General features: G+C 56.1%; 55 protein-coding genes and 2 pseudogenes (2 of these 57 cut by a window edge). 22 read left to right on the top strand and 35 right to left on the bottom strand.

Annotation, left to right across the window (positions count from 1 at the left end; translation table 11 throughout):
• The 3 genes from IEW65_RS11440 to IEW65_RS11430 all read right to left on the bottom strand — a co-directional run.
• Positions 1-845, bottom strand: the 5' portion of a protein-coding gene (locus tag IEW65_RS11440) for a tripartite tricarboxylate transporter permease (RefSeq protein WP_188639612.1). The gene continues 652 nt to the left of window position 1, outside the view; only the first 845 of its 1497 coding nucleotides appear in the window; its start codon is at positions 843-845; its stop codon lies off the left edge, out of view.
• Positions 846-872: 27 nt separating this feature from the next.
• Positions 873-1373 carry a tripartite tricarboxylate transporter TctB family protein gene (locus IEW65_RS11435; RefSeq protein ID WP_188639611.1) on the bottom strand — a complete coding sequence of 167 codons (501 nt, stop codon included), beginning with the start codon at positions 1371-1373 and terminating at the stop codon, positions 873-875.
• A 76-nt stretch (positions 1374-1449) separates the two neighbouring features.
• Positions 1450-2436, bottom strand: coding sequence for a Bug family tripartite tricarboxylate transporter substrate binding protein (locus tag IEW65_RS11430; protein WP_188639610.1), 987 nt, complete (start codon positions 2434-2436; stop codon positions 1450-1452).
• A 218-nt stretch (positions 2437-2654) separates the two neighbouring features.
• Between IEW65_RS11430 and IEW65_RS11425 the strand changes: the two genes are divergently transcribed.
• Positions 2655-3434 carry an IclR family transcriptional regulator domain-containing protein gene (locus IEW65_RS11425; RefSeq protein ID WP_188639609.1) on the top strand — a complete coding sequence of 260 codons (780 nt, stop codon included), beginning with the start codon at positions 2655-2657 and terminating at the stop codon, positions 3432-3434.
• Here IEW65_RS11425 and aroQ read toward each other — a convergent pair.
• Both aroQ and hglS read right to left on the bottom strand, forming a co-directional pair.
• A complete protein-coding gene (gene aroQ / locus IEW65_RS11420) occupies positions 3427-3864 on the bottom strand; it encodes a type II 3-dehydroquinate dehydratase (RefSeq protein WP_188639608.1) in 438 nt (145 codons plus the stop codon). The two genes, IEW65_RS11425 and aroQ, sit on opposite strands and share 8 nt — an antisense overlap.
• A 53-nt stretch (positions 3865-3917) precedes the next feature.
• Positions 3918-5288: a 2-oxoadipate dioxygenase/decarboxylase HglS gene (gene hglS / locus IEW65_RS11415; protein WP_188639607.1), complete on the bottom strand. Its 1371-nt coding sequence runs from the start codon at positions 5286-5288 to the stop codon at positions 3918-3920.
• A 197-nt stretch (positions 5289-5485) separates the two neighbouring features.
• On the opposite strand from hglS, the gene IEW65_RS11410 reads away from it, so the two are divergent.
• On the top strand, positions 5486-6355 hold the full coding sequence (locus IEW65_RS11410; RefSeq protein ID WP_188639606.1) for a DUF72 domain-containing protein: 870 nt from the start codon (positions 5486-5488) through the stop codon (positions 6353-6355).
• A gap of 154 nt (positions 6356-6509) precedes the next feature.
• Positions 6510-7853, top strand: a complete 1344-nt coding sequence (locus IEW65_RS11405) for a sodium-dependent transporter (protein WP_188639605.1) — start codon at positions 6510-6512, stop codon at positions 7851-7853.
• 110 nt (positions 7854-7963) lie between these two features.
• On the opposite strand, the gene IEW65_RS11400 is transcribed toward IEW65_RS11405, so the two are convergent.
• Positions 7964-8182, bottom strand: a complete 219-nt coding sequence (locus IEW65_RS11400; protein WP_188639604.1) for a PA3496 family putative envelope integrity protein — start codon at positions 8180-8182, stop codon at positions 7964-7966.
• 255 nt (positions 8183-8437) lie between these two features.
• Between IEW65_RS11400 and hexR the strand changes: the two genes are divergently transcribed.
• The 3 genes from hexR to IEW65_RS11385 all read left to right on the top strand — a co-directional run bounded on the left by hexR (position 8438) and on the right by IEW65_RS11385 (position 12795).
• The gene (hexR, locus tag IEW65_RS11395; RefSeq protein WP_188639603.1) at positions 8438-9292 is read left to right on the top strand and encodes a transcriptional regulator HexR; all 855 of its coding nucleotides are present in this window, start codon (positions 8438-8440) and stop codon (positions 9290-9292) included.
• A gap of 91 nt (positions 9293-9383) precedes the next feature.
• Entirely contained in the window at positions 9384-11582 is a 2199-nt protein-coding gene (gene uvrD / locus IEW65_RS11390; RefSeq protein ID WP_188639602.1) for a DNA helicase II, read from the top strand.
• A 124-nt stretch (positions 11583-11706) separates the two neighbouring features.
• The gene (locus IEW65_RS11385; protein WP_188639601.1) at positions 11707-12795 is read left to right on the top strand and encodes a TRAP transporter substrate-binding protein; all 1089 of its coding nucleotides are present in this window, start codon (positions 11707-11709) and stop codon (positions 12793-12795) included.
• 80 nt (positions 12796-12875) lie between these two features.
• Here the strand turns inward: IEW65_RS11385 and IEW65_RS11380 are convergent, their stop codons facing one another.
• Positions 12876-13289, bottom strand: a complete 414-nt coding sequence (locus IEW65_RS11380; RefSeq protein WP_188639600.1) for an acyl-CoA thioesterase — start codon at positions 13287-13289, stop codon at positions 12876-12878.
• Between the two features lie 201 nt (positions 13290-13490).
• On the opposite strand from IEW65_RS11380, the gene IEW65_RS11375 reads away from it, so the two are divergent.
• The 6 genes from IEW65_RS11375 (at position 13491) to cysZ (ending at position 19369) form a co-directional block, all read left to right on the top strand.
• On the top strand, positions 13491-14381 hold the full coding sequence (locus IEW65_RS11375) for a PstS family phosphate ABC transporter substrate-binding protein (RefSeq protein WP_188639909.1): 891 nt from the start codon (positions 13491-13493) through the stop codon (positions 14379-14381).
• A 96-nt stretch (positions 14382-14477) separates the two neighbouring features.
• Positions 14478-15596: an ABC transporter permease subunit gene (locus tag IEW65_RS11370; RefSeq protein ID WP_188639599.1), complete on the top strand. Its 1119-nt coding sequence runs from the start codon at positions 14478-14480 to the stop codon at positions 15594-15596.
• Entirely contained in the window at positions 15596-17008 is a 1413-nt protein-coding gene (gene pstA, locus IEW65_RS11365) for a phosphate ABC transporter permease PstA (protein WP_188639598.1), read from the top strand. The genes IEW65_RS11370 and pstA overlap by 1 nt, the downstream gene beginning before the upstream one ends.
• A complete protein-coding gene (gene pstB, locus IEW65_RS11360; protein WP_188639597.1) occupies positions 17002-17814 on the top strand; it encodes a phosphate ABC transporter ATP-binding protein PstB in 813 nt (270 codons plus the stop codon). Before pstA ends, pstB begins: the two co-directional genes overlap by 7 nt.
• Before the next feature lie 30 nt (positions 17815-17844).
• On the top strand, positions 17845-18570 hold the full coding sequence (gene phoU, locus IEW65_RS11355; RefSeq protein WP_188639596.1) for a phosphate signaling complex protein PhoU: 726 nt from the start codon (positions 17845-17847) through the stop codon (positions 18568-18570).
• 67 nt (positions 18571-18637) lie between these two features.
• A complete protein-coding gene (gene cysZ / locus IEW65_RS11350; RefSeq protein ID WP_188639908.1) occupies positions 18638-19369 on the top strand; it encodes a sulfate transporter CysZ in 732 nt (243 codons plus the stop codon).
• A gap of 64 nt (positions 19370-19433) precedes the next feature.
• Here cysZ and IEW65_RS11345 read toward each other — a convergent pair whose 3' ends face one another.
• The 6 genes from IEW65_RS11345 to IEW65_RS11320 all read right to left on the bottom strand — a co-directional run bounded on the left by IEW65_RS11345 (position 19434) and on the right by IEW65_RS11320 (position 24559).
• The gene (locus IEW65_RS11345) at positions 19434-19754 is read right to left on the bottom strand and encodes a hypothetical protein (RefSeq protein ID WP_188639595.1); all 321 of its coding nucleotides are present in this window, start codon (positions 19752-19754) and stop codon (positions 19434-19436) included.
• Positions 19755-20332: 578 nt separating this feature from the next.
• Positions 20333-20635 (bottom strand): hypothetical protein, encoded by a 303-nt coding sequence (locus IEW65_RS11340; protein ID WP_188639594.1) that lies wholly within the window; start codon positions 20633-20635, stop codon positions 20333-20335.
• A 311-nt stretch (positions 20636-20946) separates the two neighbouring features.
• Complete coding sequence (phoR, locus tag IEW65_RS11335; RefSeq protein ID WP_188639593.1) at positions 20947-22242, bottom strand: phosphate regulon sensor histidine kinase PhoR; 1296 nt, start codon at positions 22240-22242, stop codon at positions 20947-20949.
• Positions 22243-22244: 2 nt separating this feature from the next.
• Positions 22245-22934 carry a phosphate regulon transcriptional regulator PhoB gene (phoB, locus tag IEW65_RS11330; RefSeq protein WP_159343598.1) on the bottom strand — a complete coding sequence of 230 codons (690 nt, stop codon included), beginning with the start codon at positions 22932-22934 and terminating at the stop codon, positions 22245-22247.
• Positions 22935-23045: 111 nt separating this feature from the next.
• Entirely contained in the window at positions 23046-23936 is an 891-nt protein-coding gene (ubiA, locus tag IEW65_RS11325; RefSeq protein ID WP_188639907.1) for a 4-hydroxybenzoate octaprenyltransferase, read from the bottom strand.
• Between the two features lie 38 nt (positions 23937-23974).
• Entirely contained in the window at positions 23975-24559 is a 585-nt protein-coding gene (locus tag IEW65_RS11320) for a chorismate--pyruvate lyase family protein (protein ID WP_229755565.1), read from the bottom strand.
• 75 nt (positions 24560-24634) lie between these two features.
• Here IEW65_RS11320 and IEW65_RS11315 point away from each other — a divergent pair, with 75 nt between their 5' ends.
• From IEW65_RS11315 to IEW65_RS11300, 4 genes are all read left to right on the top strand, one after another.
• The gene (locus IEW65_RS11315; protein ID WP_229755543.1) at positions 24635-25822 is read left to right on the top strand and encodes an NAD(P)/FAD-dependent oxidoreductase; all 1188 of its coding nucleotides are present in this window, start codon (positions 24635-24637) and stop codon (positions 25820-25822) included.
• A gap of 106 nt (positions 25823-25928) precedes the next feature.
• Entirely contained in the window at positions 25929-26201 is a 273-nt protein-coding gene (locus IEW65_RS11310; RefSeq protein WP_018918476.1) for an HU family DNA-binding protein, read from the top strand.
• Positions 26201-26557 (top strand): hypothetical protein, encoded by a 357-nt coding sequence (locus IEW65_RS11305; RefSeq protein WP_188639591.1) that lies wholly within the window; start codon positions 26201-26203, stop codon positions 26555-26557. The genes IEW65_RS11310 and IEW65_RS11305 overlap by 1 nt, the downstream gene beginning before the upstream one ends.
• Positions 26558-26643: 86 nt before the next feature.
• Entirely contained in the window at positions 26644-27582 is a 939-nt protein-coding gene (locus IEW65_RS11300) for a LysR family transcriptional regulator (RefSeq protein ID WP_188639590.1), read from the top strand.
• Here the strand turns inward: IEW65_RS11300 and IEW65_RS11295 are convergent.
• The 5 genes from IEW65_RS11295 to IEW65_RS11275 form a co-directional block, all read right to left on the bottom strand.
• The gene (locus IEW65_RS11295) at positions 27561-29111 is read right to left on the bottom strand and encodes an aldehyde dehydrogenase family protein (RefSeq protein WP_188639589.1); all 1551 of its coding nucleotides are present in this window, start codon (positions 29109-29111) and stop codon (positions 27561-27563) included. The two genes, IEW65_RS11300 and IEW65_RS11295, sit on opposite strands and share 22 nt — an antisense overlap.
• Positions 29108-30013 (bottom strand): NAD(P)-dependent oxidoreductase, encoded by a 906-nt coding sequence (locus tag IEW65_RS11290; RefSeq protein ID WP_188639588.1) that lies wholly within the window; start codon positions 30011-30013, stop codon positions 29108-29110. The genes IEW65_RS11295 and IEW65_RS11290 overlap by 4 nt, the downstream gene beginning before the upstream one ends.
• Positions 30014-30107: 94 nt before the next feature.
• Positions 30108-31265: a M20 aminoacylase family protein gene (locus IEW65_RS11285; protein WP_188639587.1), complete on the bottom strand. Its 1158-nt coding sequence runs from the start codon at positions 31263-31265 to the stop codon at positions 30108-30110.
• A 10-nt stretch (positions 31266-31275) separates the two neighbouring features.
• Positions 31276-31770, bottom strand: a complete 495-nt coding sequence (locus IEW65_RS11280; RefSeq protein ID WP_188639586.1) for a hypothetical protein — start codon at positions 31768-31770, stop codon at positions 31276-31278.
• Positions 31757-32575 carry a DUF3100 domain-containing protein gene (locus IEW65_RS11275; protein ID WP_188639585.1) on the bottom strand — a complete coding sequence of 273 codons (819 nt, stop codon included), beginning with the start codon at positions 32573-32575 and terminating at the stop codon, positions 31757-31759. Before IEW65_RS11275 ends, IEW65_RS11280 begins: the two co-directional genes overlap by 14 nt.
• Positions 32576-32781: 206 nt before the next feature.
• Here IEW65_RS11275 and yccS point away from each other — a divergent pair, with 206 nt between their 5' ends.
• Positions 32782-34989: a YccS family putative transporter gene (gene yccS, locus IEW65_RS11270; protein WP_188639584.1), complete on the top strand. Its 2208-nt coding sequence runs from the start codon at positions 32782-32784 to the stop codon at positions 34987-34989.
• A gap of 50 nt (positions 34990-35039) precedes the next feature.
• On the opposite strand, the gene recG is transcribed toward yccS, so the two are convergent.
• Both recG and IEW65_RS11260 read right to left on the bottom strand, forming a co-directional pair.
• Positions 35040-37118, bottom strand: coding sequence for an ATP-dependent DNA helicase RecG (recG, locus tag IEW65_RS11265; protein ID WP_188639583.1), 2079 nt, complete (start codon positions 37116-37118; stop codon positions 35040-35042).
• Positions 37115-38044: a hydrogen peroxide-inducible genes activator gene (locus IEW65_RS11260; RefSeq protein WP_188639582.1), complete on the bottom strand. Its 930-nt coding sequence runs from the start codon at positions 38042-38044 to the stop codon at positions 37115-37117. The genes recG and IEW65_RS11260 overlap by 4 nt, the downstream gene beginning before the upstream one ends.
• A 149-nt stretch (positions 38045-38193) precedes the next feature.
• Here IEW65_RS11260 and IEW65_RS11255 point away from each other — a divergent pair, with 149 nt between their 5' ends.
• A complete protein-coding gene (locus tag IEW65_RS11255; RefSeq protein ID WP_188639581.1) occupies positions 38194-39075 on the top strand; it encodes an SDR family oxidoreductase in 882 nt (293 codons plus the stop codon).
• Positions 39076-39171: 96 nt separating this feature from the next.
• Here the strand turns inward: IEW65_RS11255 and IEW65_RS11250 are convergent, their stop codons facing one another.
• The 4 genes from IEW65_RS11250 to gmk form a co-directional block, all read right to left on the bottom strand.
• On the bottom strand, positions 39172-39561 hold the full coding sequence (locus IEW65_RS11250; RefSeq protein ID WP_083025411.1) for a RidA family protein: 390 nt from the start codon (positions 39559-39561) through the stop codon (positions 39172-39174).
• Positions 39562-39654: 93 nt separating this feature from the next.
• Positions 39655-41787, bottom strand: coding sequence for a RelA/SpoT family protein (locus IEW65_RS11245; protein WP_188639580.1), 2133 nt, complete (start codon positions 41785-41787; stop codon positions 39655-39657).
• 26 nt (positions 41788-41813) lie between these two features.
• Positions 41814-42074: a DNA-directed RNA polymerase subunit omega gene (rpoZ, locus tag IEW65_RS11240; RefSeq protein ID WP_188639579.1), complete on the bottom strand. Its 261-nt coding sequence runs from the start codon at positions 42072-42074 to the stop codon at positions 41814-41816.
• Positions 42075-42163: 89 nt separating this feature from the next.
• The gene (gmk, locus tag IEW65_RS11235; protein ID WP_188639578.1) at positions 42164-42796 is read right to left on the bottom strand and encodes a guanylate kinase; all 633 of its coding nucleotides are present in this window, start codon (positions 42794-42796) and stop codon (positions 42164-42166) included.
• A gap of 136 nt (positions 42797-42932) precedes the next feature.
• Between gmk and IEW65_RS11230 the strand changes: the two are divergent.
• Positions 42933-43628, top strand: a pseudogene (locus IEW65_RS11230) (extensin-like domain-containing protein).
• A gap of 9 nt (positions 43629-43637) precedes the next feature.
• Here the strand turns inward: IEW65_RS11230 and IEW65_RS11225 are convergent.
• From IEW65_RS11225 to IEW65_RS11210, 4 genes are all read right to left on the bottom strand, one after another.
• On the bottom strand, positions 43638-43901 hold the full coding sequence (locus tag IEW65_RS11225) for a hypothetical protein (protein WP_188639577.1): 264 nt from the start codon (positions 43899-43901) through the stop codon (positions 43638-43640).
• 93 nt (positions 43902-43994) lie between these two features.
• A complete protein-coding gene (locus IEW65_RS11220) occupies positions 43995-45206 on the bottom strand; it encodes an MFS transporter (protein ID WP_188639576.1) in 1212 nt (403 codons plus the stop codon).
• A gap of 142 nt (positions 45207-45348) precedes the next feature.
• Entirely contained in the window at positions 45349-45669 is a 321-nt protein-coding gene (locus IEW65_RS11215) for a helix-turn-helix transcriptional regulator (RefSeq protein WP_188639575.1), read from the bottom strand.
• Complete coding sequence (locus IEW65_RS11210) at positions 45666-47009, bottom strand: type II toxin-antitoxin system HipA family toxin (protein ID WP_188639905.1); 1344 nt, start codon at positions 47007-47009, stop codon at positions 45666-45668. Before IEW65_RS11210 ends, IEW65_RS11215 begins: the two co-directional genes overlap by 4 nt.
• Before the next feature lie 134 nt (positions 47010-47143).
• Between IEW65_RS11210 and IEW65_RS11205 the strand changes: the two genes are divergently transcribed.
• Positions 47144-47770: a DNA-3-methyladenine glycosylase family protein gene (locus IEW65_RS11205; protein WP_188639574.1), complete on the top strand. Its 627-nt coding sequence runs from the start codon at positions 47144-47146 to the stop codon at positions 47768-47770.
• Positions 47771-47777: 7 nt separating this feature from the next.
• On the opposite strand, the gene IEW65_RS11200 is transcribed toward IEW65_RS11205, so the two are convergent.
• The 3 genes from IEW65_RS11200 to IEW65_RS11190 form a co-directional block, all read right to left on the bottom strand.
• Positions 47778-48653, bottom strand: a complete 876-nt coding sequence (locus tag IEW65_RS11200) for a pirin family protein (RefSeq protein WP_188639573.1) — start codon at positions 48651-48653, stop codon at positions 47778-47780.
• A 98-nt stretch (positions 48654-48751) separates the two neighbouring features.
• Positions 48752-49327 carry a histidine phosphatase family protein gene (locus IEW65_RS11195; RefSeq protein ID WP_229755542.1) on the bottom strand — a complete coding sequence of 192 codons (576 nt, stop codon included), beginning with the start codon at positions 49325-49327 and terminating at the stop codon, positions 48752-48754.
• 39 nt (positions 49328-49366) lie between these two features.
• Positions 49367-50407 carry a zinc-dependent alcohol dehydrogenase family protein gene (locus tag IEW65_RS11190; protein WP_188639572.1) on the bottom strand — a complete coding sequence of 347 codons (1041 nt, stop codon included), beginning with the start codon at positions 50405-50407 and terminating at the stop codon, positions 49367-49369.
• 147 nt (positions 50408-50554) lie between these two features.
• On the opposite strand from IEW65_RS11190, the gene IEW65_RS11185 reads away from it, so the two are divergent.
• Positions 50555-51034, top strand: a complete 480-nt coding sequence (locus tag IEW65_RS11185) for an Lrp/AsnC family transcriptional regulator (RefSeq protein ID WP_159343616.1) — start codon at positions 50555-50557, stop codon at positions 51032-51034.
• Between the two features lie 122 nt (positions 51035-51156).
• Positions 51157-51498: pseudogene (locus tag IEW65_RS17175) on the top strand (DUF1016 N-terminal domain-containing protein); the annotation flags it as partial.
• A gap of 79 nt (positions 51499-51577) precedes the next feature.
• Here IEW65_RS17175 and IEW65_RS11175 read toward each other — a convergent pair.
• The 4 genes in view from IEW65_RS11175 to IEW65_RS11160 are tightly spaced (at most 14 nt apart) and all read right to left on the bottom strand, a layout consistent with a single transcriptional unit that may run on beyond the window.
• Complete coding sequence (locus IEW65_RS11175; protein ID WP_188639571.1) at positions 51578-52435, bottom strand: HNH endonuclease family protein; 858 nt, start codon at positions 52433-52435, stop codon at positions 51578-51580.
• Positions 52432-54057 (bottom strand): ATP-binding protein, encoded by a 1626-nt coding sequence (locus tag IEW65_RS11170; RefSeq protein ID WP_188639570.1) that lies wholly within the window; start codon positions 54055-54057, stop codon positions 52432-52434. The genes IEW65_RS11175 and IEW65_RS11170 overlap by 4 nt, the downstream gene beginning before the upstream one ends.
• A 14-nt stretch (positions 54058-54071) precedes the next feature.
• On the bottom strand, positions 54072-56072 hold the full coding sequence (locus IEW65_RS11165; protein ID WP_188639569.1) for a restriction endonuclease subunit S: 2001 nt from the start codon (positions 56070-56072) through the stop codon (positions 54072-54074).
• Positions 56073-56631: the 3' portion of a PDDEXK nuclease domain-containing protein gene (locus IEW65_RS11160; RefSeq protein WP_188639568.1), read on the bottom strand. The gene runs 488 nt beyond the window's last position; 559 of the gene's 1047 nt are visible here — the last part of the coding sequence; the start codon falls outside the window, past its right edge — the gene reads right to left on this strand; it ends in the stop codon at positions 56073-56075. It abuts the gene before it with no gap.

Below are 56631 nucleotides of genomic sequence, written 5' to 3'. Positions count from 1 at the left end.
GAGCGTCGGCGGGCATCGCTGTAAGAAATGAACGCTGCAGCTGTGGCGCCCGTACCTGGAATAGCCCCAATAATCACACCAATCAAACTGCCTCGCACAATGGTCGTCATGCAGCGCTTCAATTCAGAGAAGGCTAAACCCGCACCACTCGCCTTCGCCTTAATATGAGGTAGTGCTTTCTTGCGGTAGAACTCGATAATCTCAGGGATAGCAAACAGGCCGATCAACAGCGGAATAAAAGAAATGCTGTCCATTAAATTGTAATTGCCAAAGGTAAACCGCTGAGAGCCAAAAACCTCATCTAGCCCTACTAAAGAAAGCAGAATACCTAACAGTGCTGCCATCAAGCCCTTAATCATCGAGCCGCTGGCCAAAGAGATAATAATGGTGAGCGAAAAGCAGATGAGCCAGAAGAATTCAGGCGCACCAAAATTTAGGGCGATTTTAGCCAAGTAAGCGGCAAAAAAGATCAGCGCAATATTAGAGATAAAGTCGGCAATTACCGAGGAATAGAGTGCCGTTTTCAGCGCTTTCTTGGCATGCCCCTGTTGCGCCATGGGGTAGCCATCTAGCAAGGTGCATGCGGAGGCGGGTGAGCCCGGTGTTCTTATTAATATGGCCGTAATTGAGCCGCCATACATCCCCCCTTTGTAGATTCCTACTAGCAGCAAAATCGCCGCAACCGGTTGCATAGAAAAGGTAAAAGGCAATGCTAGCGCAACCGCCATCGTCGCCGTCAATCCAGGGATAGACCCCACCACTACACCGATCACCACTCCCAAGGCGATGGCGATAAAGTTATCCAAACTAAAGAATATCGCGATGACTTCCGAAAAATTTTCCATAGATCACCCAAAACAATCAACAGCCAATCAGAAACCGATTGGCGATATTGGAAGCGGTACATTCATCACTTTTACAAAGAGGAATGTCACTGCGATAGGAAACACAAAGGCCAAGCTATAGGCCCACCATGTGCGTACGGGATGTGCCACAAACAGTATTAACGTTGCCAGAATACCGGTGAAAACAGCCCCCATCGCTTCAAACAACGCGACATAGATCAACAGGGCAGCCACCATCAAAATAAAGCGCCGCGTTGACCCTTTCTCAATCTGTCGCTCATCGTCCTCGCCGCTTCTATCTAGCAGGAAGCCTTGTAAAATAAGCAGTATCGAAAACAGCACGATCATCCAGCCAACGATCCCAGGTAGCCAGCGAGGCGACATCATAGGGTTTTGTAAAATTGGCGGTTCATTGATGTAGTTTGGCACTAGATAAAACACCAGAGCCAATGAGAAGCACAGTAGGATGCTTCCTGCTATCACATCACTGACATCTTTTATTCTTCGCTTAACATATGCGCGTGTCATCGCTGCCTTCTCCAGAGAAACAAGAAAGGCGAGAACGCAGGTTCTCGCCCCAGTGCTTAGTGAGAAGCCGCCTAGCTTACTGGCTGATGCCTGCCTGCTGCGCTACGCCGTCCCAACGCTCTACTTCTGCAATGATGAATTGCTTGAATTCTTCACCCGACACTTGCCCCGGCTCTGCACCTAGCTGCTCGGCGAAATCCAGAAACTCTTCACGCTCCATCACCTTAGCTAAAGCTTCTTGCATGACGCTTTGCGCTTCTTCCGAGAAGGAGTTATGCGCAATCAGTCCAAACCAGGCGGTGGTAATAAACTGATCAAGGTTATGTTCACCAATTTCTGCCAGCGTGGGGACATCCGGCAGGTATTCAGAGCGCTCAGCAGAGGTCACTGCCAATGCGCGTAAATCGCCCGAGCGAATATGAGAAAGCACGGTGGGCATGTTCTCGAACGAGACATCCACGTCCCCTCCCAGTAGCGCAGGTAACGCCGCGCCACTCCCTGCGAAAGGCACCGCCGTCATATTGGTATCCGTCAGCGTTTTAAATAGCTCGCCGGACATGTGAATGGAGCTACCCACACCGCTGTGACTAAAGGTCATGTTCTCTTCTTGGGCGGCTTCCACAAACTCAATAACGCTTTCATAGGGGCTGCTTGCGGGCACCACCATGACATTCGGAATATCGATCATGTTTTGCAGAAAGACAAAATCTTCAACGGGGTCATAACTAAGATCAGGATAAATAGCCGCCCCAATGGTGTGGCCTGGTGAAGCCATCAAAATAGTGTGCCCCGCATCGCGCCCGCCTCTGGCAAGACGCCCGGTACCCACCGTGGAGCCTGCACCTGGACGGTTTTCTACGATGACATTCGTATCGAGCTCTTGTTGAAGAAGATCAGCCACACGACGGGAAAGCACATCCGTAGTACCGCCCGGCGCGTAGGGAACCACTAACCGTATGTCATCAGTGGGCCATTCATTGGCGCTGGCAGAAGATACCGTCATACCCAAGATGAGTACGCCACTGCAGGCAGCTAAGCATGTGGTGCTAAGGAACTTGTTCATTTTTATCTTCCTATGCGTTAATTATTGTTCGTATCACGTACATATATTCGCAGTGTATGACTTGAGATTACGTTGTTGTTAAGACTTTAAAAAACACAACTTTAGTAGCATTTCAGCAAATTGTTCTCACAAATGCCTACGAAGAACACAAAGTTCGCATAACGAACTTTTTTGCGTTACCCTTTTTTAACCGCCTTTGCACATAGTGGATATTGGACATGCAAGAAGAAATGCTTAGTACGGAAAGCCGCGACTTTGTCACTGCTTTAGCGAGCGGTTTGGAGGTCATACAAGCATTTGACGCTGAACACCCCCGTATGACATTAAGCGAAGTCGCCACGCGTACTGGAATGAATAGGGCAAAAGCGAGGCGCTTTTTGCTGACGCTGCATGCATTAGGATACGTACGCAAGGAGCAACGCTATTTTGAATTAGCTCCCCGCGTGCTCCAGCTAGGTTATGCTTTTTTGTCTGCCAATAATTATCAAGGCGTTATTCAGCAATACTTAGAAGAAATAACCGCTGAGACAGGAGAGTCGTCTTCTCTGGGCGTGTTAGATGGTAACGATGTGATCTATGTCGCGCGCTCGGCAGCCAAACATCGCTTAATGGCGATAACGCTATCGGTAGGCACACGACTCCCCGCCGCATATACCTCCATGGGACGCATACTGCTGGCTCAGCTCAGTGATGAAGAGCTGGATCACTTTTTAACGACAATCTCTCTAGAGCCCTTCACCGATAAAACCGTGACTGACGTTAAAGAGTTACGCCGCCGTATCGTTAAGGCACGTCAGCAAGGATATGCAATTTCCGATCAGGAGCTGGATTCAGGGTTACGCTCGATCGCTGTACCGGTGTACGACGCTAAGCAGCACTTAATGGGTGCTATCAACATTAGCACCAACGCGGCTCGGGTCGACCTAGACACGTTGGTGAATGTTTATCTACCGGCTATACAGAGCAAGGTTGCTCACATCCGTGCGACTATTAACTAGCCATCACCGCCTCTAGCGCCGCTTTATATCCCTGCACGCCTAGGCCAGCAATCACGCCATCGGCCCGTAGCGAGACATAGGAGTGGTGGCGAAATGCCTCGCGCTTATGCACGTTAGAGAGATGGACTTCGATGACCTTTCCATCAAAGGCGTTCAACGCATCGAGGATCGCCACCGAGGTATGGGTGTAGGCCGCCGGGTTGATAATGATGGCCTGCGTGCCATCCACCCTCGCTGCGTGGATGGCGTCGATGAGTGCGCCTTCATGATTACTTTGCAGGCAGGTGATCTCCCAGCCTGCCATTACCGCTTTTTCACGCAGCAGGTTGTTCACATCGTCCAGCGTGTCATAGCCATAAATTTCTGGCTGTCGCGTGCCTAATAAATTGAGATTAGGCCCATGTAACACCAATACTTTGCCCTGCTGCATAACGCTCTCCCGCAGTAATGTGGTTAACCATGTCTTGTGTTAGTCAGCACGTTCTAACACCTTCCCCCAAGTACGGCCAGCGCCTTATCCAGTGACGCCTGCTGGCGCTGTGCATATAGCGCAATCTCATCAATCACGGCGGCCCCCAGGTCACGCTCGAACTGGGCTTGGTTAGCCTGGCTTGCGTATTCGTCGCGCTGCTCGCCGCCCAGGTTCGATTGGAAGATACCCGCCGCGCTTACCGGCAGAAAGTCCTCATAAATCATGGGCTGGCAGGACAGCGCGCCCTGCTCGATGAGCGCTTCAAGGGTATCCGCGTTGATCTGCGCGGGAAGCGATGCGTTGGTATCCGGCACCGCTTGGTAGTGGAAAAATGCCAGCCCTTCACGACGCAGCGTGGCGTGGTCGTCTGGGAATGCCTGGAACACCTCGGCCAGCTGCGCTTGATGAGCGCTGTTATCTTTGGCGGGGGGCAGTTGCTGCGACTGGGCTAACAGCTGATCGTATAGCGCACGCCCTTTCTGGGTGAGAGCAACGCCGCGCTGCTCGATTTCACCGAAGCGGGCGGTGTGATGCCCCGCCACGCTGTCGGCAAAGGTAATGGTCTCTTCCAGCGCTTTGAAGCTGGTTTGGCGCAGTAGAATCGGGCAGCGGCGACGGGGCGGACCTTCAATCACCGCCTTGGGGTCGATGCCAACACTCGGCATCCGCTGCTGCACCGCATCGATGTCCAAGGTGCGCGGCGTAAGATGGTTGATATGCGGGCCACGAAAGCTCACCACGTCGGCAATGAGCCGATGCTCCTGGTGTAAGCGGTCATAGGTGGCGCGGTCCACGGTGGCATCGTGGTGCCAGCGGAACGTATTGAGCGCGGCCTGCACAAACGCTTCGGCGTCGTCAGCGTTCAAGCCACCTTGCTTCTCACAGCGGGCAATCAGCGCCTGAGCCTCGGGCGTCACGATCTCACGGCGGGAGAGAATTTCCCGCGCCTGTTCACGCAGCTGTGTGTTCTCAATGAGCTCAAGGCGCAGCAGCGAGGTAAAGACGCGGAAGGGGTTACGTTTTAAAGCGTCATCATCCACCGGGCGAAACGCCGTGGAGTGCACCGGCACACCGGCGGCAGCCAGGTCGTAGTAACCCACGGGGTGCATCCCCATCACCGCAAACATACGCCGCAGCAGTGACAGTTCTTCAGGTAAACCAACGCGGATCGCTCCATGGCGCTCAACGCTTAAGCGCGCCAGTTCGTCTGACGCTTCGAGCGTATGAGCTAAGTCGGCATCCTCTGCCAGCACATCATGATTCACGCTCTCTACCAGCGAGAGCAGCGTGCCATATTGCGGTACTTCCTGTTGATACATCGCCGACATCGCTTTGGAAAACTGATCGCGAATATCGTCGGCGCTTACATAAGCAGCATCCATGGGGCGTTCCTGTCGGTAAGCTTATTAATGTTATGACCATCACCATAGTAGCGCTGTGGTAGCGGGAAAAATTTCATAAATTTGGCCGTTATCTTCATTAACACGCCTTGAGCCCCCGCCACAGCCCATGGTGTTACGGTTACACTAAGCCTTTTCTGTTTCGACAATTCTACGTTTCGACAAAGGCCACCGCTTAGATGACTGCTTCACGCTCGCCGCTACCGCTCTATCTTGGCTTGCCTATGTGGGCCAACCAGGATTGGCAGGGCAGCCTCTACCCGCGCCAAGCCAAAACCGACCTGCTCAGCGATTACGCCGCAGTGTTTTCCAGCGTTGAGGGCAATACGACGTTTTACAGCGGTGCGCCTAAGCCCGATACCATCGCTGCCTGGGCACGCCAGGCACCTGCCCATTTTCGCTTTTGTTTTAAACTGCCCAGCCGCGTTACCCACGAGCAGCGCCTAAGCCAGCTTGAAGATGCCTGGGCATTTTTAAGTGCCTTGGCACCGCTTCATGACCGGCTTGGCCCGACCATGGTGCAACTACCGCGTGATTTTGGCCCTGCAGAGCTGCCTAAGCTGGAAGCTCTGCTCGCCCAATGGCCAACGCACCTGCCCTGCGCGGTGGAGGTGCGCCACCCTGTTTTTTTCCACAAGGGCGAGGGAGAGAAAGCCCTTAACCGATTGTTGATAACTTATGGGGCCAACCGCGTCATGCTCGATGTGCGGCCGGTGTTCTCAGCCCCTGCCAACGGCCACGCAGGCTTGGCTCACGCCCAGCAAGAAAAACCGAAACTCCCGTTACACGTGCTTTCCACAGCAGAGCAGCCGATTATTCGCTTCATTGGGCATATTGACAAAACGATCAATACTCGCTACTTCAGCCCGTGGATAGATCGCCTTGCCTTGTGGATAAGTCAGGGGAAAACCCCTTTCTTATTTGTGCATACAGCCGATAACCGAGAATCTCCAGACATGGCTCGCCACCTGTATCGCACTCTGCAACAGCACATCACACTGCCTGCGCTTGAACCCTTTGCCGATGAAAAGCAGAGCCAGCTGTTTTAAGCCCTCTTTTTAGAGAGGCTGACTGGCAAGCCCCACCATGATCGGATAAATTGCGCGTTCTTTCGGAAAAGCACGCTGGCAATCTCTATTTTCCGAAAATCGGTGCAGTGCGCCGATAACGACTCATTACAATCGAATTTCACATAGGTGATTTATGGCAAAACTTGCACATGCACAGTGGTCATCACGCATGGGCTTTGTGCTGGCGGCAGCGGGTTCCGCCGTTGGCCTGGGCAACATCTGGCGCTTTTCTTATATGGTGGGCGACAGTGGCGGCGCGGCCTTCGTACTGGTGTATCTCGCGTGTGTCGCGCTGGTGGGCCTGCCCATTCTAGTAGCGGAATGGATGATTGGCCGTCGCGGCCAGAAGAACCCCATCAACACCATGTCTGATTTGGCAGCAAGCCACGGCAAAACACGGGCATGGGCGGCGATTGGGGTAAGCGGCGTTTTAGCGGCTTTCTTAATTCTGTCGTTCTACAGCGTCATCGGCGGCTGGTCTCTGAACTACACCCTGGGTTCGGTGATTGGCACGTTTAACGGCCAAGACGCTGACAGCATTAGCGCCCTCTTTGGTGGCATGCTGGGTAGCCCGATGACGCTGCTGCTATGGCACACCGCCTTTATGGTGCTGGTCATTGGCATTGTGGCGCGCGGTGTCACCAAAGGCCTGGAGAGTGCGGCACGCACCATGATGCCTGCGCTTGTGGTGCTGATGCTGATCTTGGTGGGTTACGGCATGACCAGCGGTCACTTCGGTGAAGCGCTGAGCTTTATGTTCAGCCCCGATTGGGCAGCGCTGGATGGCGGCGTCGTACTGGCAGCCATGGGCCAAGCGTTCTTCACGCTCTCGCTGGGCATGGGCATCATGATGGCCTACGGCTCTTACCTGGGCGAAGACGTCAACCTGATCAGCACCGCGCGTACCGTGATCATTCTGGATACCGCTATTGCCCTGCTGGCAGGCTTGGCGATCTTCCCGATCGTGTTTGCCAACGGCTTGAGCGCGGGCGAAGGCCCTGGCCTGATCTTTGTGACGCTGCCGCTAGCGTTCGGCAACATGACGGGCGGCACCATTCTCGGCCTGATGTTCTTCCTGCTGCTCACGTTTGCGGCGCTGACCTCGGCTATCTCGCTGCTGGAGCCGGTGGTGGAAACCCTGGAAGAGCGCACGTCAATGTCGCGCTTGGTGGCGACGTTTGCGAGCGGTATTGCGGTATGGGCGTTAGGCGTTGCCGCCCTACTCTCGTTCAACGTGTGGTCGGAAGTGCTGTTCTTTGGCTTGAATATCTTCGACCTGCTCGACACCTTCACCAGCAAGATTCTCCTGCCGCTGACCGGACTGGGCGCGATTGTTTTCTTTGCCTTCTGCCTCGATAAGGAAGAGTCGAGAAAAGAGCTGAATATGGATATTTACGACTACACCCTTTGGAACCTTCTAGCGAAATATGTTGCTCCCATTGGCGTAATCGTAGTCTTCGTAGCAGGCTTGTTTTAAGAGACAAGGTGTCCTTTCCCTGGCTATATGAGATTAGCCAGGGAATTAAGCGTAAATGTTGTTTGTTAACGTTTACGCTAGGCAATGGGCAACGCAGCAGACACGTTAACTTAGTGCAATTCGCTCTCTTGCGGTTCGTCATCGTCCGGCAAGGGAGCGATATCCCGCGATAGTTTTTGAAATTCACGATGAAGCTCAATCCCTCTGCGTGCTCTTAAGCTACGCTGGGCGGCGCTACGCTGTCGTTGGGCATGCTCATCGACCTCCATACTCATGAATATGTCGAGCAATTCGCTTTTTACCGAGGTAATTCGTTCGACGTTTCTCATGATCGACGCTCCTCCAGGTGAAGTTGCCTACGTCCACCTGCATCCGTGGCCACTGATTTTTTAAATGATGCAGTGCGGCACGTCACTTCTTACTATAACCTACTTGACAAAATGATGACGAATCTTGAAGAAAGGGGTTAACGCCCTTTAAACGGCAGCTGTTGTGGGTGAATCCCGCTACCTCTTTCACATCACTCAGGCATACTGTGGCCACCTAGGCTGCATAAGCACGATCAAGAATTTAAGGAGCTGAACGTGAGCCGCGCCCTGTTCGATGAAATGAGACGCCGCATGGAGCATTTCCGTCGCTCCGAACAAAAGGTAGCGCGGTTCGTGCTGCGTAACCCCGATGAAGTGATCCATATGCGGATCGTGGACCTTGCCACTGAGGCAAAGGTGAGCGAGCCCACCGTGGTGCGCTTCTGCCGTGCCCTTGGCTGCAACGGTTTCCAGGACTTCAAGCTCCAGCTCGCCCAGATGCTGGCCAGCGGTAGCCAGTTCGCTCAGTTCTCGATGAACGATAGCGATTCGGTGGCCGAGTTCTCCCACAGCATTTTTGACTCTACCGTCGGCACGCTGCTGTCGGTACGCGACCGGCTCGATAACGAAGCGCTGGGACGGGCCGTGAATGCGCTGGCCATGGCTAACCGGGTGGAGTTTTACGGATTTGGTGCCTCCGGCGCGGTGGCCTTCGATGCCCAGCACAAGTTCTTCCGCCTGCAGATCTCGACCTCCGCCTACGCCGACCCGCACATGCAGAACATGTCGGCAGTGACGCTGCAAGAGGGCGATGTGGTGGTGGCGATTTCACAAACCGGGCGCACCAAGGCGCTGGTGGCCAGCGTGCGTTTGGCCCGCGAAGCGGGGGCTACGGTGATTGGCCTGTGCCCCAGCGAGTCGCCGCTGGCCCATGAAGTAAGCCTGCCGCTGTTTATCGATGTGCATGAAGATACTGAGATTTACACACCGCTCAGCTCGCGCATCGCACACCTGGTGCTGATTGACGTGCTGGCCGTTGGTGTCGCTAAAACCCGCGGCCCCAAACTCGCCGAGCAGCTTAAAGCGGTGAAAAAGAGCCTGACCACGCTGCGTTACCCAGACGATCAATAAACGCGGGCCAACGCGGCGTACGCTGTATACCCAGCCAGTGGGCGGGCTGTGCTAAACTGACCGCCCATTTTTCGAACCGGCAGCGGCTTATATGGACGACGTCACGGCGATACTTGATCAGCTCAACCCCGCCCAGCGGGAGGCCGTTAGCGCCCCCCAGGGCAACCTACTGGTACTGGCGGGGGCTGGCTCCGGTAAAACCCGCGTGCTGGTTCACCGCATTGCCTGGCTGATGCAGGCCGAAGGGCTGTCTCCTTATGCGCTGCTGGCGGTGACGTTTACCAACAAAGCGGCACGGGAAATGCGCACGCGCCTTGAAGCGCTGCTGGGCATTTCCATGCGCCATGTTTGGGTCGGCACCTTCCACTCCATTGCCCACCGGCTGCTGCGCACCCACTGGCAAGACGCTCGCCTGCCGCAACACTTCCAAATCATTGATTCCGACGACCAGCTCCGGCTGATCAAGCGGCTGCTCAAAGATTACTCGATTGACGACGAACGCTTCCCGCCCCGCCAAGTGCAGGGGTTTGTATCTGGCTGCAAAGAGGAGGGGCTGCGCCCGCATCAGGTCAACGTCAACGGTGATGGCTATTTGGCACAAATGGTCGAGCTGTACGAGCGCTACCAGCTCACCTGCGAGCGCGGCGGGCTGGTGGATTTTGGCGAGCTGCTGCTGCGCAGCCTGGAGCTTCTGCGCGATAACCCGCCGCTGCTGAAACACTACCGCGAGCGCTTCGGTCATGTATTGGTAGACGAGTTCCAAGACACCAACACCCTGCAGTACGCGTGGCTGAAACTGCTCACCGGCCAGCAAACGCCGATGACGGCGGTCGGCGATGACGACCAGTCGATTTACGGCTGGCGCGGCGCCAAAGTGGAGAATATTCGCCGCTTTGAAGAGGAGTTTACCGACACTCATACAGTGCGCCTGGAACAGAACTACCGCTCTACCAGCGCAATTCTGGAAGCCGCTAACACGCTGATTAGCCATAACAGCGAGCGGCTGGGTAAAAACCTCTGGACCGATGGCATCGAGGGCGACCCGATTTCGGTGTATGCCGGGTTTAACGACCTGGAAGAAGCCCGCTACATCGTCGACACCATTAAAGAGAAGGTCGATGAAGGCTTTAACCGCCGTGATGTGGCCATTCTTTACCGCTCTAACGCCCAATCACGGCTGCTGGAAGAGACGCTGATTCGCCAAGGGATGCCTTACCGCATCTACGGTGGCCACCGCTTTTATGAACGGCTGGAGATCAAAAATGCCCTGGCCTACCTTCGCCTGTTGCTGAACCGGGACGACGATGCCTCCCTTGAACGCGTCATCAACGTGCCCACCCGAGGCATCGGCACCCGCACGGTGGAAATCGTGCGCCACCGCGCACGGGAGCAGGGCGTCTCGCTTTGGCAGGCGCTACACGACGCGATTCAGGACGGCACCTTGAGAGGCCGAGCGGGCAACGCCGTGCAGGCCTTCGCCAACCTGATCGAGCAGCTCGATAACGACGCCGCCGGGTTACCGCTGCATGAAATTATCGACCATGTCACCGCGCATACCGGGTTAATCGAGCACCACAAAAGCGAGCGTGGCGAGAAAGGCCAGGCGCGGGTCGAAAACTTGGAAGAGCTGGTCACCGCCGCCCGCGCCTTCACCCATGGCGACGCCTTTGAAACCCCGGAAGCGGGCGAAGGCATGGCGGCACTGGAAGCATTTCTGTCAGAAGCCGCCCTCAACGCAGGCGACCACGAAGCCGAAGAGTTTGAAGACAGCGTACAGCTGATGACGCTGCACTCAGCGAAAGGGCTTGAGTTTCCGGTGGTGTTTATCGCCGGTGTGGAGGAGGGGCTATTCCCGCACAAGATGTCGGTGGAGGAGCCTGGGCGGCTCGAAGAGGAGCGCAGGCTGTGTTACGTAGGCGTCACCCGAGCGATGCAGAAGCTCTACCTGACCCACGCGGAAACACGCCGCCTGCACGGCAAAGAGGTGTTTCCACGCCCGTCGCGTTTTCTGCGCGAACTGCCGCCCCACTTGCTGGAAGAAGTGCGCCTGCGGGGCCATATCTCCCGCCCGGTGACCGCATCGCGGCAGAGCTTCGCCCAAACCAGTATCGAGAGCGACGGCGAGCTGCCCGCGCTGCATGTCGGCCAGCGGGTCGAACATCCGGTGTTTGGTGAGGGGATTATTCTCAACGCCGAGGGCGAAGGTGCCCGTGCTCGCGTGCAAGTGAGCTTTGACGGTAACGGCGTAAAGTGGCTCGTGCTCGGGTTTGCCAAACTCACGCCGCGTTAACGATAAAGGGCAAGAGAAGACAGACACTTGCCCTATAAAAGCTGCTTAGCGCATACTGGCGGGCGGACACTGCGCTCACTGCGCTTATAAAAAAACAGCCTATAATTTCGGAGTCATGCCCGCCATGCAACGCCGCCAATTTTTGAAAACCGCCGGCCTAGGTGCCGCCGGTGTCGCTGCTGCACCCTTTGTTTCTACCGCCAGCGCTAACGAAACCTACACCTGGGATATGGTCACCTCCTGGCCGAAGAACTTCCCCGCTCTTGGTACCGGTGCTAACGACTTTGCCCGCCGAGTGGAGCAGCTCTCTAACGGCCGCATGCGCATCCGTGTTCACGGCGCAGGCGAGCTGGTACCGGCACTGGAAGTCTTCGATGCAGTCGCCGCAGGCACTGCCGAAATGGGCCACTCTGCCTCTTACTACTGGCGCGGCAAAGTCGCGGCTTCCCAGTTCTTTACCGCCGTGCCGTTTGGTATGAACACCACTGAAATGAACGCGTGGCTGTACCACGGCGGTGGCCAAGAGCTGTGGGACGAGATCTACGCTAACCACAACCTGAAGCCGTTTGCCGTGGGTAACACCGGCACGCAGATGGCGGGCTGGTTCAAAAAAGAGATCAACTCCCTCGACGATATGCAGGGCCTGAAGTTGCGCTTGCCCGGCCTGGCTGGTGAAGCCATGAACGGCATCGGTGTGAGCACGGTGAACATGGCCGGTTCGGAAATCTTCACCTCGCTGCAAACCGGTGCGCTCGACGCCGCTGACTGGGTTGGCCCGTATAACGACCTCGCCTTTGGCCTGCACCAAGTGGCGGACTACTACTACACGTCTGTGTGGAACGAGCCTACCGCGGTACTGGAAGGCACCGTCAACCTGGATGCTTGGAACGCGCTGCCGGAAGACCTGCAGGACGTGATCCGCGAAGCGGCACGCGCTTCCAACTTGGCGATGATTAGCGAATTTGCTTATCGCAATGCCCAAGCACTGGAAACGCTGGTGGATGAGCACGGCGTACAGCTGCGCACCTTCCCGGAAGACGTCATGGCCGCGCTGTATGAGTCGTCCAAGCAGGCGATCCAGCGTCAGGTGGATAATGACGAAGAGTCACGCCGTGTTTACGAGTCCTACTCGGCGTTCCAAAAAGTACTGCGTCCGTTTAGCGATGTAGGCGAATACGCTTACCTGAAGAGCCGTGACAACGTAGGGGCATAATCACTCTCCTCCGTTCGGCTAACAAAAAAGGGTGCTTCGGCACCCTTTTTGCTGCTTTAGCGGTTCATCAAACAGCGCCGTTAGCTGTGCACGGCGCGGATACGCCCATTGTCATCCAACGCTACCATCACAAAACGCGCTTCGGTGACTTTCTGGCGCTCTTCAATATGGCGACCATGGGGCGGGCGTACCCACACTTCCACATCAATTTTGATGGAGCTGTGACCAATCTCTTGTACCTGGGTATAGACGCTCACCATGGAGCCCACCCTGACGGGGCTGAGAAAATCCATCGCCTCAATGGCCACCGTGGCGGTACGGCCACCTGCCTCGCGCCCCGCGGCTAACTCTGCCGCTTGATCCATTTGATTGACCAACCAGCCACCAGGAATATCCCCGTAGAAATTGGTATCTTGCCGAGAAGCCAGTAACTTTAAAGTGAGCTGCCCTTGTGGGGCGGGTATGTCGTCCAAATCGGTGTCCAGCGGTGTCATAAGGTGGTCGCTTTGTAAGGTTATTGTTGTGATGATACGAGGGATAAGAATGATGGTGATGTTGCTGCATCGCAACAGACTATCAATAGTTAATCATAAGAGGGGTGACGTTTGAAGGGCAAGGGTTTGAAGGGCAGTCGCTTACAGCACTACTGCTCACGCGTAAGCCGTCAATCTCGCCTGTGGGTGGCCACTGGGCTGATGTTTTTTTGCGCTTTCGCCTGGGGGCAACCAAACTCCGTGGTAAGCGGCACATTAGGGGCTGTAGGCTCTGACACCATGGCAGGCTTGATGCTGCGCTGGGGAGAAGCGCTTAATCATCGTTACCCCAATATTACCCTTCAGTTTCAAGCCGGGGGGTCTGCCAGCGCGCCCACCGCCTTGATAGCAGGCACGACGCGTTTTGGTCCGATGTCGCGTCCGATCACTGAGAGTGAGCGCCAGCAGTTTATTGACCGTTATGGCTACCCCCCTCACGAACTAAGCGTTGCAAGAGATGCTCTACTGCTGGTGGTACACCGCCACAATCCACTGGCGTCACTTAGCCGTCAGCAAGCCGATGCGATTTTCTCTACCTCTTTATATTGTGGAGACTCCGAACCCCTTCGTCGTTGGGAAGAACTACTACCAGAGCAACAGTGGCCCTACGGCAAAATTGCGCTGCATGGTCGTAATTTAGCCTCTGGCACCCACGGTCTGTTCCAAGAACGCGCGCTATGCAACGGCCAGTTTCGCCGTGATATTAGCGAGCACCCTGGCTCTTCTGCCGTGATTGCCGCCGTGGGGGAGTCCCCCAATGCCATGGGCTATGCGGGCTATAACCATCTCAATCCCATGGTGCGCGCACTACCGTTAATCAACGCAGAGGGCACGGCCATCATACCCAGCGTGGCAACGATTCAGGACAATACCTATCCGCTGTCACGGGATCTCTACCTGTACGTTAATCTGCCGCCCGGCGAAGCACTGCCACTTGCAGAGCAAGCCTTTATTGAGCTGATCTTTTCTGATGAAGGGCAGCGAATCGTACAAGCCGCGGGCTTTGTGCCGCTACCTCAAGCGCAACGGACTCCGCCACTGCTTGACGACTAGATTGTCACTTAACTGTCATAAACATACCGTAGGGTGGAAAACTTCGGCCATGTACGTACTTTTTTGCTACGGCACTCGTTTCTTTATGATGTCGACATGACTCCCCCACGGCTACCTCTTTCGCGTCAGCCGCTGCGTCTTATTCACGACCGCATTGCGACCGGGTTGATTACCGCCGGTGGTATTGGCGTGCTGTTGGCCATTCTTGCTATTGGCGTATTTCTTGTGTGGGAGACGCTGCCGCTCTTGGCGTTTGGCGATGCGCTATCGCTCAATACCCTATCGCCACTGGCCTGGGGCACTCTCAAAGCAGCCCTCGCCGCCATGCTATTTGCCACACCCATAGCCCTGGGTGCCGCCATGTACTCGGCACTGTTCATGTCACCACGGCTACGCAGTCGGGTAAAACCCATTCTTGAGCTAATGGAAGCCATTCCCGGCGTGGTGGTGGGCTTTATTGCCGGGCTTCTGCTAGCCCCTTGGGTCGAGCGTCACCTAGCCAGCACGCTGCTCGTGATTGTTTGGCTGCCACTTAGCGCTGCACTGGCAGGCAGCCTTTGGTATCTCGCTAGCGCCCGTTTGCGCCAGTGCCTACCGCTTTCCTGGGCGGGCATCTGGCTGATGCCATGGCTCGCGATGATGGCCACCCTGGCGCTATGGCTGGCCCCGCTCATGGAACAGGCTTGGTTCGGCGGCGACCTACGCCGCATGCTCGACCAGCAGTACGGGTTAGATTATGCCACTCGCAATGCGCTGATCGTCGGGATCGCGATGGGGTTTGCGGTGATTCCTAGTATCTATTCGCTGGCAGAAGATGCCCTGGCCGATGTACCCGCCAACTTAATGGAAGGGGCTCAGGCGCTGGGAGCCAGCCGTTGGCAAGCGCTGTGGAAAGTCGCGCTTCCCACGGCAGGCCCTGGGGTCTTTTCAGCGGTCATGATTGGTGCCGGGCGTGCGGTAGGCGAAACCATGATTGTCTTGATGGCCAGCGGCAATACCGCGCTCTTTAGCGCCAGCCCCTTTGAAGGGCTGCGCTCACTGTCCGCCTCCATTGCCATTGAGCTGCCGGAGGCTTCCCCAGGTGGCATCACTTACCACCTGCTGATTTTTGCCGCCCTGGCGCTGTTTATCTTCACCTTTTTGGTCAATACCCTAGCCGAGGTGGTACGCCAGCGCCTGCGGCAACGCTATCAGCGCCTAGGGGGTAACCGCTAATGCGTTGGCTATCTCGCCCGCTCGGCACTCGCGCCATGGGCAGCTTACTATGGCCCTGGTTATGTGCCGCGAGCGTGGCAGTATCGCTGCTGATGCTGGCGACGCTGCTTACCCTGCTCGCCACACGGGGGCTTGGCCACTTTTGGCCCGCCTCATTGGAAGAAGTCACTCTTCACTCAGGCGAAACGGTGATAGGCCAGCCGGTGCGAGAAGCCCCCCTGCCCAACGCAGCGGGCATGGAGCGACTCTACTTTACCGGCAACCGAGATATCGATGGCACGCGCTGGCGCTGGGTCGCTATTGACGACATTGCTGAAAAGTCAGTTCCCGACGAGATCGTGCGGCTGGAGCGCACCCCATGGGGCGATTTTATCGGCCGCCTTAGCAGCGTGGAGCGCGCGGGCGAGCGCCTTGAAGGCGACGCGGCCTGGGCGTTTGTGACCACTGCTCTTGCCCTGCCAGACAGTCAGCGCCCAGAGGCACAGCTTCATCTGACCACCGCCAATGGCCAACGCGTTATTCAGCCACTATCCGGCGTTACACTTTTCCAAACGCCTAATGCCATGTCATGGGTGCAAAAAACAGCGGCCTGGAGCCAGCGTATTTGGCAATTTCTGAGTGAAGGCCCCCGCGCAGCCAATACCGGAGGCGGCGTGTGGCCAGCCATTTTCGGAACGGTATTAATGGTGATATTGATGTCCGTCATCGTGACGCCATTTGGCGTTCTGGCAGCTATTTATCTCAATGAAATTGCCCACCAGAACCGTCTGACCCGGTTAGTGCGTATCGGTGTGCGCAACCTCGCGGGGGTACCCTCGATTGTGTACGGAGTGTTTGGCCTGGGGGTCTTTGTTTACGGGATTGGCGGTTCGATCGACAGCTGGTTTTTTGAGGAGGCACTGCCCTCACCCACTTTTGGAACCGGCGGCCTGCTATGGGCATCGCTCACCCTGGCGCTGTTAACGTTACCCGTCGTGATTGTGGCGACCGAAGAGGGGTTGGCGCGCATTCCCGATGCCCAGCGCGAGGGTGCAGTGGCGCTAGGTGCCACCCGCCTGGAAATGCTGACTCGCGTGGTACTGCCTATGGCCACCCCCGCCATGCTAACGGGGGTGATTTTGGCAGTGGCGCGGGCAGCAGGAGAAGTCGCGCCGCTGATGCTGGTAGGTGTCGCGAAACTGGCCCCGCAAATGCCTGTTGATGGTGAATTTCCCTACCTGCACCTAGAACGCAAGTTTATGCACCTCGGCTATCATTTATTTGATACCGCTTTTCACGGTGAGGATGTACAAGCGGCTATACCCCTGGTGTTTGCCACCGCCCTATTATTAGTGCTGATTGTACTGGTGCTTAATCTAACTGCCATATTTCTGCGTCATTATCTAAGGCGTCAACGAGGGAACGAATGCTAGCGTTATCGTCCGCCAACCCGACTCAAGCACCGGTGACTCGCTTTTCCGCCGAGACCTGCTGCTTGAGCATCAACCAGTTTCACCTCGCTTATGCGGGGAAAACCGCGTTGCGCGACCTAACGCTGGATGTGCCTCGCCACCGCGTGACCGCGTTTATTGGCCCGTCGGGCTGTGGCAAATCTACTCTGCTGCGCGCGATTAACCGGCTTCATGACCTCAATGAGTCAGTCACGCATCATGGTCAAATCCAGTTAGAAGGCCAGGACATCCACGCCTCGCAGATGAACGTCACCGAGCTGCGACGCCGCGTGGGCATGGTGTTTCAAACCCCAAACCCGTTTCCAATGTCGATCTATGAAAACGTTGCCTTCGGGCTGCGCTTACAGGGTCGAATGCCGAAGCGCAAACGCGACGACATCATCGAATGGGCGCTCACCTCGGCCGCCCTGTGGGACGAGGTGAAAGACCGCCTGCACCGCTCGGCATGGCAGCTTTCCGGCGGGCAGCAGCAGCGTTTAGTGATTGCCCGCACGCTGGCTGTACAGCCCGATGTATTGCTGTTGGATGAGCCTGCCTCGGCGCTGGACCCTATTTCGACGCTAAAAATTGAAGAGTTGATTCGTAACCTGAAATCCCAGCTCACGCTGGTGCTGGTTACCCACAATATGCAGCAAGCCGCGCGGGTGTCCGACTACACGGCTTTTTTGCAGCAAGGTGAACTCGTTGAGTACGGGCCAACGGATCAAGTGTTCACTAACCCGCGTTTACAACGCACCGAAAACTACATCACCGGCCGCATGACCTAGGCCCCATCGACATTACGTCAGGAGTGCTCCATGGATATTACGAGCGATACCCACAGCCAGCATATCTCTCGCCAGTTCAACCAGGAGCTGGAAGAGCTGAAAACCCACCTGATGGCCATGGGCGGTCTGGTGGAAAAACAGGTACAAGACGCCGTTCACGCACTGCTGGAAGGCGACAGCCGTCTAGCCGAGAAAGTGCGTGACAACGACCGCCAGGTGAACGACCTGCAGCTGCAAATTGACGATGAGTGTACCCGCGTACTGGCTCGACGCCAGCCGGCCGCCTCTGATCTGCGTCTAGTGCTGGCCGTTATTCGCGCAACATCAGACCTGGAGCGGATTGGCGATGAGGCCAGCAAAATTGCCCGCAATGCGCTGCTGCTGAGTGAAAACAGCGGCGGTATTCGTGGCCTGGTCGAAGTGCGTCACATCAGCGAACACGTACGTAAAATGCTGCGCGATGCGCTCACGGCCTTTGCCCGCTTCGATACTGAGCTTGCTATGCAGGTCGTGCGTGAAGATGAGTCAGTGGATGACGAGTACGGCAGCGCCATGCGCTCTTTGATGACCTTCATGATGGAGGACTCCCGCTCCATCAGCTCCGTGCTCAGCATCATGTGGGTACTGCGCGCACTAGAGCGCGTGGGCGATCACGCCAACAACCTAGCAGAGTATGTGGTCTATCTAGTGAAAGGCCTGGATATTCGCCACAGCGACCCGGATACCTTAGATCAGAAGATGCTTAAAAAATCTTGACCTAGCCGTTAATTCCTCCTGCAATACGCCCAGATGACTCATCTGGGCGTTTTTTTAAGGAGCAAGCATAGTGGATGCAATCACGGCACTGAGCCAAGGCACGCGCTTGGTGTACCAGAAAGGGCTGCGGCGCTACATTTTCCTGCCAATTCTGGTCAATCTCATCGTGTATGCCAGCATGCTAAGCGTGGTGTTCAATCGCTTTTCCGGCTGGCTGGACAGTGCCATGACCCTGGTACCCAGCTGGCTGGAGTGGCTCTCCTGGCTTATCTGGCCGCTTTTTTTCGTCAGCCTGTTAGTGGTGATCTTTTTTACCTTCACCCTGGTGACACACCTGATTGCCGCACCTTTTTACGGTTTTTTAGCCGCTAAAGTTGAGCGGCAGGCCACCGGGCGGGAGCCGCTGGATGATCGCGGGCTAGCCAAAACAGCCATTGACGCGCTAGGACGAGAGCTGGTGAAACTCGGCTATATTCTCCCACGCATGGCAGCGCTGTTTATTATTAGCTGGATTCCCGGACTTAACTTGTTGGCACCTCTCTTATGGGCACTGTTTTCTGCCTGGGTGATGGCGATCACTTATCTTGATTACCCGATGGATAACAACAAGGTCACGTTTCGCGATATGCGCAGCCGCCTATCGCGCCGCTGGTGGCCCAGCCTCACCTACGGTGGGCTGATCATGCTGGTCACCTGGATACCGCTCGCCAATCTGTTCTTAATTCCCGGTGCCGTAGCGGGTGCCGTGCTGATGTGGGACGGCCATTATCGAGGCACCCAAGACGTGGTTAAAACGTAGCGAAAAAGCGGCTGCATAGACGCAAAAAACCCCGCCTAGGCGGGGTCTTCGTCATCACACTGGCTTACCAGCGGATACCGTCACCTTCGTCACGGTTGAGTTCGTTGGCGTTATAGCCCGCTTTGCTGCTCGTGGAGCTACTGGAATCGCTGGCGCTGCTTGAAGTGGAGTAGTCAAACGTATCCCCTTCATCGCGGGTCAGGTCGCTGGCCGAGTATTGTGCCGGGCCTGAGGTGTTGTGCGAGCTAGGCTGAATGACATCATGGCCTGCTGAGCGGTCTTTATTGAGCTCAATCGACGTATGGGCAAATGCCATCGGGCTCGCCACGAGGCCAAACGCGACACCTAATACGGCAGTTTTTTTAGCTAACGCTTTGAATAACATAGATTACTACTCCTTTAACATGGAGCCAGACAGTGCAGGCTAAACAATAACATGGATGCCCACGACCAATGGCTAACGTTACATCTTAGTATTGCACACATGATGCCAATCCGATCAATTTAAATTAAAAACAATTAAAATCAACTACTTAAACAGTATATATTGCGCACAATATTACATCGCACACTAATTAATTGTTCAAATATATTGTGCAATAATGGCACATGCGCCAGCTAAGTGTTTCACATTAACTCACCCTGCTACCTTCCGTGGTAGCAACTGGCTGAACAGCGTTTAAAAGCATGAACCGGATACTGACTATTTATTAGCTAGGCACAAAAAATTAGACCCCGCAGGGCGGGGTCTTGATCACTCTTACTTATAAACGATATTGACGTCTGGCTTCCTATCCTTTTGCGGGGCTCCAACCTTGGAATTAACCCTGACCAGTGTATTCATCGTATTTAGATTCATTCCTTGAACCTGTGAGCATCCTTGCTTATAGGACATCCTTGCCCCGTAAATGCTCAATCCTAAGCGTAAGAGTTTTTTACAACTTTGCAAAAAATTGTTGCCAATTACATGCCGCTGTTTTCTTCAACAACTTCATCTGGCGTGTATTCAGAGTCACCGCTCATATCTGAAGAGTGCGGCTCGTCAACATTATCTGGACCTTGAGTACCATGATCTGTCGTCAGATCTTCGTTCTCATACTCTGCGGGATTACCGGTACCGTCAGAGTGCGATTCTACAGGCTGCTCATCTGGAGAGATGTTGCCTGCCGGATTTGCTGGCTCTTGAGCAAACGCCAACGGGCTTGCTACTAAACCAAAAGTAACGCCTAAAATACCAGCTTTCTTGAGTAGTTCCTTGGACATCATATTCCGCCTCCTCGATCGCTGTGAAATACCGCTTTAAAGGAAGAGTGACTTCATGTCTTACCAGTTCCTGCGGTAATCTTCCTTACTAGACATGTTGCAGCTGGCATGCCAATTATTGCTCATTAAAAATAAAAAATTTTAAAAACAGTAATTTATGCAAAAAAACCTGTGCCAACCGAATGCTTAGCATGCCATTAAAAAGACAATAAACTGGCTACATATGACACATGCGCAGTGTTTTACCATGCTTGTATGCCAATATGGCACACTTATACATAGGTTATGCAATCAGGCATTAAGAGGGGATAGCGTTATGCGTCGTTGACCACGCGAGCAGGGGGGAAAACGCAGCGGAACAGCGCTCCTTCACCTGGCAGCGACTCCACTTGAAGCAGCGCATCATGGCGCAGTAGAACGTGTTTCACAATAGCAAGACCAAGCCCCGTACCACCCGTGGCCGTACTGCGGCCTTTATCGACGCGGTAGAAGCGCTCGGTAAGGCGCGGGATATGGACAGGATCGATTCCCTCGCCGTCATCATCTACTTCAATACAAGCGCTGCCATTGGGCATAGCCGCCCAACGAAGCGTAATTTGGCTACCGGCAGGGGTATAGCGCACAGCATTGAATGCCAAGTTAGAGATAGCGCTGCGCAGCTCTTGCTCACTGCCCACCAAGCGTGCTTCGCAATCTAATATGATTTGCACGCTATGCTGCTGGTGAGAGAGTGCCAGCGCATCGCGCCGAATGCTCTCAAGCATTGGCCCAACAGCGAGCGGCTGATGATCTTCTCCACCACGGTCAATTTCCAGCCGAGACAGCAGCAGCAGGTCGTTCACTAGGTTCTGCATGCGCTTGGTTTGCTCTTCCATCTGCCCAATGCCTTTGCCCAGACGCGGCGGCAGCAGCTCTTTTAGGTCACCGTAGGTTTCCAAATAGCCTGAAAGAACCGTCAGCGGGGTACGCAATTCGTGGGAAACGTTGGCCACGAAGTCCCGGCGCATCTGCTCAAGACGATGCAAGCGGGTGATATCCCGCGCCATGACCAAGCGCTCGTCGTCGCCATAAAGCGTAATTTGGTACTGGAGAATACGACGCTCATCAATCGGTGACGTGAGCGTTAGCGGTTCACCGTATTCGCGGGCGTTGAAGTAGCTAATGAAGCGCGGGTCACGCAGCAGGTTAGTAATATGCTGGCCACGATCATGAGCGGTTTGCAGGCCGAGCATGTCTGTCGCGGCGCTGTTCCACCACTCTAAGTCACCGTGGCGGTCCAGCATGACGACGCTATCACGCATCGCCTCAGAAGACTCTTGGATACGAGCGAGCGTCGCGCGCAGGCGGTTTTGAGTGATTCGTTGGCTTTTTTGATAGCGATACAGGCGATCAAATAATTCACCCCACATACCCTTAGCCGCAGGCGGCTCATCGTGAGGATGCAGCGTTAACCATTGATATAGAGCGCGTAATTGACGTAGGTGATAAACCAGGCAAAACAGCAAACCACCCGCAAGCCCTAGCCACGGGTAGCCGAGTAGCCATCCGAGTGAAATACCCAAAATGGCTAACCAGACTATACGCCAAATCTCACGGCTCCACAGACGCACAGTTACACCCGTGCAGAGAAACGATACCCAGTGCCCCGCACCGTTTGGATGAGGTTCTGGTGCGCTTCACCCAGCGCTTTGCGTAAGCGGCGAATATGTACGTCGACCGTACGCTCTTCCACATACACATTGCCGCCCCACACTTGATCCAGCAGCTGGCTACGCGTGTAGGCTCGCTCTTGATGCGTCATGAAAAACTGCAGTAAGCGATATTCGGTAGGCCCCATTTCCAGCGCTTTGCCATAAGCACTCACTCGATGGCTCACCGGGTCTAGCAACAAGCCATTAATTTCGATGGGATCTTCAACGCCACGCGGCGTCGCCCGGCGCAGCACAGCTTTGAGGCGTGCCACCAGCTCACGGGGAGAAAATGGCTTGGTGATGTAATCATCCGCCCCTGCTTCAAGGCCCTGAATTTTATTATCCTCTTCGCCTTTGGCGGTCAGCATAATAATAGGTAGCTCAGCAGTGGCTTCTTCACGCTTGAGGCGGCGGGCCAGTTCAATACCACTGGTTCCCGGCATCATCCAGTCCAGCAGCAGTAAGTCGGGCTGGTGGTCGACCACCATCGCGTGGGCATCCTGGGCGTTGTCCGCTTCAAGCACGCGATAGTCAGCCATTTCCAGCGCCACAGCGATCATCTCGCGAATGGGCGCCTCATCATCGACAATCAGTACGGTCTTGGCGGTCATTCCAGGGCCTCACGGTGTGCAATGAAAACTCGTTTATACGAAAACAGTTCAATGACATGTCTGTGACGATAACACCATGACTTGATGACAATTCTATGACACCCCGTGGATTTAACCAGTCGTCGGCCACCAACTTAGCGCAAACCCGGCAAACACCAGCAGCCCCGACCAATGGTTATTCAAAAACGCTTGGAAGCAGCGGTCTCGGTCACGGTGAAAAATTAACCGCTGCTGATGCACAAACGTTGCCGCCATTGCCGCCAAGCCCAGCCAGAAAAAACCGCCTAATCCGACCCGTAAACCCACCCAAGTCAGCAGCGCCAGCGTAGCCAACTGCAGCAAACCAATGATCACGCGGTCGGCGCTGCCAAACAGTACTGCCGTGGATTTGATACCAATTTTCAGGTCATCGTCGCGGTCCACCATGGCGTACTGCGTATCGTAAGCCACCGTCCAGAGCAGGTTGGCGCTGAACAGTATCCACGCCTCCAGCGGCACATGGCCGAGCACGGCACCAAACGCCATCGGAATCGCCCAGGAGAATGCCGCCCCCAGCACCACCTGGGGAAAATGGGTGTAGCGCTTCATAAACGGATAAATAAACGCCAGCAACACCCCGCCGATGGAGAGCAGCACCGTAAACCAGTTGGTCAGCAGCACCAAAATAAAGGCGGCGGCTACCAGTGCCACAAACAGCAGCTGCGCTTCGGTTTCGCTAATCCGCCCCGTTGCTAACGGGCGCTGCTTGGTACGCTTAACGTGGCCGTCAAAGTGGCGGTCGGCGTAGTCGTTGACCACGCAGCCCGCAGCGCGCATGACATAGACACCGGCAATAAAAATTAGCAGCACATTGCGCCCAGGCACTCCCTCTGCCGCGACCCACAGCGCCCACAGCGTTGGCCACATCAAAAGCCACGTGCCGATGGGCCGATCTAAGCGCATTAGTTGTAAGAAGTCTGCCACCCGGGCCCAGCCCGTTGGCCGCAACAGAGAACGGTCCATGCTCATGCTTACCTCGTTAATCAAACGCCAAGATTCGCTTAGTGCGATGGCAGGTTAAGTGCCTCTGCCATGGTAGACAAAAAATACTCCTGTACCAGCAACGAAAGTCCCCCGTGCTGAAAAACAGAACGCCGCCCCCACCGACTGGTGGCGTTACCGTCAAGCGCATCCCCTACAAAGCGAGGAGGTTGAGCAGTGACTTGCAGCGGCCCGCGGACTAAATCAGGCTGCTGAAATAGCCAACTGCCCAACGAGCGCTCGCCAAGACTGCCCAATCCCTTGCCCTGTAGCTGATGTAGCGGTGCGACCGAGCGCGCCACGACCCAAGGGGTGTCATCGATACATAGCGCTACTTCCCGCAGCCAGGCATAGCGTCGAGGCGCGATGCCCAATGCCATCGCTTCATCCCGCTGAGGCAAGCCAATACACTGACGTAACAGGCGCACCCGAAACCTGCCCGGCGTACCTGCTGCGGTTAGACGTGCCGTTAATGAATCAGTAGAGGCCACCCACTGCCACCAGGGAGCGCTCATCGCTGGCTGCGCAGCGGCAACAGGCAGCCAGTGAGGAAAGAGCGAAAATGCGGGCGTGGTTAACTCGGGGGAGATCACCTGAGCCTCCAAGGCAGTCAACGAAGAGACGCCTAGTGTAACATGGTGGCATTAAAGGCTTTTGCTCCACCGACCTTGGGTGACGACATGCCCGATCTACGCTTCTCTTCAGACGACCATCACTCCGCGCTGGTGATTATTGGCACTGGCATGGCCGGCGTTGGCTTAGCCCGCACGCTGCGACGCCAAGGCGATACGCGCACGATCACGCTCGTTAGTGCCGACAGCGGCGATGATTACAGCAAACCGCTGCTCTCCACCGGTTTTGCCAAGCGTCTCAGCCCAGACAAGCTTGCGCAGCGCAGCGCCCATGAGCTGGCTGACGAACTCAACGCCCAACTCGTTACCCACACCCAAGTCATCCAACTGGATGTGGATAACAAAACCCTGCTGCTAAGCAGCGGCACGACGCTCCACTACCGTGACCTAGTACTCGCCACCGGTGCGGCTCCACGCACGCCGTTTCGCATACCGAGCGAGCTGGCTGAGCGCTGCTTTACCGTCAATGACTTAGATGACTATCGCCGCCTACACGGGGCTCTCACACAACCAACCCGCGTCGCCATTATTGGCGCTGGGCTAGTGGGATGTGAATTCGCCAACGACCTACATGCAGGTGGGCACCAAGTCACTGTGATTGCGCCAGAGAGTACTCCGCTGCCGCGCCTGCTTCCCGAGCCGTTAGGTCACGCGCTGGCCGATGCTTTTCAAGCAGCGGGCATTCGCTTAGCGCTGGGGCGTACCTTAGAAAATCTCTCCCAAGATGCCGACCATGCGCTGGTGCTGCAACTGGACAATGGCGAGCGCCACACGGTGGATATTGCGCTGTTAGCCACTGGCTTGGTGCCCCGTACGGCGTTGGCCGAAGCGGCCGGGCTCAACGTTAGCCCCAGCGGCATCCACGTGGATCGGCAGCTTCGCACCCACCATCCGCATATCTACGCGCTGGGCGACGTGGCCTGTATCGACGGCGTGAACGCCATGTACGTGCAGCCCCTGCAGGCCAGTGTAAAAGCGCTCGCCGCAACGCTGGGAGGCACCCCAACATCGGTGAGCTTTGGCGCTTGGCCGGTGATGGTCAAAACGCCGTTGTTGCCCGTCGTGGCCTACCCACCGGTTCAGCCGCCGGAGCGATGGCGAATTGAAGGTGAAGGCGATGATTTTACAGCGCTAGCCGAAGATAAAGACGGACGTTTGATTGGTTTTGCGTTGACAGGCGGCTGCGTGAGAAGGAAAGTGGAGCTTTCCAGAGCTGCCCCAGCCCTGCTAGGCTGATTTTCGCCGCATTCACGACTAGGCTGAAAAGGCTCTGCCTGCTGGGGTGGAATGAGCTGAGCCACCAACAACATTGATGTTTGTTTTTCACAAGGGAGATTCCTTTATGCGCAAACCTGAACTCGCTGCTGCTATTGCTGAAAGTGCTGACCTGTCTAAAGACAAAGCGGGCCAAGTCCTCAATGTCATTCTGGACGAAATCACCAACAGCGTCGCCAAAGGCGAAGACGTCGCCCTGATTGGTTTTGGCACCTTCACCGTTCGCGAGCGCGCTGCCCGCACCGGTAAAAACCCGCAAACCGGCGCACCGCTGCAAATCCCGGCCAGCAAAAACGTAGCGTTTAAGCCAGGCAAAGCCCTCAAGGACGCTGTTTCCTAATGAAGCTTTCGCTGACGCTGTGGCTGCTGGGCTTTATGCTCAAGCGCGCCCTGCGCCGCAAGCCGCGCTTTCGTGAGCAGCTCGAACGCATGCGCGGCCTCGACTGGGGTGTGGCCACAGAAGACCTTAGCACTGCCCGCTACTACCGGATGACGCCTAACGGCATCACCACCGGAAAAGGGCTGCCCGTCGATCTAGACCTTGAGCTACGCTTTCGCGACCAAGACGCCGCGCTACGCATTCTCAAGAAGCCTACCCAGCAGGCGTTTCTAGATGGCATGGTGGCAGGAGATGTTCGCCTGGTCGGCGACTCCTCCGATATGAACAAGCTGCAAAAACTGCTGAAATATCTATAGATAAGTACTGATAGTGACGTACCTGTAGGACTTTGCAGCATGACAGAATCAGCAAGGGTAATAACGCAGAGGTATCACCGCTACCGATGGACATACCTCATCAACGTTTAGTGTACTTCCGCGTTACCCTTGAGTCTGGCTCTGTGCGCCGCGCGGCGGCGCGCTTGGATATCGCTCCCTCGGCGGTCAGCAGGCAAATTGCGCTGCTGGAAGAAGCCCTGGGGGCGACGCTCATGGAGCGCCAACGCGACGGCATTTCGCCTACTCCGGTAGGTGAAATGCTGCTTGAGTACTGCGAGCGTCGCGGTGCGCTTGATGAAGGCTTTATTGCCTCACTTGAATCCTATCAGCGCATGGAAACTGGCAAGATATCGCTCACCGTCGGTGAAGGGTTCGTCAGTGACTTAGTGGCCTCCCCCCTGCACGAATTTACTCAGCGCTATGCGGGCATCCAGCTCGATATCCATACGGCCGGCACCTCGGGCATTATTGACGCCATTGTGAGCGACCACAGCCACATCGGCTTGATGTTTCATGAGCGCACGCATCCCCAACTCCGCTTCTGGTCCTCCAGCCCGCAACCGTTGATGGCGATTATACCGCCCAATCATCCATTAACCCGCCAAACGTCGCCGCTCACGCTGACCCAGCTTAGCGACCAGCCCATGGCCATGTGGGACACCACCCATGGGGTGCGTCAAATGGTCGACCAAGCCTTCCAGCAGTCTCGCATCGCCCCACGTATGGCGATGAATACCAACTCCATGGTGATTCTGGCGCAATATGTACGCAGCGGCATGGGTATTACCCTGCTGCCTGCTTTTGCCGTCGCCCACGATTTGGAAGTAGGAACGCTGGTGGCACGGCCGGTCGATCATCCTCTGTTTCAGCGCTCTCAGGCTCACATGGTGACGCGCGTAGGACGCCAACAGCCTAAGGCCAGCATCCTGCTACTGCGCCACCTACAGCGCTGGATGCAGGCCTTCCGCGACCCGGCGTTACATCAACCCACGCCACTACCGTAACCAAACGCCACGCTGGCCTCTGGCGCGGTTTCCACCCAGACGCTTTGTGGCACGGTATATTCGCGCAGGCCATCCAAACCACTGGAACGGCCAAAACCGCTGTCCCCAAAGCCACCAAACGGCGACATGACGCTGATCGCCTTGTAGCTATTGATCCATACCGTACCGGCACGCAGCTGCCCGGCGACACGATGCGCTCGCGCCACATCCTGGCTCCATACCGCACCCGCCAAGCCAAAACGGGTGTCGTTGGCGAGCTGAATGGCTTGCCCTTCCCCGTCAAAGGCCATAGCGACCAGTACCGGGCCGAAGACCTCTTGTTGGGCGATTTCCATATCAGGCGTGACATCGACCAGCACGGTAGGGGCAATAAAGTAACCCTGGGCTTCGTCAGACAAACCTTCAGGACGTTTGCCCCCGGTGAGCACTCTCGCGCCTGCCGCTTCGGCGGCCTCAATCATGCGAGTGACCTGCTCAAATTGGCGGCGATTCTGTAGCGGCCCCATGCGCGTCGCTTCATCGCTGGGTAACCCCACCGCAATTTGTTCTGCCGCCCGCGCTAAGCGGCGGGTGACTTGCTCAAACACCGAGCGCTCAATTAATAAGCGCGAGCCTGCCACACAGCTTTGGCCCGCAGCGGCAAAAATGGCCGCTTGGGCACCGGCAACGGCTTCGTCTAATTTGGCATCGGCAAACACAATATTGGCGGATTTACCGCCCAGTTCTAATACGCTGGGCACCAAGCGGCGGGCCCCCGCCTCAGCGATCATACGGCCACTTTGAGGCGAGCCGACAAATACCAATTTGCTGATGGTGGGGTGGTCGGTTAGCGCCGCGCCGGTCGTTTTGCCCAGCCCGTTAACAATATTGATCAACCCTTTAGACAAGCCGCCATTTTCAAGCTGTTTAGCAATCACAACAGAGGTGAAAGGCGTCAGCTCTGAAGGCTTCAGTACCACGCCATTCCCTGCGGCAATGGCCGGGGCCAGCTGCCAGGCGCAGGTAAACATCGGTGCGTTCCAGGGTGTAATTTGCCCCACGACGCCATAGGGTACGTGGCGCACATAGTTAAGATGCGAGGTAGGCACTGGAATCACTTCGCCATGCTGCTTGTCGCACCAGCCCGCATAGTATTCAAACATCTCCCGCACTTTGCCTACTTCAGCCCGGCAGTCACGAATGGGCTTACCGGCAACAACGCTTTCCAGCTGCGCCAGCGCTTCTTCATGCCCCTCTAGCCCACGTATGGCAGCATTCATGCGCCGCCCACGCTCGCTGGCCGTCAGCGCCATCCACTCGCGCTGCCCCCGCTGCGCTGCTTGAGTGGCGCGTTCAATCAACCCAGCGCCCGCATCGCGGTAGCTCGCCAGCGCTTCGCCAGTGGCCGGGTTAATCAGAGTGATCTCTTCGCCTTCCCCGGCGACTAAAGCGCCATCAACCCAGTTGCTTAGCAACGTGTCGGCGGCGAGACCGAAGCCTTTCAGCAGCTCTGTAAGATGGTTGCAGGCGTGTTGGCTGAGTGAGTTCATTGGTTCCCCTCCGCTTGGCTGGCACAGGCTAAAATCGGCGTAGTGATATGGTTAAAATCATCGCTATCGGTGGGCTGCTCGGGGTTGGCGTGCCAAGCATCCACAACAGCTTGTAGCAGCGGTAAGGGAATGCCCAACTGCTCAGCGGCATTCCGGGCCAAGCGCAGATCTTTACGCATCAAGCCAGTGGTAAAGCCTGAGTCGAAGCGCTCGCTCAGCACCCACTCGGGGAAATTCACTTCACTGATGGCGCTGCGCCCGGAGCCGCTGTTGATGCCCGCCAAACAGGCGGCGGGGTCAACGCCCGCTTTGGCTGCCATCGCCACGGCTTCAGCGGTGGTGATCAAGTGCGCCGCACACAGGTAGTTATTGGCAAGTTTTACCACGTGACCGCTACCAGGGCCTCCCACATGGGTGCGCTTGGCCGACATCGCCTCCAGCATTGGCATGACCCGCTCAATGGTGGTGTCATCACCGCCTAACAGCATGCCCAACTTGCCACTGGCCGCGCCTTTAGGGCCGCCGCTGACCGGGGCATCCAACCAGTGAAGCCCTGCGGCCGTCACTTTTTCAGCTAACTCACGACTCACGGCAGGGTCGCTGGTGGAGGTATCCACAATCACGCTGCCTTTCGGTGCTAGCGTGAGTAGGCCTGGGGAGTGTTCGATCACCTCACGCACATGAGCAGAGGTGGGCAGCGAGAGCAGATACACATCGCTTGCGGGCAGGGCGTTGGGAGCCACCACAGCGAGTCCAAGGCCTTCGAGCCTTGCGCGTGCTACGTCAAACACATCGCTGCCCGTGACGGCAAAGCCTGCCGCTTGAAGGGTGAGCGCCATATTACCGCCCATCTGGCCCAACCCAACCACGGTGATCGATAAAGGGTTCGCAGCTAAAGACATGATAAAACTCCTTTCAATGCCATATTCTGGGTAAACGCTCCCCTACCCAGTGGGCATCAGAGAGCGAATCAACGCGTTAAGTCACGATGACGATCTAGACGAGCAGTGCTCTTACCAGCTCTACCCAGTAGCGCGTCCCTAGCGGTAACAGCGCATCGTTAAAGTCGTAGTGGGGGTTATGCAGCGACGCAGAATCCTCGCCGTTACCCATCCAGATGTAAGCGCCGGGCCGTTCGGCAAGCAGAAATGAGAAATCCTCAGAAGCCATGCTGGGCGGTGGGTTACGGATCACATTGCCTTGGCCTAATAAGCCTTCCAGAACCGCGGCACAGTGCTGTGCATGCTCTGGCGTATTGATCGTGGCGGGGTAGCAGCGCTGGTAATCCAGCTCAACGGTTAAGCCATGGAAGTCGGCTAAGCTGGCAATCGCCTGTTTAAAGCGTGCCTCTAAATGCTCTTTCAGCGCCATATCAAAACAGCGCAGCGTGCCGCGCAGTGCCACCTGCTCGGGAATCACATTAAACGTGTCGCCCGCATTAATACTGGTGAAGCTCAGCACCGCCGATTTATCCGGTGGCGTTTCGCGGCTCACCAGTCCTTGCAGCTGGCTGATCAGTTGGCAGCTCGCCAGCACGGTATCGATGCCTAAGTGAGGCATCGCGGCGTGGCAGCCTTTGCCGGTGAGCGTCAGGCTGAAAATATCAAACGCGGCCATCACGTCAGTATCGTGTACCGCCGCAACACCCACCGGCAGCCCGGGCCAGTTATGCAGGCCATACACCGCATCCATCGGGAAGCGTTCAAACAGGCCCTCTTGGACCATCACCCGGCCGCCGCCCGCGTTCTCCTCGGCGGGCTGAAAGATAAACACCACCCGGCCTTTGAAATCAGGCTGCTGCTTTAACGCCCAGGCAGCGCCGAGCAGCATGGTGGTGTGCCCATCGTGACCGCAGGCGTGCATTTTCCCGGGCGTTTGCGACGCGTAGGCAAGCCCTGTCTCTTCGCGGATATCCAGGGCGTCGATATCAGCCCGTAGGCCGATGGTTTTGCCTTCACCCTGTTGACCGTCTAACGCGGCCACCACGCCCGTTCCGGCGATGCCAGTGGTCACCTCAAAGCCCCACTCACCGAGCAGCGCGGCAATGCGTGCGCTAGTGCGATGCTCCTCAAACGCCGTTTCCGGGTGCTGGTGGAAATCGTGTCGCCACGCGGTCAGTTCTTCGCTATCAGGCAAGGGTATTGATATCGCCATGTTGTATTCCTTAAAGCATCACGTGGGCGACCACCGCCGAACCAATAAAGGTGCCGGTGAAGACGAGCAGGGCCACAATGACCAGCTTCCAACCGGTCTGCTTAAACATCGAGAACTCACGGTTGGTCAGTGCTAGCCCTGCATACGCCAGCACGGGCGTGACGACCGCCAAGAAATTCACCTCTGCCAACTGCGCGATAATCCAGCCATTCCCCGGGAAGACGGGCAGCGTCGCGATGATACTAATCAGCGACACCCAGGCCACGCTGGGCAGGTAAAAAGGGCATAGCCGCCCGATCACTAAGCCGATAATGACCATGACATACAAAATCAGCATGCCAGGCAGCGCATCCAACAGGGGCGAGCCGTTGACGATGTTGCTAAACCATGCCGCCACACAGACAGCCGCCAGCACCAGTGCCGTTTTACCTAGCTGATTTTCAGGGCGCAGCTCTTTTAATGCCTCAGCGTCGAACTGATCGACCGTGCTTTCATGAGTTTTCATGGCGAACCTCCTGACGGGTACCTTTCAAGCGTTTAAACATCCACTCGGTGACCGGTAGGGCAATAAAGAGCGATACATACAAGCCCGTGGCATAGGTCAGCAGATTGCTGGCCCCGGCAAACGCAAGCAGCTCATCTTTGGCAGCAGGCACGGCTTCAGCCAAAGCGGCGGAGCATGCCGCCACCATGCTGCCACTGCCCACACCACAGGCCATGGCCAGCGCTCGGATATCAAGAATATCCAGCGAGGCGATGTAACCCGCCATCAGAGCGAAGTAGAGCGTACCGAACATGGTGCCAACGACGTAAACCCCCATAATGCCGATGCCTTCAGGGCTTCTTAGCCCGTAACGGTCTGAAATAATGGCAATGTTGGGCTCGCGAGCTATCGAGTAGGTAGCGCCAATCGCTTCCCTGCCCATTTTGAGCACGAGTACCGCAAAGGGCAGCGCGATCAGCATGGTGCCCAGATTCCCCAGTTCCTGAAGAATCAGCGCAGGGCCAGCAGCGATAATCTGGTCGATCGCCGGCCCAATGGTGGAACCAAACTTGGCAATAAACGGCAGAATGGCAATCAAAATGATGGGGCCTGCGGCATGACTAACCGGCTTAGGAATAACCTTGCCCATGACTGAAAAGAGGTGGGGATTGAAGAGCACGCCAATGATGAAGGCGTAAAGGAGCGGCAATAACAGTAAGGTTCCCGGCCCAAGCGGAATCCTCACAATGCCTATCCACTCAGAAAACAGTGACGTCATAATCACCAGCAGATGAAGACGCCAGTCCAGCAGCAGTTTTAGATCCATGAGAGTGATCCTGTTTTTTTTAGAGTCACTCCGAGTATCGAAAGGTTACTGTTTCAATCATAGCGTTTTGGTGCGCTAATTTTTAGAACATGACGACGGGCTCACGGTGAGCCAACGTTGATATACGGATAGCGACATCAGCGATTGATTAGCCCTATACTCAAGCAAGACTAAAGTCTAAAAACACACCTTTCAAAAGAGCCTCTATGCCCCTCTCACTTCCCCTGCGCCGCCTTTGGACACTGGATAAGTTCGCCTACAGCCTGAGGGTGTTTATCGCTTTCAGCGGGGCGCTGCTGTTTAGCGGGCTAGCAGGGGATGTGGCGCTGGTCATTCCACTATTTTTGGGCATTATTGCCAGTGCGCTCTCAGAGACGGACGATAGCTGGCAGGGGCGTTTGCAGGCGCTGGTAGTCACGCTGCTCTGCTTTGCGTCGGCGTCGTTTGTGGTGCAGTGGCTGTTTCCGTGGCCGTGGCTGTTTGCGGTGGGCTTGGCGGTTTCCACCTTCACTCTGATTATGCTGGGGGCCATTGGTCAGCGTTACGCCACCATTGCCTCCGGCACGCTGATTCTCTCGATCTACTCCATGATCAATATTGAGCAGCACGGCGGCGTGGATGAGGATGTCGCCTCCCGCCAGCTGCTGCTGTTGGCGGGTGCCGCCTGGTACGGGGCGATTTCGGTGGTGTGGTGTGCGCTGTTCTCACGCCAGCCGGTGAAACAGAGCATGGCACGGGTATATAAAGCCCTGGGTGAGTTTTTGATTTTGAAATCCGCGCTGTTCGAGCCAGTACGGGGCGTTGATGTGGAGGCACGGCGCGTGGCGCTTGCCCGCCAGAACGGCCAAGTAGTGGATGCGCTCAACCAAGCAAAAGAGATGATTTTTCGCCGTCTGGAAGGCCAGCGCGGCAGCCGTAAGCTCAATCGTTACCTGCAAATTTACTTTATCGCCCAGGATATCCACGAGCGGGCCAGCTCCACCCACTACCCTTACAGCGCACTCACCGATGCTTTTTTCCACCATGACGTGCTATTTCGCTGCCAACGCCTTTTAGACCAGCAGGGCCGCGCCTGTCGCCAATTGGCCAAGTCGCTGCTCCTCAACCGCCCCTTTAGCCACGAACAGAGTGAACAAGCGCTGGCCGACCTACGCGCCTCGATTGATAACCTGAGCGAGCGCGGTAAGCCCGAGTGGCGACCGCTGATACGCCCGCTGAATGCGTTAGCGGACAACCTCACCACCTTAGAAGCACAGATTGCCAGCGCCCATAACCCGGACACCAGCAGCGAACGCCGGGACAGCGCGCTTTACGACCGCTCGCCCTCTAGCCTGCTGGAAGCCTGGAAACGGGTGCGGCTCAACTTCACGCTGGGCTCGCCTACCTTTCGCCATGCGTTACGTTTATCCACCGCGCTGATCGTTGGATATGGTTTGCTACAGTGGCTGGATCCACAACAAGGCTTTTGGATTTTGCTTACCACGCTGTTTGTCTGCCGCCCTAACTTTGCCACCACCCGACGCTTTCTCTCCCAGCGGATTCTGGGCACGGTGCTTGGGCTAATTGCAGGCTGGGCGTCTATCAGCCTGTTCCCCCAGCCGCTTATCCAGAGCATGATTGCGGTGGCGGCAGGCGTGTCGTTTTTTGCCAACCGGGAAAAGCACTATGTGATTGCCACCGCCTCGATCACCCTGCTGGTGCTGTGCAGCTTTAACCAAGTAGGCGATGGCTTCGACCTGATCTGGCCGCGGCTATTTGATACCTTGATTGGCTCGCTGATTGCGGGGCTGGCAGTGTTTTTTATTCTGCCTGATTGGCAGGGTCGCCGCCTGTACCGGGAAGCGGCCAAGGTACTGACCAACCACCGCCGCTATTTGGACGAAATTGTTCACCAGTACGAAGAGGGCAAGCAGGACGACCTGGCCTACCGGTTAGCGCGGCGCAACGCTCATAATGCGGATGCGGCGCTCTCGACGCTGCTCACCAACATGCTCCACGAGCCAGGGCACTACCGTAAATTGGACGCCGATAACGGCCTGCGCTTTTTGGTGCTCTCCAACACGCTGCTTAGCCACCTCTCCGCGCTGGGTGCCCACCGCCACCGGCTGGCAGAAGATGAAGACGATGCCGCTTTTGTGCCTCTCGCCAAGCGGATTAGCGCCCTGTTAGAGCAACTGGCCGAACAGTTGGACCAACGCCTGCCGGTGGAGCTACTCACCGAGCCAGCCAACGAGCTGTTGAGCCAGTTAGAGGAACAAAGCGGCGCGCTGGATGAGAAGGCCGTCACGCTCTATCGACCCATCCAAAGCCAGCTACGCCTAATTGCCGGACAGCTTGGCCCGCTGAGCGATGCCGCCAACCGTTTGACGAGCCCGAGTACCGAGAAGCTTCATGAGCCCAATGCGGCGGCTTAACGCTGCGCGAATAGCTACGATCACTCACTATTACTACCCACGCCCTGCCGCTACACCTGCCCGTAGCGGCCTGCCGCTTCACCCAGCCAACGGCGCACCAGCACGGCGGTGACCTCGGCATTGCCCTGCAGCGCCTGGGCCAGGGCAGTGACCCGCTCCAGCTGGTCGGCATCGCGCTCTAGGTCGGCAATTTTCATTTGGGCGAGGCCGGTTTGGCGAGTGCCGAGCACTTCGCCGGGGCCACGAATTTCCAAATCTTTTTCGGCAATGCGGAAGCCGTCGGTGGTTTCCCGCATCACGCCGAGCCGCTCGCGGGAGCTTTTAGAGAGTGGCGGGTGATAAAGCAGCACGCAGAAGCTTTCGGTGCTGCCGCGCCCTACCCGCCCGCGCAGCTGGTGAAGCTGGGAAAGCCCCAAACGCTCCGGGTTTTCGATGATCATCAGGCTGGCGTTGGGCACATCTACGCCCACCTCAATCACCGTAGTCGCCACCAGTAGGTCCAACTCGCCGCACTTAAAAGCCTCCATCACCTCCGCTTTTTCGGCAGCCTTCATGCGCCCATGGATCAGTCCAACGGCCAGTTCAGGCAGGGCCTGCGTCAGCTCTTCCCGGGTGACCTCGGCGGCTTGACACTGGAGCACCTCGGATTCGTCTATCAACGTGCATACCCAATACGCTTGGCGGCCATCGCTGCAGGCGTTGCGGATGCGCTCGACCACTTCCGGGCGGCGCTCGTCAGAGACCACCACGGTTTTCACCGGCGTACGCCCGGGGGGCAGTTCATCAATAACCGAGATATCCAGATCCGCGTAGGCGCTCATGGCCAGCGTTCGAGGAATCGGCGTGGCGGTCATGATCAGCTGATGAGGGGTTAGTCCGCCGGCTTCGCCTTTTTCGCGCAGGGCGAGGCGCTGGTGAACGCCAAAGCGGTGCTGCTCATCGATAATCGCCAGCCCCAGGCACTGGAAGTGCACATCGTCTTGAAACAGCGCGTGGGTGCCCACCACCATGCGCGCCCGGCCATCGGCAATGGCGGCTTTGGCATCCAGCCGTGCCTTGCCTTTCAACTTGCCCGCCAGCCACGCGACTTCGATGCCCAGCGGTTCAAACCAGGCTTTAAAGGAGCGATAGTGCTGTTCGGCGAGGATTTCCGTGGGTGCCATCATGGCCGCTTGGCAGTTGCCCGCCAACGCCGAAAGCGCCGCCATGGCGGCCACCACGGTTTTGCCCGAGCCCACATCCCCCTGCACCAGTCGCAGCATGGGTGCAGGGCGGGCCAGGTCGAGGGCGATCTCTTCGAGCACCCGGCGCTGGGCACCGGTAAGCGCAAACGGTAGTTGGGCTAGAAAACGCGTTTGCAGGCTGCGCCCGGAGGGCAGCTCTGGCGCACCGTCTGCCTGAATGCGCAGGCGCACTTCTCGCAGGCTAAGCTGATGGGCCAGCAGCTCTTCCAGGGCTAGCCGCCGCGTGGCGGGGTGAAGGCCATGGGAAAGCTGCTCTAAATCCACGTCCGGAGGCGGCTGGTGCAGCAGCTGCAAGCTAGCGTGTAGCCCCGGCAGTTGGAAGCGCTGGCGCAGCGCATCGGGAATCACATCGGGCAGCGCTTCTGGGGCTTGTTCTAGCAGGCGCAGCGCCTGCTGGGTCAGCGCCCGCAGGCGGGCTTGATGCAACCCTTCGGTAGTCGGGTAAATCGGCGTGTAGTACTCCTCGACCGGCGTCTCGCTGCCGCCGCTGAGCCGATACTCGGGATGATAAATCTCAAGCCCCGTCGCCCCCGCCCGCGCTTCACCAAACGCCCGGACGGTGACGCCGGGGCGCATCTGTTGCTGTTGAGCGGGCGAGAAGTGAAAAAAGCGCAGGCTTAAAATACCGCTACCATCGCGCAGGCGGATCAGCAGGCTGCGCCGCCGCCCTTTGACGATATCGCTGGCGGTCACCTCCCCTTCCACCACCGCTTCATGACCCGCCCGCAGCAGGCCAATGGGGGTAAGTCGCGTGCGGTCTTGGTAACGCAGGGGCAAGTGGAACAGCAGGTCGCTGATACGTTCTACGCCGAGCCGGGCAAGCTTAACCGCTAGCGCTTCCCCCACGCCCTTCAGCGCCGTGACCGGTGCAGACAGCTCACTCATGAGGGCGCATTCTTCTTATGCACCGGCTGCTGGCACTGGCTGATCGCCTTGGCCAAGGCATCAATGGCCTTGGGCCGTGGGAAGCTAGCTCGCCAGGCAATCGCCACTGTGCGTGAAGGGGCCGGGTCTACAAACGGGCGGCTGACCAACATAGAGTTTTCATATTGGTCGGTGCCTAGCGCCGACTGCGGCAGCACGGTAATACCCAGCTTAGAGGCCACCATATGTCGAATGGTCTCGAGCGAGCCGCCTTCGGCAATCAGGGTGTTATTGGGGCTGTTGAGCTTTTGGGTAATCGCCGGGCAGGCTTCGAGAATTTGATCGCGGAAGCAGTGGCCTTCGCCCAATAGCAGCAGCCGCTCTTCTAACAGGTCCTCTTTATGAATCGCTTCGCGCTCGACCCAAGGGTGGCTGGCAGGCATTAACACTTCAAAATGCTCGTCGTAAATCGGCTTGGTGACCACATCGGTTTCGGTAAACGGCAGCGCGACGATAATCACGTCCAGCTCGCCGCTGCGCAGCTTGCCCCGCAGCGTGCCGGTCATGCCCTCTTCAATATAGAGCGGCATTTGCGGTGCGGCGTTGGCCAGCGCGGGCACCAAGTGCGGGAACAGGTAAGGCCCGATGGTGTAAATCGCGCCGATACGCAGCGGGTTTGCCAGCTGGTCTTTGCCAGCGCTTGCCAGCTCATAAATCAGGCCGCTTTGCTCCAGCACACGCTGGGCCTGGGCGACAATTTTTTCGCCCAGGGGGGTGACTTGCACGGTGGATTTAGAGCGTTCAAACAGGGGAATTTCCAGCTCGTCTTCGAGTTTTTTCACGGCGACCGAGAGCGTCGGCTGAGAAACATGGCAGCGCTCAGCGGCACGTCCAAAGTGGCGCTCTTGGGCAAGGGTTACGATGTAGCGAAGTTCTGTTAAAGTCATAGCGGTGCCAGTGGCATCCTCTCGTTGCAGCTCGTGACTAGTCATCGTGTTAGCGAGACGGAAAAGGACAGACAAGCCCTATTGAAGATGGCACATCTCATAGGGACTTTGTATCTGATAGGGAATATTAATCAAGAGGGGTGAGCAAGGTGAAGCTAACGGTACTGATTATCGGCTGTGGAGACATCGGCGTCACGCTTGGACAAGAGCTGCTGGACGAGGGGCATCGAGTCATTGGCGTGCGCCGCCAGGCCAAGGCATTAGAGCATACCGGCATTGAGCCGTTAGCCCTTGATCTCAACACTCTGGAAGGGGCCGATGCCAGCGCACTGCCCCAAGCCGACTACGTGATTTACACCGTCAGCGCAGACCGCTTTGAAGAGAGCGCTTACCAGAGTGCCTACCCAGACGGCCTCAAGCGCGTGCTCAGCGTGATGGAGCAGCACGAGAAACCGCCGCGGCGCATCTTCTTTGTCTCCTCTACCAGCGTGTATGGCCAGCAAGAGGGTGAGGTGGTCAACGAAGAGAGCCCCACGGAATCGACCAGCTTCTCCGGCAACCTGATGTGCGAAGCTGAGCAGGCCCTGCTGAATCATCCGTTACCTGGCACAGTCGTGCGCTTTTCCGGCATCTACGGCCCGGGCCGTGACCGTTTGATTCACCAAGTCGCGGAAGGCCGCATTGCTGCCGTCACCCCGGTGATTTACTCCAACCGAATCCATCGGGACGACTGCACCGGCATTCTGGCGCATCTGATTCGCTGTCAGGAGAACGGCACGCCGCTGGCAGACCTCTACCTCGGTAGCGACTGCGAACCGGTCACCATGCATAACGTCATGGCGTGGCTCGCCAAGCAGTTGAAAGTGGCATCCACCGATACCATGCAGTCGCCGCTGCGCCGCCGCGCCAGTAAGCGCTGCGATAACCGTCGCATCATCGCCACGGGCTATACCTTCCGCTACCCCACTTATAAAGAGGGGTATGCCCAGGTGTTGAAAGAGGGCGGGTTTCTAGAGCTGCAAAAAGCCTAATTACTCTAGCGCTCTCCAAACGCAAAGAGCGAGCTGATCACAGCTCGCTCTTTTTTATGCAGCGGTGAAAACACCGCAACTACCGTGGCGTGGCGATTAGTCGCCAATCACCATCACGGCTTCAGCTTCTACCTGGCTGCCTTTAGGCAACGCCTTCACGCCCACTGCCGCACGAGCAGGGAAGGGCATCGAAAAGAACTCTTCCATGACCTTATTCACAATCGCAAAGTTGTCTAAATCGACCAAGTAGAGGTTGAGCTTGACGATATCGCCCAGCGAGCCAGCAGCTTCTTCACATACGGCCTGCAGGTTGGTAAATACCTGACGCGCCTGGGCTTCGAAATCGTCAGAGACGATCTCCATGGTTTCCGGATTAAGCGGAATCTGGCCCGATAGGTAAACCGTGTTGCCCGCTTTGATGGCCTGGGAGTAAGGGCCGATGGCGGCGGGGGCTTTTTCAGTGTTGATAACCGCTTTATTGCTCATGGGGTGTCATGCTCCTGTAGAAATGAAACGTTGATTATTATCGCCATGGCTTACGCTGCCAGCCTGGCAGGCCAGCGCTCAACACATGGACGTTTAGTTTGCGGTACGGGTAATTTTGCCAACGTTAGGCAGGTTGCGGATGCGTTTGATAATCCGAGCGAGGTGGACCCGCCCTTTCACCGACAGCGTTAAATTGACGCTCGACAGACGCGCATCGCGCTCTTCAATGCCAATACGCTCGATATTGGCATCGGCATCGGTCACTAAGCCTGCCAGCTCTGCTACTAGGCCACGGCGGCTTTCAATCTCAATGCGCAGCGCGACCGGGAAGTCCTCATCAATCTGCTCGGACCACTCCAAGGCAAACAGCTTTTCCGGGTCGTTTTTACGCTCAGCGAGGTTTTTGCACTCGCTGCGGTGTACCACTAAGCCTTTACCCACGGAAAGGTGACCCACCACCGGGTCACCGGGCAGCGGGTGGCAGCAGCGAGCAAAGTTAATCACCATGCCTTCACTACCGCTAATCACCACGGCTTTATCGCTATTCTCCGTCAGGCTCTTATCAAAGCTGTCGCCGTGGGCCACATCGACAAGACGCCGCGCCACGATATGCGCCATGCGATTACCTAGCCCCAGCGACTCCAGCAAGGTATCCAGCGATGACACATCCAACTCTTTGAAGGCCTGCTCGAAGATGCTCTCGTCCAGCTCCTCAAGGCTCGTTTCAAAAGGTGCCAGGGCTTTATTGAGCAACCGCCGACCGAGCATCACCGCTTCCGCCTGCTGCTGATGTTTCAAGGCATGGCGGATCGCTGAGCGTGCTTTAGCAGTGGTCACGAAATTCAGCCACGCCAAGTTGGGCCGCGCCCCAGGGGCGGTAATAATTTCCAGGGTTTGGCCGCTTTCCAAGCGCGTTGAGAGCGGCGCTAGGTGGCGGTCGATGCGGCAGGCGATGCAGTTATTGCCGATATCGGTGTGTACGCTGTAGGCAAAGTCGATCACTGTGGCGCCCTGGGGCAGCTCCATGATGTCGCCTTTTGGCGTAAACACGTAGATATCGTCGGGGAACAGGTCGTTTTTAACGTGCTCGATAAACTCCAGCGAATCCCCCGCGTGGCGCTGCATCTCCAGCAACCCTTTCACCCAAGCGCGGGCGCGGGCGTGGCTGCCTTCGGCAATCGGATGCGCGGTCTGCCCGGCTTTATAAAGCCAGTGCGCGGCAATACCGTTATTGGCCATGGCTTCCATTTCACGGGTGCGGATCTGCACTTCAATCGGCATACCCCGCTGGCCAAACAGCGTGGTGTGCAGGCTTTGGTAACCGTTCGCTTTGGGGATCGCGATGTAATCTTTAAAGCGCCCCGGAACCGGCTTATAGAGGTTATGCACCACGCCTAAAATACGGTAACAGCTGGCCACGTCTTCGGTAATAATTCGAAAACCAAACACGTCCATAATCTCGGCGAATGGCTTACGCTGGTCACGCATCTTTTTGTAGATCGAGAGCAGGTGCTTCTGGCGGCCAATCACGGTGCCTTTTAGGCCCTCGTCGTCCAGGCTCTGCTGCAGCGACGACTGAATTTCCCGCATAGCGCTGCGGCGATTGCCCCGCGCGCTGGCCACTGCACGCTTGATACGCTCAGCGCGCATGGGGTGAATCGCTTGAAACGAGAGGTCTTCCAGCTCAATACGGATGGTATTGATACCCAGCCGCCCGGCAATGCGTGCGTAGATCTCTAGCGTTTCGCGGGCAATGCGGCGTTTTTTATCGGGCCGCAGTGCGCCCAAGGTGCGCATGTTGTGCAGTCGGTCCGCCAACTTGACGATAATGACGCGAATATCCCGCGACATCGCCAGCACCATCTTTTGAAAATTCTCCGCCTGGGCGACGGCTTTATCTTCAAAGGTGATTTGGGTCAGTTTGGAGACGCCATCCACCAACTCCGCCACGGGCTTGCCGAACTGGGCGGCCAGGGCTTTTTTGGAGACGCCGGTGTCTTCAATCACATCATGCAGCATGGCGGCCATCAGGCTCTGATGGTCCATGTGCATGTTGGCGAGAATGTTAGCGACTGCAAGCGGATGAGTGACGTAAGGCTCGCCAGAGCGGCGGCGCTGGCCGTCGTGGGCCTGCTCAGCGTAGTAGAAGGCGCGCTTGACCTGCTGGATCTCGTCCGGGGGTAAATAGCCGCCGAGTCGGTCGGCCAGGTCATCAATGGTGAACATGTACCGCGCCCCTAATCGATACTGGCTTAATCGTCGATGTGAGTGCTAGGTGCCATGGCAGGACGCGCACGTACAGGCGCTTCAACCGGTTCATCAAGAACGGTGTGGTCCACAAGGCCAGCGGCAATTTCACGCAGCGCCATCACGGTGGGTTTGTCGTTTTCCCAGGGCAGCAGCGCATCGCGAGAGCCGCGGGCCAGCTGGCGAGCACGCTGGGTAGAAATCATCACCAGTTTGAAGCGGTTTTCTACATTTTCTAGACAATCTTCAACGGTTACGCGAGCCATGGGGGCCTTCCTGTAATAACGACGCCGGGCCGGCATGATGGAACAATGCCGCCGACCCAGCGAAAAGAGTGGTGATAGAACCTGATAGATTACTCGACGCTAGGCGCTTGTGACAAGAGCGCATCGAGCAAGGGGGCGTGGCGTTCTTGCATTGCAGCACGCGTTAAGCGGCGGCTGATCACCAGAGACTGCAGCTCTTGCAGGGCGGTGGTGAAGTCGTCGTTAATCACTAAGTAGTCGTACTCATCGTAGTGAGACATCTCGCTGACCGCATCGCGCATGCGCCGTGCGATCACTGCGTGCTCATCGGTACCACGGCTTGAGAGACGGCGTTCCAGCTCACTGCATGACGGCGGCAGGATAAAAATCGATACCGCAGAGGGCATTTGTTCACGCACCTGCTGAGCACCCTGCCAATCGATTTCAAGAATCACATCTTGCCCCGCGTTTAGCAGGGTTTGAACCGCCTGACGCGACGTACCGTAGTAATTGTCGAAGACCTTGGCATACTCAAAGAAGTCGCCCCGGGCGATCATGGCTTCAAAGTCAGGTACTTGGGTAAAGTGATAGTTCACGCCGTTCACTTCACCGTCTCGCTTGGCGCGGGTGGTGTGCGACACCGACACCTGAATACCATCCAGGCTTTCGATCAGCTCACGTACGAGGCTGGTTTTACCCGCGCCCGACGGGGCAGAAACAATAAAAAGCGTACCCTGGGACATGAAGCGCTTCCCTAGTTAGTCAAAATGGTCGTTCGTTATCACGCAGGTCGGACGCTGCCGACGTTAGAATGGTGCGCAGTATCGCACACCCATGGCAGGGACTGTAGCGTTTCCAAGAAGCCACAAGGAGGTCAGCATGCGCAGCACAGTGATTATTTTATGCCTGATTGCGCTAGGGGTCGCGCTACAGAAAGGTATTATTGAGATCCCCCGCCACTGGGCACCCTGGGCCCCGTTACATGTAGATGATCCCATCACACCGGTCACGCAGTTGAAGCTCAAGCGTTTAAACGATGACCGCGATGCCTGCCTGGCAGCGCTGGACACCGTACCAGAAGGCGAGCTTCGCTATACGCCCCTAGCCGACTACTCGCCCACCGCCAGCTGCCCGCTCAGCAACATTGTCCGCATGCAGAGCAGCAGCGTACGCTTTAGCCAAAGCTTTGTGGCGTCGTGCCCGCTGGCCATTGCATGGGTGATGTATGAACGCCATGCCTTGCAGCCTGCGGCGCAGGAGATCATGGGTAGCCGGGTCGCCCAGGTGAACCACGTGGGTAGCTTTGCCTGCCGCAACGTGTATGGCCGTGAGACGGGGCGGCGTAGCGAGCACGCCACCGCCGAAGCGCTGGATGTGGTCGGGTTTCAGTTTGAGAATGGCCAGTAGATTTCACTGATCAACGACTGGGATGACGCGGGTAACGCGGGGGAGTTTTTACGCGCAGCGCGAGATGGCGCGTGTGATACCTTCGGCAACGTACTGGGGCCAGACTATAACGCCGCGCATGCCGACCACTTTCATTTAGGCATGCGCGGCTTCAGGCTTTGCCGCTAGTGGGGCGAGTTAGTCGAGGTTGATATCGTCCTCATCGGTGGCGGCACCGGTGGCAGCACCCACGCCACCGCCAATCACGGCACCTTGGGTCACGCTGCCACCGGTTACCGCTGCGGCCCCTGCACCCACGGCAGCACCCACCCCGGCACCGCTGGCGGCCCGTTCACCGGTGGTGGAGCCACAGCCCGCTAGCGCTAAGGTAAGGGCAGCAAGAGCACTTAATGTTACGAGGCGCGGAGTTACAGCACGCGATGTCTTCTCTAGGTTATGCATAGGTCACCTCCTTATGGGTTGCACCTTTACACCCTAGGAACGTTGCGCGCTTTTTGCCACTTTAAATAACCTAAGCCTTTATTTAGCAATAGCTTATTTATAACACTGAGCGACTGACGGTTGCGCTGGGTAAGTGCGTTTTTCCAACCAGCGCCCCCAAGCAAAAATCACCAAGCCACATAGCGCAAGCCCGGTACCTACCAGCCCCGTGCTCGACCAGCTAAACCCGGCGCTAATCGCCAAACCTGCAAGCCACGCACCCAAGGCGTTCGCCCCGTTAAAGGCCGCGTGGTTCATGGATGCCGCCATGGTTTGGGCGTCTTCAGCTACATCCATCAAACGGGTTTGCAGCGAAGGCGCCAGCGCCATGCTAGTCCCTACCAAACCCACAAACAGCAGCCCCGACCACACCTCGTTGGCAGCAAAGTAAAAGAGCCCCTGCACCACAGCACACCACACCAAGATGGTGGGTATTGCCCGCATCAGGTTCTTATCCGCCATGCGCCCGCCTACCAAGTTCCCGGCGATAGAACCCAAGCCAAAAATCACCAACACCAGCGGCCCCAGCGCTTCGCTCATGCCCGCCTGCTGGGTCAGCGTCGGCATTACATAGCTGAAAATCGAGAACATACCGCCGCAGCCAATACAGGCAATTGCGATGGTAACCAGCACCCGCTGCTTCACCAGTGCAGAAAGCTCTCTTAACGGGCTGGCGTGGGCATCAAACGGCTGAACCGGCACGCATAACCGAATGAGCAGCGCCGTTAACAGCGCAATAACCCCCACCCCAGCAAAAGCGATTTGCCAACCAAAGGCGTTACCCGCCCAGGTCCCCAACGGCGCGCCAATCAAAATGGCTACCGTGAGCCCCATCATTACTCTTGAAATAGCCCGCGCTCGCTGGTCAATCGGCACTGCTCCAGCCGCGACCAGCGCCGCTATGCCAAAGTAAGCACCATGAGGCAGCCCCGCCAAAAAGCGCAGGCCCACAAACGACCAAAACCCCGGTGCCATGGCGCTGGCAATATTGCCCACGGCAAACACCAGCATCAGCGCAATCAGCAGCGCCCGCCTGGGTACCCGTGCAGCCAGCGCGGAAATCAGCGGTGCACCCACCACCACGCCCAGGGCGTAGCTACTAATCGCATAGCCTACTTGGGGCACCGTCACGGCTAAATCCTCCGCCACGCGGTTCATCAACCCCATAATGACGAACTCGCTGGTGCCAATGCCAAACCCGCCCAGCGCCAGAACAAACTCTGCCAATCGCGGGTTACGCGCCAGCCCCGATGACGACTCTTGCATACCTCTCTCCCCAAGCGCTGGATAAAGCGCCTGCTTATCAAAACGGTCTTAGATTGCGTCAAATGATGGCAGGATTAGACGAAAGTAGGAATATATGACGCTAAAAAAGTTAGCGTGCAAACTCATTCATCAAGCGTGGGGGTCAAACGGTAGAAGATTCCACCGACAACAACCGCTCGCGCAACTCACGGTTACGCGGCAGTAAGCCGACCTGCAGGCCCAAAGGGCGGAAGACTTGGTTGAGCAGCGCTACGGTAGGACTTGCTTTATCAGCTTCCAAATCAGACAACGTGCGACGGCTGATACCCACCCGCTCAGCATATTGCGTCTGCGACATGCCCAGTACGTCCCGGCGTAGCTGACGCAACACCTGCCCCGAGCTGATTTCTTCACGCACCAGTTGAGTCGCGAGCGTCGTCAGCAGCGCCTCACGCTCAATGCTAGAGAGTTCTTTGCGCTTCATAGCAACCCCCAGCGCTGCAGCTTAGTGTCCAAATAATCAAACCCCACCGCTCTCGATGCCAGTAAGGCGTCGGGCACGCCCCGCGCAGCGAGTCGCTCTTTCAGGCCAACTAGCTGACTTCCCAGCGCTTTTAACTCTGTCATCAGTTGTTCTGGGGGAATATAGACGCTTAGATGTTCCGCAATGGCGGGCCAATTAAACTCCCGTCCTTCCTCAAACGGCGTTCCCCAAGTGGTGGTTCTTACAATTCCCTCTAGGTCAGCCTTCATGGGCGCAAAATCGTACACCGGTGCCCACCAGATACCTTGCGGCGTTTTCAGCAGCGCCGTATTACGGCCATGGTTGTCGCTGTTAGCAAACGCAATATTGAGCAGATCGCGTTTCACCCACTCACTGACAAAGCTCGCCGTATCGAAATGGCCACCCGGCTCACGCACGCGGAACTGTTGGCTCAACAGACCCACCAACGCCTCAATCACGGCAAAATGATTCAAAAAGCTTCCCGGCTCCTTCCCCATGGCTGAATACACAGACTCCAAGCCATAAAGCGTGCACGCCCCCCCTTGATAACCAACGTCAAAGCGGGGCAACCATAGCGATGGATAACGCTCACCTTCTATTAACCTCATCCCTTGGGTATCGATGGCCGCGACACCCAATGCCGCTAGCTCGTGATAGAAATGATACTCCGCACGCAATATGTCGCTATCGATCACGGTGCGCTGACCGCGAGGAAATTTCACCAAATAGTGCTGATCGATATTCGTAAGATCATCCTGGTAGGTATCAATCCAGACCTGATCATCTGGCGAACAGCGCAGCAGCAGCTTAGGCGCTTCGCCACCTGCTCCGGTCGCACCGCCCCCGGCGGCCCCCATCTGCTGCGCATAGGCAAGAAAATCACTATCCCGATTGACGACGTCAGCCAACGCAAAGCGCTGGTGCTCAAGCGTGCTGCCAGCAGGGCGCTCAGGAAGAGCCTCTTTGATGCGCAAATTGCCCACCGGCGCAATCGTGCCCTGGGCCAATAGCGCGGCATCCTGCTCCGCTTCACTAAGCGCCGTTATTCCCAACTGCGTGACCCAGTAACGTCGGCTGGCTCCAGAGGGCATGATATCGTCTAAAAAAGCGAACCAACGTGGCGACTGATGGGTATTCATCAACTCAATAGGCAAACGAAGGCTACAGGCGTGCTCATCGTCGCGATCCAACCACTCAAGGGCATAATCCGTCAGGTAGCCCAGACGTGCAGGCCCTCGACGGCCCCGCTCTGGCTGCTCGATGATCAGCTCGGCGGCATCGTGCCACTGCCCTTGATGGAAGGCTTGAACGGTTAGCAACACAGCTCACCTTAATTGAGTAGTTTAATGCTCAAAAGTGTAGCTTAAAGCACCATAATGTGCATTTTAATACTCAAATTCAGATCAAAATGCGATTAATGAGCATTTTTCTACTCATTTTTCCAGGAGACATCATGCCGTCTGATCACACGTCCGTTGCTATGATTGAACGCGCCATGCAGGCACTGGCCAATGCCGACCCCGACATTGCCCGCGCGTACCCCTTAGTCGGCGCGCCCAACCCGCGCCAGCGCGACCCAGGCTTTGCCACCTTCTTCTCGACCATCGTTAGCCAGCAGATCTCCACCGAAGCAGCTCGGGCGATTATGGGCCGGGTGAATACACTGCTGCCGGAACTGCACGCCAAGGCGGTGATGGAGGTGGAAGGCCAAGCGCTGCGCGATGCGGGGCTATCGTGGCGTAAAATCGAGTATGCCAAAGGGCTGGCCGACGCCGAGCTTTCGGGCACGTTTAGCGCCGATGGCTTAGCGCATCTTAGCGATGACGAAGCCATTGCCGCCATTACTCAACTGCGCGGGTTTGGCCGCTGGAGCGCCGAAATCTACCTGATGTTCTCGCTCCAGCGGCCCGACATTTTCCCAGCCGACGACCTCGCCCTCAGGGTAGCGCTAGGCCGCTTGAAGAGTATGGAGAACAAACCCACGCCGAAACAAGCCCGCCAGTTGGTAGAGCACTGGGCTCCCTGGCGCAGCGTGGGGTCGCTGTTTTTATGGCACTACTATCGCGGCGAGCCGGTTTAGCGGGTCTTTAAAGCGTAAGCCCGCCAAACTTACCGTTCTGGTAATCCTCCACCGCCTGGACGATCTCATCGCGGGTAGTCATCACGAAGGGGCCGTGGGAGTAGACCGGCTCATCAATCAGCTCGCCATGGCCAAACAGCAGGCGCGCATCGCTCGCTGCCTCGATGGCAAGGCTCTCGCCGTCACGATCAACTTCAATCAAATGATGCGCTTTGACAGGCTCGCCGCCCACCATCACGTCACCACTCACCACGTACAAAAACACCTGCCGCCCAGGGGCGACGGGGAGCTGCTCACGCGCGCCCGCAGGTAGCGCCAGCGTCGACATGAACACGCCCGTCAGCGATTCAATCGGGCCTGCTTGCCCCTGCCACTCACCGGCAATCAGGTTGAGCGTACCGCCGCCTGCCAGTTGAACAGCGGGGATGCCGTCCTTCTGCAAACCCACGTAGCGCGGCTCGCTCATCTTCAGCCGCGACGGCAGGTTGACCCACAGCTGCAAGATTTCCAGCGGGCCGCCCTCGCGCAGAAACGCTTCTGGCGAAATTTCTGCATGCACGATGCCGCTACCTGCGGTCATCCACTGCACGCCACCTGCGTGAATCACGCTCTGGTGCTTGGCGCTATCAGCATGGGCCAGCGAGCCTTCCAGAATAAACGTTACCGTTTCAAACCCACGGTGCGGGTGCGGCCCAAAGGGCAGCCCACGGTTATTGGCCGGGTAAACCTGCGGGCCGTGGTGATTCAAGAATAGAAACGGATCGAGCTGATCTAACCCCGGCCCTGGCAGCGGCCGGCGGGTGACCAAATCACCGATATCATCCCGATGGGCAGGATGCTGAGCGACCACACGGCGAACGGATGGAGTATTGGCTGATGACATAATGCTCTCCTTATCAATACGCCCAGCGTAAAACCTCAGCTGACGGATGAGGAGCGAATAATTTGCCCCGGTTCATTGAAGGAAATGAATAGAAAGCCTTAACGGCTGGGAACGCTCAGCCGCCCCACCACCGTGAAGCCCTCCTCTTGCGGGCGCACAACCACCATTTCCCCCGAGCTAACGCCGCCACCGGTCAGCGCCGTGATATTCACTTGATGCGTCACCAGCAGCATATTCCCCGGCCCCTGCCACCCCGCCATACGCTCACGAGCCGCTTGGGTAATGGCCACCTGATCCCCACGCCCGCGAAAGAACGAATTCAGCCACGGCGCAGGCACCACCGACCCCAGCGCCATCAGCTCAGCGGTTTCCAACGCCCGGCACCACTGGGAGCTATACACCGCATCAATCGCCACGCCCCGCTCCCGCAACGCCTGCCCCGCCGCCGCCGCATGGGCACGCCCTTCGCTGGAAAGATTGCGCTGGGTCTCGCACACCTCCAACACAAACCCCGGCGGGTCACCAATGCCAGGGGCCAGCGAGTGGCGCATGAGGATGACCAAACCGCCCTCTTGGAGCGCTTGCCAGGTGGCGGTGTTGGCGTGGGTGGTGAGGGGTAAGAGGCTAAGCAGGCTCGAGAGCATGCACAAGGTGAAGATACGCAGGTTGAACACGGGCGAGCCCTCTGGTGAGAACAGTCTTCCCCTCTTTTATCAGAATTCCGTGACGACGGTGACCCCAACGCCTTCAAACTTATCCATGTTGATCAACGCCTGCACCGACTCCTCTAGCGTGATCCGGCGGCCAATCAGCTTTTCAGGCGCCAGCTTGCCTGACTTAATCATCGCCAGCATGGCACCGTAGCGATGGGCCTGCATGCCATGACTGCCCAGAATTTCCAGCTCGTTGGCAATCACCTTGCTCATGGGAATGGCAGGCGTGCTGTGATCTGCCAGCATCAATCCTACCTGGATATGCTTGCCGCGCTTTCGCAAATTGCTAATAGAGTTGAAGCAGGTGGTGGGGTGACCCAGCGCATCCAGCGAGACGTGCGCGCCCCCTTGGGTGATCTCCACCACCGCCTCCACCACGTCGGCCGCTTGGTTGGCATTCACCGTGGCCACCGCGCCCAACTGGCGCGCCAGGGCGAGCGCCTGTTCGGAAATATCCACCGCCACCACGTTCGCACCGGCAGCGCTGGCGATCATGATGGCCGACAGCCCCACACCGCCGCAGCCGTGCACGGCCACCCACTGCCCGGCGGACACACGGCCCTGATCCACCACCGCACGAAAAGAGGTCACGAACCGGCAGCCCAGGCTGGCGGCGGTGTCGAACGCTAAGGTATCTGGCAGGGCGACTAGGTTCACATCGGCGTAGTGAATACCCACATACTCGGCAAACGACCCCCAGTGAGTAAATCCTGGCTGGAATTGAGCATCGCATACCTGATGGTGGCCTGCGTTGCACTCCTGGCAAGTGCCGCAGCCGCCCACGAAAGGCACGGTCACACGATCCCCAACCCGCCACTTCGTCACGTCCTTGCCCACCGCTTCCACCACGCCGGACAGCTCGTGCCCCGGCACATGGGGAAGCCGAATATCCGCGTCGTGCCCCATCCAGCCGTGCCAATCACTGCGGCATACGCCATTGGCCATAACTTTGACCACAACGCCGTGGGGCTCGGGAGTCGGGTCCGGCACCTGCTGAATAGTGGGCGGGGTGGAAAACTGCTCGAATACGACGGCTTTCATGGGCCACTCCTGAACGTTTAGGCTGCGGATTCGCTAACGCTACTATAGCGAGCCTAGCCTGAAATGAGCTTTCCATATCGTGGACAACACTGACCAATGTGAAGCACTCTTTCTCTTTATCGTGTGAATAAGAAAGAGACTTGCAATATGAGCGCATTGGATAAAAAAGACGCCAAATTAGCAGCGTTACTCCAGATTGATGGCAGAATGCCCAACGCGCGGCTGGCCGAACAGTTGCATCTGAGCGAAGCCACCTGCTGGCGACGGCATAAGCGTCTGGAAGAGCTAGGGGTGATCGAAGGCTATCAAGCCATCTTCAATCGACGCAAAGTTGGCGCCAGCGTACTGGCCTTCGTGCAGATTACCTGCACCCAACACAGCGAAGCCGCGACGGCAGAGTTCGAGCGCATCATCCAATCAAGCTCTCGAGTGCTGAGCTGCCACAACACCACCGGCGAGGCCGACTTCCTACTGCAAGTGGTCGCCAAAGACCTGGACGACTACAGCCACTTCGTCGAAACGGTACTGCGCCAGCTGCCCGGCGTGTCGAGCATCCGCTCCAACCTCTCGCTTAGAGAAATGAAGGCGACCAGCCACTTGCCGGTTGAGGAGTTGTTGGGGCTGTGAGCGAAGCAGTTGGCTATACGCACTGTTGATATGATCGCCGTCGCCAACTCTTTCTATCGGCAAAGTTTGATATTGTTAGGCCTCAGCCAGCTGACATTACTCTAACGCCAGGGGTTAAGCCTATGACGGAGCAGAACCCAACCGCTTTTAGCCGCCTTGTTAGCGCGATTACTCAACAGATAGCGCAAGCACGCGGGCAGGTTCGCCAAGCCGTGAATACGGCCATGGTACAAAGCTACTGGGAAATAGGCCGTTTGATTGTCGAGCACGAACAGCAAGGCAATCGTCGTGCTGAATATGGTAAGCAACAACTACAGCAGCTCTCACAACAACTTACCGAGCGGCTGGGCAAGGGCTTTGATGTTTCCAACTTGCGTAATATGCGCCAGTTTTATCAAAGCTTTCCAAAGCGGAACACAGTGCGTACCGAATTGAGCTGGGTGTACTATCGCACTCTACTACGGGTAGAGACCACTAGAAGCTATCCATCAAAACTGAAGCGCCACAAGTCATTGAGATTGATAGAAAGCTTGCTTAATGTTCTTACCCCGCTAGCCTTGAAAGCTGCGGGTTATTGCGTAGGAATAAGCACCAGCGTGCAACAGATGATAACTCAGCAGTCGTTGCTGTCATTTCACGTATTTGAGTACACACGGCTTTCAATTTTTCTCTACCTGCAGGATTGTTGCCATTCGCGCAGCGTGTTTTAGTTGACTCATAAGCATCGACTAGCCTGTTAACTTTTTGCCAAATTTTTCTACGCTCTTCTGCCAGTCGCGCATGTTCATTGAGCTTGAGTCGCTTAACTGTTTCCTCGACACGCAACTGCTCCCACGCAGAGGCACCAGGCGCCGCTATGACTTTGCCTTCTTCATCGAAAGCAAGTAGCGAGACATCAGTTGGGTCTATGGGATCAAGCAGATAACGGGTTTCGGATTCCTCGCAAGGATTGCTGTATGAGGAGCACAATGAACCCGCTTGCAATGGAAACCACCCCCCTTTTTTACGGTTGCCCACATTGCCGCAGGCACGTAAGTTCATATAATCGAAAGCAAGCCACCAGTAACCGTCACGCTCGTTCTCATCCAGTTCCTTAGCCTGCTTTTTTGGCCGAAAGTGCTCTACATCATAGTGTGAATATAATTCGCGCACTTCTGAAAACCAGCACTTGCCGTCCGATAGCGCTAAAAGCCATGGCTTCAGCTTGCCCCAGTGGATGCTGTTCGCGTCTATCAATGCATTACGCGCATCACGTTCACCTGCTGCATCCAGCTCTGCCAAGTCAGCCACCAATTGAGCAGACTTAGCCAGCCAAACATTCCATTGGTCTTGAGTCCAAGGTGTCCAATTCGGAATATTGGTATCGGTTGGTAGTTTGTGTTCAAGTTCAATCCAGATCACAGGTCATCCTCCGATCGTAATATCTCATCGATAATAGAACTGGCAATTGTATCCTGCTCTGCCTGCTCCTCCGGCGTTAGCACTGGCTTACGAAACTTGCGATGCTGGGCCATTTTACGTACAAACAAGGCGTAGTCAGGGTCACGGAAATCGGTAGTAGAAAAGCCGAGATCAGCTAACTCAGCAGAGAGCCTCGAAAGTTCAGCATCTTCCTCGGGGGTGCGTGGTGATTGCACAAACAACTCATTACGCCGAAACAAACGTCGCTCGGTTTCAATATCTAGTGTGGATGATAAACCAAATAGTTCGCTCTTGAGCAAGCCAGTAACACCCATTCCCTGTGGATGTACGTCTGGTGACTCAACCACCGAGCGTTCGCCGTGTTTGCGTAAAATGTGTACCTGTTCGCGTTTCAGGCTCCCTACCATCATCGGATCGTGAGTGGTGATTAAAATTTGAGATTCGCCTTGTACCAAAGAATCTTTTTCTGAGCTTAGAACGCCTTCAATATCGTCGAAGTAACGTAACTTCCAGATGGGATTCAAGTGGGTGTCAGGTTCATCTAATAAGAACAAACAGTGGTCTTCACGGGTGATGCGCATCAGTCCAAGTACGGTGAGCATTTGCAGTTCACCTTCGGAGAGTTGTTTGAATTCAACGTCCCCTCCATGCCCCTTTGACTTCTTAACAGTAATGCGAACTTCTTCCAATAAGTCGCCAATATAGGCTGCCTCTGCATAGCGGAAGAAGCGCTCGGGAGTGCCTACTTCTTCGCCCAGCTTCTTAAGACTTTGATTATTGGGAACAAATAAGTACAGCAGCTCTTGCTTCTCTGGCCGTCGGCGAAAATCTACTGCTATCTGCTTTGTTTCTTGAACCGGCGCCCAAGCAACTTGCCAAAGTTTTTCGAGAAATCCATTTACGACTGTCCCGCGTCGGTACCAAAAGCGTGAGTCTCCAAGTTCGATATCACTCTCGTCCAAATTCTTGGCAGAATATGGCTTTTTAAGCACAAATAAAGCGGACTCTATTGCCTCGATGTTTAAGTTACCCAATAACTTCTTGAATACGGGATCTTCAGATAACAAACACGCTAGCAATACCAATTGGCTATGCCCACCTCGGCAGTAAAAGAGCCTGCGCATTAAGTCGTCATCATCCTGCCGAAGCAATTGCTTGTAGCGTTCTTGATGAGTGCGAAATAATGACTCTATACGTTCATTCTTTCCTGAGTAATAGGCGAAAACATGTGAGGGTAAATAGACTCTCGCATGCTTTACCAGAAATCCTTGCGATTCGCTTTTGCCATCGACCCACACATAGGGACGTTTTTGTTTGGCGGTATCCGCTTCAATACGCACGATATGGCCACGAATTTCATATTCCAGGGTGTAGTCAAAAGCCGCCTCCTGGTCGAGATCCACATCGCGAAACAAAGTGATCAGTGCCTCTATCAGATTGGATTTGCCGGTACCGTTCTGGCCGATCAATGCATGGCTGCGAATACGTTTGGCAGGCTCGCTCGTGGCAATACCCGCGACCTGCTCCAGCTCGGTGGCAAAAGTCATCTTAAGATGGCGCAGGTTTCTGAAATGCGGAATGACTAAAGTGCGAAGCTGCATAGGATGTCCTTATTCTACTTTTCCAACATTTCAGCGGGAGCAGGTTCCAGCAGCCAGCCGTGGGCTACTTCTATTTTTAGCTGTGCATAAAAAGCATCGATCTCACCGCCAAAGCGCTGCCATAAATCTTTGGCACTCATTTCACCGTTATGGCGGGCTAGGATCGTAGCCAACGGTGCCTGGGCTTTGACATCAGGCGGCGTGCCCAAGCGTACCGGAGCCACAAGTTCAGTTTTTGGGGCTTTCATGGGTTCCTCCTCTTGCTCGATAGCGATACCGGTGAGGGCGACAACTGCACTTGATACTAAGTTCGCTGCGATGAGTTGCTTTTTTGATAACTGTTTCTCAAAGCGATTACATACTTCAAACAGCGCATCGATGATTTTAACAATTGAGTCTTGCTCTTGCTTTGGAGGAACCGGAACCACTAGATCTTCAACGCCGCCCACGCGCAAGTGCTTTACCGTCATTCCAATTGCAGCCTCCACCATGCGATTCTGAAAACTGGGGCTTCTAATCACATAAAGCAGGAATCGATTATTAAATAACTCAGGAAATAACCGGATAAGCATTGTGCGCTGACCAAGGCATACCTTTTCCCCCTCGGGCACAATTGCCGCTTCACCCATTGGCGCTTCCCTTGTAAAGAAAATATCACCGGCTTTAGGCGGCATTCTTCTTGCCCAGTAGGAGAATGTTTCTTCGGTAATTTTTCTTGTATTGGCTAAATTCATTTCACCGTTGCGAATATCAGTTGTTCTAATCAGATGAATTCCGCTCGCCACATAAGGTGCAGTCTTATTATGACAGTCCACAATAGCCTTAGAAATTTGTAAAAATGTAGCCCATATCCAGTGTTCTGGTAGCTTAGTGTCAGGAACATTGAACTGCTGCGTACGTAGTTTCTTGAGCATGCTTTGTGCTTCTTTTTTCTCCTGATCATCGGCTTCCTTTGACCAAGCAACTCTTTGTTTCGTTATCGTCTCCAGCAGTTCAGTGCCCGTTGAGTCATGACGGAGCTCAATATCAGATAGATTTCCCGATACGGCTAAATCGAGTATTAATCCTCTGAAAGCGGCCACATCCTCCGGCGTGGAAAACAGTTGCCCGAAATTGCCTTCTAGACACTGCCAGTTTTCTTGCAGCTCATGGGGGCTTTGGCTGGTGGCAACGGCTTGCAGGGTGGCATGGCGCAACTGATTTTGCAGCGTGCGGCGTTTTTGTTGCTGCGCTTCTAACTGATCGCATAAAGCCATCAGCTCATCGACTTTGGCGACGATGCGAGATTGTTCATCAGTCGGCGGCAACGGCATAGCACAAAGAGCAAAGTAGTCGGTGGGTAAACGTTTTTGCCCAGCAGTACCTGTCATGCTGGCTTCGCCCTTGGCTCTAAACAAAGGCGAGCGAACGAAAAGGTATATATAAGCTGGGTTTATATCTTGGCTTATGGGGCGGAAAACATGAAATTCTGTAGAACCAGCGCCAATATCAAACTCAAGCCCACGAGCCACCGCTGATTTGCCGTTTTCAAAGCACGGCGTAATTTTGGCGAGCAACACATCGCCGTTAGCAAAATGAGTGTAACCTTTGCTGATTTCTGCCCATGGCTTTACTACACCTGCAATAGCTTCTGAGTGATTTTCAGAAACTGCGGCCATAGGAACAAATGTGGCCATAACCACAGATTCGCTATCAGTTTGGACTTGATTGCGGGGATTGATTTCACCTAGATCCAGTAATCGGCTCCATCGCCAACTGGGCGGAATTACAATAGCTGGAGGTGTTAATGGTGCAGACTCAAGCTTGGGTGAACGCTTAAACTTTTTCTCGGTAATCAGGCCCTGGCGGATACGAGCAATGTTCGATAGTGCAACGTCCGCAGTACCATCTTCTTCTAGCTGAAGTGTTAACCTTCCTGTTACGGCAAACTGATAAACCAACTCCCGCAACCGCGCCACGCCCCCCGGTGCGTTGGCGATATGACCAAACTCAGCCAAAAACTGTTGTGCGTCCATTTAGCTGTCCTCCCCACGGTTTTCGAGGCGAGCCCGTGAGTTTTCAATGGCCTGATGCAATTTGGCTTGTAGTACTTCTTTGGGGGGTAAAGCAGTCAAATATTCAGCGACATGAATACCGCTAGCATCCAACTCTAACAGTTCGATCTGCTCCTGCTTTTTACCGCTGCACAGAATAATCCCCAGCGGTGGGGCTTCGTCGGCTTCCTGTTCGTGTTTGGCGAGCCAGCGAAGATAGAGTTCCATTTGGCCTTTATGCTCAGCTTTAAAGTCGCCCAGTTTCAAGTCGATAGCGACCAGCCGTTTCAGCCGGCGGTTGTAGAACAACAGGTCGATGTAAAAATCATCGCTGTCGATCTGGATGCGTTTTTGCCGTGCGACAAAGCTAAAGCCGGCTCCTAGCTCCAACAGAAATTGCTCCAGATCGCGCAGAATAGCGTCTTCCAGATCTTTTTCCAGGTAGCGGTCATTCAGACCCAAAAAATCAAGAACGTAAGGGTCTTTGAGCACCAGGTTTTGGCTCAGCGAGCCTGTTTGGCGCAGGTTGGCTAATTCTTGC

Origin of the sequence: Vreelandella lutescens (assembly GCF_014640815.1) — a bacterium.
Lineage (GTDB): Bacteria > Pseudomonadota > Gammaproteobacteria > Pseudomonadales > Halomonadaceae > Vreelandella > Vreelandella lutescens.
Note: the sequence above shows the minus strand (reverse complement) of the source record. Positions and strands in the feature narration are given on the sequence as shown.

Excerpts from the sequence above, each read along its gene's own strand:
- rpoZ (WP_188639579.1), bottom strand. The coding sequence starts at position 42,074 with ATGGCTCGCGTAACCGTTGAAGATTGTCTAGAAAATGTAGAAAACCGC.
- IEW65_RS11215 (WP_188639575.1), bottom strand. The coding sequence starts at position 45,669 with ATGAAGCGCAAAGAACTCTCTAGCATTGAGCGTGAGGCGCTGCTGACG.
- IEW65_RS11370 (WP_188639599.1), top strand. The coding sequence starts at position 14,478 with ATGACTCCCCCACGGCTACCTCTTTCGCGTCAGCCGCTGCGTCTTATT.
- IEW65_RS11340 (WP_188639594.1), bottom strand. The coding sequence starts at position 20,635 with ATGATGTCCAAGGAACTACTCAAGAAAGCTGGTATTTTAGGCGTTACT.
- IEW65_RS11220 (WP_188639576.1), bottom strand. The coding sequence starts at position 45,206 with ATGCAAGAGTCGTCATCGGGGCTGGCGCGTAACCCGCGATTGGCAGAG.
- IEW65_RS11410 (WP_188639606.1), top strand. The coding sequence starts at position 5,486 with ATGACTGCTTCACGCTCGCCGCTACCGCTCTATCTTGGCTTGCCTATG.
- IEW65_RS11185 (WP_159343616.1), top strand. The coding sequence starts at position 50,555 with ATGAGCGCATTGGATAAAAAAGACGCCAAATTAGCAGCGTTACTCCAG.
- IEW65_RS11405 (WP_188639605.1), top strand. The coding sequence starts at position 6,510 with ATGGCAAAACTTGCACATGCACAGTGGTCATCACGCATGGGCTTTGTG.
- aroQ (WP_188639608.1), bottom strand. The coding sequence starts at position 3,864 with ATGCAGCAGGGCAAAGTATTGGTGTTACATGGGCCTAATCTCAATTTA.
- recG (WP_188639583.1), bottom strand. The coding sequence starts at position 37,118 with ATGAGTGAGCTGTCTGCACCGGTCACGGCGCTGAAGGGCGTGGGGGAA.
- gmk (WP_188639578.1), bottom strand. The coding sequence starts at position 42,796 with ATGTCCCAGGGTACGCTTTTTATTGTTTCTGCCCCGTCGGGCGCGGGT.
- IEW65_RS11250 (WP_083025411.1), bottom strand. The coding sequence starts at position 39,561 with ATGAGCAATAAAGCGGTTATCAACACTGAAAAAGCCCCCGCCGCCATC.
- IEW65_RS11275 (WP_188639585.1), bottom strand. The coding sequence starts at position 32,575 with ATGGATCTAAAACTGCTGCTGGACTGGCGTCTTCATCTGCTGGTGATT.
- IEW65_RS11245 (WP_188639580.1), bottom strand. The coding sequence starts at position 41,787 with ATGTTCACCATTGATGACCTGGCCGACCGACTCGGCGGCTATTTACCC.
- IEW65_RS11375 (WP_188639909.1), top strand. The coding sequence starts at position 13,491 with ATGTTTTTTTGCGCTTTCGCCTGGGGGCAACCAAACTCCGTGGTAAGC.
- IEW65_RS11310 (WP_018918476.1), top strand. The coding sequence starts at position 25,929 with ATGCGCAAACCTGAACTCGCTGCTGCTATTGCTGAAAGTGCTGACCTG.
- IEW65_RS11190 (WP_188639572.1), bottom strand. The coding sequence starts at position 50,407 with ATGAAAGCCGTCGTATTCGAGCAGTTTTCCACCCCGCCCACTATTCAG.
- phoB (WP_159343598.1), bottom strand. The coding sequence starts at position 22,934 with ATGACCGCCAAGACCGTACTGATTGTCGATGATGAGGCGCCCATTCGC.
- IEW65_RS11345 (WP_188639595.1), bottom strand. The coding sequence starts at position 19,754 with ATGTTATTCAAAGCGTTAGCTAAAAAAACTGCCGTATTAGGTGTCGCG.
- IEW65_RS11295 (WP_188639589.1), bottom strand. The coding sequence starts at position 29,111 with ATGAACTCACTCAGCCAACACGCCTGCAACCATCTTACAGAGCTGCTG.
- IEW65_RS11425 (WP_188639609.1), top strand. The coding sequence starts at position 2,655 with ATGCAAGAAGAAATGCTTAGTACGGAAAGCCGCGACTTTGTCACTGCT.
- IEW65_RS11205 (WP_188639574.1), top strand. The coding sequence starts at position 47,144 with ATGCCGTCTGATCACACGTCCGTTGCTATGATTGAACGCGCCATGCAG.
- IEW65_RS11300 (WP_188639590.1), top strand. The coding sequence starts at position 26,644 with ATGGACATACCTCATCAACGTTTAGTGTACTTCCGCGTTACCCTTGAG.
- IEW65_RS11200 (WP_188639573.1), bottom strand. The coding sequence starts at position 48,653 with ATGTCATCAGCCAATACTCCATCCGTTCGCCGTGTGGTCGCTCAGCAT.
- ubiA (WP_188639907.1), bottom strand. The coding sequence starts at position 23,936 with ATGGACCGTTCTCTGTTGCGGCCAACGGGCTGGGCCCGGGTGGCAGAC.
- pstA (WP_188639598.1), top strand. The coding sequence starts at position 15,596 with ATGCGTTGGCTATCTCGCCCGCTCGGCACTCGCGCCATGGGCAGCTTA.
- uvrD (WP_188639602.1), top strand. The coding sequence starts at position 9,384 with ATGGACGACGTCACGGCGATACTTGATCAGCTCAACCCCGCCCAGCGG.
- IEW65_RS11165 (WP_188639569.1), bottom strand. The coding sequence starts at position 56,072 with ATGGACGCACAACAGTTTTTGGCTGAGTTTGGTCATATCGCCAACGCA.
- IEW65_RS11285 (WP_188639587.1), bottom strand. The coding sequence starts at position 31,265 with ATGGCGATATCAATACCCTTGCCTGATAGCGAAGAACTGACCGCGTGG.
- IEW65_RS11225 (WP_188639577.1), bottom strand. The coding sequence starts at position 43,901 with ATGCATAACCTAGAGAAGACATCGCGTGCTGTAACTCCGCGCCTCGTA.
- IEW65_RS11260 (WP_188639582.1), bottom strand. The coding sequence starts at position 38,044 with ATGACTTTAACAGAACTTCGCTACATCGTAACCCTTGCCCAAGAGCGC.
- IEW65_RS11170 (WP_188639570.1), bottom strand. The coding sequence starts at position 54,057 with ATGCAGCTTCGCACTTTAGTCATTCCGCATTTCAGAAACCTGCGCCAT.
- IEW65_RS11315 (WP_229755543.1), top strand. The coding sequence starts at position 24,635 with ATGCCCGATCTACGCTTCTCTTCAGACGACCATCACTCCGCGCTGGTG.
- pstB (WP_188639597.1), top strand. The coding sequence starts at position 17,002 with ATGCTAGCGTTATCGTCCGCCAACCCGACTCAAGCACCGGTGACTCGC.
- IEW65_RS11305 (WP_188639591.1), top strand. The coding sequence starts at position 26,201 with ATGAAGCTTTCGCTGACGCTGTGGCTGCTGGGCTTTATGCTCAAGCGC.
- IEW65_RS11290 (WP_188639588.1), bottom strand. The coding sequence starts at position 30,013 with ATGTCTTTAGCTGCGAACCCTTTATCGATCACCGTGGTTGGGTTGGGC.
- IEW65_RS11430 (WP_188639610.1), bottom strand. The coding sequence starts at position 2,436 with ATGAACAAGTTCCTTAGCACCACATGCTTAGCTGCCTGCAGTGGCGTA.
- phoU (WP_188639596.1), top strand. The coding sequence starts at position 17,845 with ATGGATATTACGAGCGATACCCACAGCCAGCATATCTCTCGCCAGTTC.
- IEW65_RS11380 (WP_188639600.1), bottom strand. The coding sequence starts at position 13,289 with ATGACACCGCTGGACACCGATTTGGACGACATACCCGCCCCACAAGGG.
- IEW65_RS11385 (WP_188639601.1), top strand. The coding sequence starts at position 11,707 with ATGCAACGCCGCCAATTTTTGAAAACCGCCGGCCTAGGTGCCGCCGGT.
- IEW65_RS11280 (WP_188639586.1), bottom strand. The coding sequence starts at position 31,770 with ATGAAAACTCATGAAAGCACGGTCGATCAGTTCGACGCTGAGGCATTA.
- IEW65_RS11400 (WP_188639604.1), bottom strand. The coding sequence starts at position 8,182 with ATGAGAAACGTCGAACGAATTACCTCGGTAAAAAGCGAATTGCTCGAC.
- IEW65_RS11435 (WP_188639611.1), bottom strand. The coding sequence starts at position 1,373 with ATGACACGCGCATATGTTAAGCGAAGAATAAAAGATGTCAGTGATGTG.
- hglS (WP_188639607.1), bottom strand. The coding sequence starts at position 5,288 with ATGGATGCTGCTTATGTAAGCGCCGACGATATTCGCGATCAGTTTTCC.
- yccS (WP_188639584.1), top strand. The coding sequence starts at position 32,782 with ATGCCCCTCTCACTTCCCCTGCGCCGCCTTTGGACACTGGATAAGTTC.